The following is a 57671-nucleotide window of genomic DNA, read 5'->3' as shown; positions in this document are numbered from 1 at the left end:
TCATCCAAAAACGCTAATGTAGAATGTAAGCCTGAATCCAAATAATCGTAAGTGTGGTTATTACCTAAAGACACATAGTCAATACCAGCCCAAGTTAGCGCCGCGAGCGTTTCGGGTTGCGAGTAAAATGTAACTGATTTTGGTGCACGTTCGGCCGGTTTTTCTGCTGCTATTTGGGTCTCTAAGTTTACCGCTGCATAATCAGCTAAGCTCATATATGGCTTAATATGCTCAACTATGGCTTTACTGCCAGTTAGCTTATCTTCAGGTTCAATCAGTACCTCATCGCCAAAGTAAGGCTTGTAGTAACGACGTCCCATCATAACATCACCAGCAAACGCTAGCATGACTCGCTTTTCAGCTTTTTTAACCAGAGTTATATCTGCGATAGTTGCTGCATTTTGTGAAAGTTCATAATGACTAAAGGTTTGAATGCTAGGAAAGTAACCTTCTTTGTTGATCTTTAATTGATAGATATCTGCCGATGGCAATTCAATGCTGAATTGACCACTCTTATCTGTACTTTGAGTAACACCATTGATAACAACTTTAGTGTCCGTTAACGCCGCTGCTTGTTCGTCAATCACCTTGCCTTGCAGCGTATATTGCGCAAAGGCAAAAGCATGGTGACTAATAAAAACTAAAAAAGCACAAAAAATTGTCCGCAACATAAGGTATCCAAATCCAAAGTATTTGTTCCAGTATATCGCTTTCCTATAACTATTTTCATTCCTAAATAGATGGCAAGTATAACTTCAAGGCATGGCTTTAAATCACTTGATGGCAGGCAAAAAAAATGCCCCTCAATTGAGGAGCACATTATAAATATAAAACAAAACATAAAACTGTAAAAACAAAACCGAGGGGAGAATCTCTTATTAACTCAGAGCCTTGAATTTACGATAAGTTCAAATTAGTTGTGAAAAAAAACAAAAAAGATTTCGCCAGAAAATAGCCGCATTTTACTGGCAAAAAAAACGCCCCTCAATTGAGGAGCGTATAACATAAATAAAATGCAATTTAATAAAACAAAAACCGAGGGAGAATCTCTTGCTAAGTAAGACGATCTTCGTAGTTGTTAGTTCAATTTTATTTAAAATAATTTTTAAATAAAATTCAAAAAAGCTTCTAACACGCCAATTTTAAAGGCTTATAAGTAAATTAAAATCTGTTAAATTTCGTCAAAACCTTGCTGCTGAGCAATTAAATTTAATACTTTGGTCAGTTTTTTACCTAAATAGCCTGACAATAGTTTTGGTGTTTGCTGTAAAAGCGATAATTCCGACGCTGTTATTGCCACATAACAATCCAATAATTTATTTTCTGAAGATAGTATATAAACATCATCAGCTAACACGTCTTTTTTAATCGCATTTTCGACGCTCTCACTACTGCAATCAAATTCATCACTACAGGCAAGGTTAAAGTTGATCAGCAATATATTTTCTTCATCACCGTACCAGTTCGCGGTCATGGTATGAAAGTTTAACTGCGCTTCTAATTTATTGCTCACTGCCGCGATATTACCAATTTTCGCAACTAAGCTATCACTAACGTGAATAGAAATAGGTAATTGCTCGGTCATAATATCCATCGATGCTAAAGCCTTACGAGTAGTATTGATAGGTTAAATTTTCTTTCAAAGAAGAAAATGGTTTATACTGAACATGGTAAAGCCTTGTTAACCTTACTTCAATCTTGATTTCTGCAGGTAAAGCTTGCAATTTGGGGTTGAATCTTTAAGCTAACGAGCGTTAACGTTTAACTTAGTTCTACTGAATCGGAATTTTAAATTTATTGTGAAGTTATTTTTCAGCAAGCAGTTTATTCTAATTGTCATGGTAATGTTTAGCCTTATTGGCCAATCATCTGCCAGCATGATGATGTCTTGCGATATGATAAATATGTCTGATATGCCAATGTCACACAGTATGGATTCAGCAGAACACTCCATGGACATGTCAATGGATGCCAGTACTACAACCAGTATGACCGCTGATTGTTGCCAAGAAAATTGTGATTGCGCTACCGCAAGTTGTAATCCTAATTCTTATACTAATAGTTTAACTACACTTGCTATTACACCGCTATATTCCGACAGTAGCAACCAAGAAGTTGCCTTACCACAAACGCAATTTCTAAATTACTTATTCAAACCTCCCATTTCATAACACCCTAGGATCAGTGCGCCTAAATTTAGGCCAGCGTCCACAAAATATTTAACGTTTAATTTCAATTATCTGCCCTCTTTACTCATTTTAATGGCGATAAAAACGAAACTAAACACAGCTTTAAATAGAATTTTTTAAGTAGAACAACCATGCTAGCATTACCTATATTTTTACCGCTACGCCAATCATTTAGTCATAGTGCTAAATATAAATCATCCAAAGCGATAAAGACTTTTGCACTATTATTTTTGATGACAGTATCAATCATTTCTAGCCAAAGCCTTGCCGCCAATACGTCAGCCAATAACAACCTGAACACGCTAAGTTTGGCAAAAGCCATTAAGCAAGCACAAGCGAATGACCCTTGGCTTACCGGTAATCGTCATCAACAACTAGCCTTGGAATCATTGAGTATCGCCGCGAACACCATGGCCGATCCGAAAGTGTCTATCGGCATGGCAAACATAGCTGCCGATTCCTTGCACTTTAACCAAGAGCCAATGACTCAATTCAAACTCGGTGTCAGTCAAATGTTCCCACGTGGTGATACCTTAGCCCTGCGCAAAAAGCAGTTAAGCACCGAAAGTAAGCAATACCCTTACTTGCGCCAAGATAGAGAGTCAAAAGTCGCGGTAACCGTTGGTACACTCTGGCTTAACGCTTATAAAATGCAGCAAAGCATTGCCTTGATTAAAGAAAATAAAGGCTTATTTACCCAGTTAATTGATGTTGCAGAAGCGCGCTATTCTTCCACGATTGGTCAAGCACAGCAGCAAGATATTATTCGCGCAGAATTAGAGCTAAGTCGTATCGACGATAAACTAGTACAATTCGAGCAACAGAAAAATGCCTACATTGGCCAGTTAAACCAATGGTTGATGGCAACAGAGCAAAACGATAACGATCACTTCGCTAATAATTTTGCTGTCGAATTGACGAGCCCATTACCTCAAATCGACTTACAAAATAAAGCGTTAATTATGGCAAAGCGTCACTATTCCAATGCCGAACTCGTCAGCTATTTCAGCAACCACCCTGCGGTTGTCGCCATAGACAATAAAATAAAATCGGTTGCCTTAGGCAAAGCGCTAGCAAAACAAAAATATCAACCTGAATGGGGCATCAACGCCAGTTATGGCTATCGTGGTGACGACGCCACCAATAGTAGCCGCGCTGACTTATTTTCAATCGGTATCACCTTTGATGTGCCGCTATTTACCGAAAATAAACAAGACCAACAACACAAAGCGGCGGTATCAAAAACTGAAGCGGTTAAAACTGAAAAGCAATTATTGCTACGACAATTGCTCGGCGCTTTTTCTTCTGCAAAAGGTCGCTTATTACAACTTAATCAACGTCAGGCATTATTTGAGAAAAAACTCCTGCCGCAATTTCATCAACAGGCAGAAATTGCCTTAAACGCTTACACCAACGACAGTGGCGATTTTGGTGAAATTGTTCGCGCTCGCATTGACGAATTAGACGCCACCATTGATCACCTAAGCATTACCGTTGAACAGCAAAAATTACATTTAGAACTTAACTATGTTTTTAGCCAAGCTAATCAAATAGCAACCTTCACGCCCGCAACATTAGCCAAGCAATTACAGGAATAGCATAATGACAACAGATAAAAAAACACTTCTCAAAAGCATGGTTCGCGGAGCTATTATCGCCATTCCAAGCATTTTATTTGGTGGCTGGTTAAGTTTTAATTTTTTTGCCAATTACCCAGCAGAAACACACTCAACTGAAATGAACTCGACATCGAATGATGAAGCCAAGCCTATGTATTGGGTTGCACCGATGGACGCAAACTTTCGCCGTGATAAACCTGGCCTTTCTCCTATGGGTATGGAGCTAGTGCCCGTCTATAAAAATAATAACGCAAATGATGAAGTTGGCACAGTTACCATCAACCCAAGTATCGTCAATAACATTGGCGTTCGTACTGAAAAAGTCAAAAACTCAAGTTTACAAACGCAAATAAAAACTGTCGGTTACGTTAACTATAACCAAGACAAATTAGTACATATTCATCCACGCGTAAAAGGCTGGATAGAAACACTCAATGTTAACGCCGTTGGTGATACAGTTAAAAAAGGTCAGGCAATTTATTCGTTATATTCTCCTGAATTGGTCAATGCCCAAGAAGAGTTTGTACTGGCACTTTCACGTAAGAATACCCGCTTAATTAATGCCGCAAGAAACCGTTTATTAGCACTGAATATTCCTGATCGCGCAATTGCTGAACTACAACAAAGCCGTAAGGTACAACAGCAAGTGACTTTCTATGCACCGCAATCAGGCGTGGTCGAAAACTTATCGGTACGTGAAGGCTTTTATGTACAACCTGGCACTATGTTGTTTTCTATTGGCGACCTTACTGAAGTTTGGGTTGAAGCCGAAGTATTAGAGCGCCAAGCCGGTTTTGTGTTTGTTGATGACAATGTTGAAATGACACTAGACTTTCTGCCTGGTAAAACATGGCAAGGCAAAGTAGATTATATTTACCCAACATTAGACAGCCAAACCCGTACCATGAAAGTACGCTTACGATTTAATAATCACGATCTAGCGTTAAAACCAAACATGTTCGCACAGGTGATTATTGACGGAAAACCTAGCGCAGAAACCATAGTGATCCCGAAAGAAGCGTTAATTCGCACCGGCACGCAAGACCGTGTGGTATTAGCAATGGGAGAAGGTCAGTTTAAATCAATCGCCGTAGATGTTGGGCGCAGTGATGGCAAGCAAATAGAAATCCTTTCAGGCTTATCGGCAGACGATACTATCGTCACCTCTGCACAGTTTTTATTAGACTCAGAATCGAGTAAAACCTCCGACTTCAAGCGCATGTCAGCTATGGATATGGATATGGATATGGATATGGATATGGATATGGAAAATACTGCCCAGCCAGTTGCCCATGCACAAGTTGTTGGCACCATAAACAGTATTGATGTTGACGCCAGAATCGCCAACATCAGTCGAGGACCCATAGAAAAATGGCAACGCCCTGCTGCGACATTAGATTTTTACATCGCGAATAATATTGCCCTTACCGAGCTTAACCAAGGTATGGAAATTAACTTCACTTTTGCCGTAGAAAATGGCGAATTTACCGTTATTACCTTGCACGATACAGCTACCTCTAGTGCTGATAACGACCATAATCATTAAGCCCAGACCAAGGAAATTATTATGATAGAACGTATTATTCATTGGTCGGTGTTCAATCGATTTTTTGTCTTACTTGTCACCTTAATCATTGTTGGTGCAGGTATTTTTGCCTTTAAAAATACCCCGATTGACGCGATACCTGACTTGTCAGACGTGCAAGTGATCATCAAAACCAGTTACCCCGGGCAAGCACCACAAGTAGTGGAAGACCAAGTGACTTACCCATTAACCACGGCAATGTTATCGGTACCCGGCGCTCGCACTGTCCGTGGCTACTCTTTTTTCGGTGATTCTTATGTTTACGTAATATTTGATGACGACACCGATTTATATTGGGCACGTAGTCGAGTTTTAGAGTATTTATCACAAGTTGCCGCCAACTTACCTAGCAGTGCCAAACCACAGTTAGGGCCTGATGCAACGGGTGTCGGCTGGGTCTATCTTTATGCCTTGGTCGATAAAACCGGCCAACATGACATCAGCCAACTGCGCTCCATTCAAGACTGGTTTTTAAAGTATGAATTACAAACTGTTGCTGGTGTTTCTGAAGTCGCTGCCATTGGCGGTATGGTTAAGCAGTACCAAATATCGGTAAATCCAGATAAATTGCGCGCGTATGGCATTCCACTGAGCTTAATTCAAACCGCCATTAAACAAGGCAACCAAGAAGTAGGCGCCTCCGTAGTGGAAATGGCTGAAGCTGAATATATGGTTACCGCCTCAGGCTATATTGAAAATGTGGAAGACCTAGAAGCTATTCCACTTGGTATGAACGCCAAAGGCGTACCGCTGCAACTAAAAGACGTTGCTGATATTAATTTGGGCCCGCAAATGCGTCGTGGTATTGCCGAGCTTAATGGCGAAGGTGAAACCGTAGGCGGCGTAGTGGTGATGCGCTTTGGTGCCAATGCCCAACAAACCATTGCTGGCGTAAAAGAAAAGTTAAAAAGCTTACAACAAGGTTTACCAGACGGTGTAGAAGTGGTCACAGTTTATGATCGCTCAGGCCTTATTGAACGCGCTGTTGATAACTTATGGTCAAAGCTGATTGAAGAATTAGCGGTAGTGGCCATTGTTTGCGTAGTGTTCCTGTTTCATGTGCGTTCTTCGATAGTTGCGGTAATTAGCTTGCCATTGGGCATTCTGGTTTCTTTTATCATTATGTATTTTCAAGGCATTAACGCCAATATCATGTCGCTGGGTGGTATTGCTATTGCCATTGGTGCGATGACCGATGGTGCCATTGTGATGATAGAAAATATGCACAAGCATATGGAAAAAACACCACTAACTGAGCAGAACCGCTGGCAAATTGTCGCTAAATCGGCCTCTGAAGTTGGCCCGGCATTATTTTTTAGTTTGCTGATCATCACGGTAAGTTTTATGCCGGTGTTTATTTTAGAAGCACAAGAGGGCCGAATGTTCAGCCCACTTGCCTACACTAAAACTTATGCCATGGCAGCCTCAGCAGGTTTAGCCATTACCTTAGTGCCAGTATTAATGGGTTACTTTATTCGCGGCAAGGTTATTTCTGAGCGCAAAAATCCAGTCAACCGAGCGTTAATAGCCGCTTATATGCCGTTATTGAAAACCGTTTTACGCTTTCCTAAAAGTACCTTATTCGCAGCACTAATTGTGACCTTAATTGGTTTTTCACCACTCGATAAAATTGGCAGTGAATTTATTCCACCCCTTGATGAAGGCGACTTAATGTATATGCCAACCACTTACCCTGGCATTTCGATTGGTAAAGCGCGAGAAATTTTACAGCAAACCGATAAACTGATACGCACCATTCCAGAAGTAAAAACCGTGTTTGGTAAAGTGGGACGTGCTGAAACCGCAACCGACCCCGCACCGCTAACCATGATTGAAACCTTCATACAATTTAAACCGAAATCTCAATGGCGAGCAGGCACCACCACAGATACTATTCGCAAAGAATTGGATGCCATTGTTCGCTTTCCCGGTTTAACTAATGCTTGGGTCATGCCGATTAAAACCCGCATCGATATGCTAGCAACAGGTATTAAAACCCCTGTCGGCATAAAAATAGCGGGCAGCGATTTAAAAGTCATTCAAGGTATCGGACTAGATATTGAAAATATCCTTAAAGATCAACCGGGCACGGCATCGATTTATTCCGAACGTGTCGCTGGTGGTCGTTATATCAAAGTTGATATTAACCGTAATAAAGCTGCGCGTTACGGTTTAAATATTGCTGATGTTCAACAAGTGGTTGCTACCGCAATTGGTGGCATGAACGTCACCCAAACCGTTGAAGGTTTAGAACGTTATCCGGTTAATTTACGTTACCCGCAAGACTACCGTGACTCACCTGAGCAATTACAATTGCTGCCTATTGTTACGCCTGCAGGACAACGTATTTCACTCGCTGACGTTGCCGACGTTTATGTTGAAGATGGCCCGCCAAGTATTAAAAGTGAAAACGCCCGCATTAATGGCTGGAGTTTAATCGATATCGAAAATATTGATGTTGGTACGTATGTCGAACAAGCAAAAGCAAAACTCGCCGAAGAACTAGTACTACCTGCAGGTTATTCCATTTCATGGGCAGGTCAGTATGAATACATGGAGCGTGCCAAAGCTAAACTCAGCTACGTGCTGCCGTTAACGCTCGCCATTATCATTATTTTGTTGTACTTGAACTTTCGCAATTTTGTTGAAGTTGCCATTATTATTGCCACTTTGCCGTTAGCGATGATCGGCGGTATTTGGTTAATGTATCTCGAAGGCTTTAATTTTTCTGTCGCGGTTGGCGTTGGCTTTATCGCACTTGCGGGTGTTGCAGTGGAAATTGGCGTTATTATGTTGGTGTATTTAAACCAAGCCTTTAAGGAAAGTATTGAGCAACATCAAACGAACAAACGTCCTTTTACTATCAAGGAATTAACTCATGCTATTCTTCAAGGCGCAGGCATGCGTGTTCGGCCGGTTATGATGACGGTAGCCACTGTTATTATTGGATTGTTGCCGATACTATATGGCACAGGAACCGGCTCAGAAGTAATGAGTCGAATTGCTGCGCCTATGGTTGGCGGCATGGTTAGCGCAATTTTATTAACTTTGCTTGTGCTGCCTGCGGTATATTTTCTATGGAGAAAGTCACAATTAAAACTTTAAGAAAGCCACAAACACTTTTTAAAATCAGCCACAAATTACATAAGTGGCTGATGTTATTTATTGGTGTGCAATTCGTTATTTGGTCGGTTACTGGTGCTTATATGGTTTTTTTCGATATCGACTATATTCATGGTGACAGCCTGATCATTAATCATCAAACTAAAATAAAGCCAGAGAATTTAACCTACTCAACACAAAAACTTTTTCAGCAATATCCAAAAGCGGAAAACTTAAGTGTTGGCATGCTAGTTAATCGCGCGGTTTATCGTTTTAACATTGATAAACAGGCCTTTATGGTTGATGCCTCCGATGGGAAGTTATTGTCACCAATGGATGAACAGTCGGCTATTGTCGTGGCTGAGCACTTTTATGCTGATGATGGTGAAATCATTAACGCCGAGTTAATCACTGAAAATCCTCCTTTTGAATTAAGTTCACGGCACTTGCCAGCATGGCGAGTGAATTTCGATAACTTTGCTGCACCTGCGTTATACATATCAGCCAGCACCGGAAAAGTGGTCACTAAGCGCCATGAATTCTGGCGGCTGTTTGACTGGATGTTCCGCTTTCACGTGATGGATTATGACGACGGCGGCAATGTCAGTAATTGGTTTTTATTTATCATCGCATTATTAGCACAATTCGCGGCATTAAGTGGTTTGGTATTAACCTACTTTAAAGTGATAAAACCTGCATTTAACAATAATAAAAAGCGCAGTAGAAAAGCAACGTTAACTGCACAAGATAAGCCGTTAAACAGTGGTGGTGAATCATGATGTTCTGGACCAAGAAAATACATAAATGGGCATCTTTACTGATAGGTTTGCAGCTACTTATTTGGGTATTTAGTGGCTTAGTGTTCAATGTGATTGATCATAAAAAAGCCCGCGGCAATGCTTATCGTCAAGCACCCACCGCCTCTGAACATATAGTCGCTGAAAAAGATTTGCTGCCTGTTGAATCAATCTTAAAAGCCTATCCCGATACGGTAGAACTGACACAAACAAAACTGTTAGCAACACCGTATTACTTGCTGACACAAGAACAAGGTTTGTATCGTCACTTTGCTAATCGTTATTTGTTGGTCAATGCACTAACAGGTGCATTAACCCAAGTTGATGAGCAATTGGCAACACGTATAGCAAAAGCCAGTTACAACGGTCCCGGTGATTTAACCTCAGCGACCTTGTTAACATCTAATATTGCAGATTACCCAAAACAGAAAAACCCAACTTGGCAAATAAATTTCAATGATGATTTAGAAACCAGCGTTTATGTAGAGCAAGGCTCAGGGCGCATAGTTGGGCATAGTAATAGCGATAAACGCTTTGCTGATTTTTTCTTTATGCTGCATTTTATGGATTACGGCGATGAAGGCAGTTTTAACAACATTCAAATTATACTGTTTGCTTTTGTTACTTTGTGGCTTACGCTTTCAGGGTTTATTTGGACTGTGCATATGGTGCGAGGTGGTCGATACAAATTTACTAAATAATTTAATGCCCTGATAGATAGAGTTACTCAGCATAATTCGAGCTATCAGGGTATTTCATTAAAGGTCATTCGATAAAGTGTTGTGTAAACTGCGTATTCTCTAAAAGTGTTACTGTATGCCTTTGAGACTCTGGATTTGCAATAACAATACTATCGTACTCTTCAGGGTCGTCACCTATCGCACTACATGAAAAGGCAACAGTATATTCACCAGCCATTAAATGAGCAAAATTATAAAAATAACGATTTTGCTCACTATCAAAACTAACATTGGTTGATGCAATGGGTTTTACCGCATCAACAGGTAGCGTGTTTTTTGCAATATTAACATCATACTCATCGACCATGGTTTCATTATTAGCGAAGTTATGTTGATAAAGGTAAACCACTTTGCCGTGATCAGTATCAGCCTGAAAAACGCCTTCACAGCCCTCGCCTGCTGTTAGCAAGTTTACATCAATATTACCAAACAGCATGCTATCAGTCATCGCATCAATAATTCTAACGCCATGAGGTTTGAGATTGTATGACGCACCATTCGCGGTACTGACTAAAGAAGAGCGTAAGTTAAATTCTATGGTGTAGCTTTGTTCTGCAACATTAGTAACACTAAATTCACCTAATTTTAGCTTATTGCTAGGAGTTTTCAGTGGTTTTCTGCCATCTTGATCAATCACCCAACAAAACTCAGTGCTGCCATTCTGATTCTGCGGACAGCCAGAAGTATTCAAAATCAAGTTACTATAATCACCAATAGCTACGGTAGTGTTTTCAATAATTAGTTTCTCATCACCATGTTGATATTGCATTAAATCAATGGTCATAGTGCTAGCATTACCGTCGCTATCTGTAATGGGAATAATAACACCCGAATCATCATCTTGATCATCATTCGTCGACTTTAAGGTAATTGAAGCAAAAGTCACGTTGACAGAAGTTACAGTGTCAAGTGGTGCGTCAGCAACAGAAAATGATACTTTTGCCTCTGTTGGAGGCATTGGTGCTGGCGTCAGAACAGGTTCATCGGCATTATTACTAGAACTACCTCCGCATGCTGTTAATGCAGTTATAATAGATACGTTCATTACCATAGATAAAACTTTATTCATAAATAACACTCTTTAGTTAATGCTCTGTTCCTATTATAGCAATCGTTTTATATCTTCTTAGTGCAGCTCTTAATCTTCTAAATTAAACTCAAATTCAATTTCCAAGAATTTTTCACCACCTGCTGCTTCAGGGTAACGCCATTGGCTTAAGGCCTTTTTGGCTGAAAGTTCAAGTGCACGGTCGCTGTGTTTATTCAACCCACTTACATCAATCACCTTACCTGAATAGGAAATACGATATTGTAGTTTTACCTTGCCAGACTTACGTGAATAAAGAGCTGATTTTGGATATTCCGGCATCACTCGATGAATTGGTTCCATACTAGTTGTAGGTTGGTTAAATGCTGGCACGTTAACACCATCAGCCGTTGGCTTATTCAGCGCCAGTTCTGGTTTGGCAATGTCAGGCGTTGCGGTTGGTATGTCACTAGTTGATTTAGGTGCATTACTTATCGGTTTTGGCGGTAACGGCGGCGTAGCTGGTAGCGGTGGTAAAGTTATCTCTTCAGGTTTTACTTCAGTAATTTCAACCACACGCACTGAGTGTTGTTTGTATTGTTGCTTTGCACCATGCACAGCCGGTTCAGCAAAGTAGGTAATAATTGCCATAACGCCAAATGAAGCTACGCCCCCAGTTAGCAATAGCGCTAACATATGCCAAGGTGAACGGCTTGATTTTGTTGGCGTAACCGCCTTTTCTAAATCAACCACAGGTACTTCAATTTGCTGTTTGCGTTGTTGATAAAGCTTTGCGAGTTCTTTATCAAATTTATCTACGCTCATGATGGTGTTCCTAATAAATGGCTTAAGTTATTACGGGCGTAACGTAGTCGGCTTTTGACGGTTTCAAAACTGTCGTTAGTTAATTGCGCAATCTCATTTACTGAAAAGCCTTCCTGCTGAAAAATAAACGCTTCACGTTGTAAAAATGGTAGCTGAGCAAGTGCAGCATTAAACTGGCTTAGTCTATCAGCGGCTTGCAGAGATTTTTCTAAATTTACCGTTAGCATTTTATTTTCATCCAACAATTGCGTTTGCCATTTTTGTTGGCGTCTAAACTCATCAATTAAGGTATTGCGGGCAATGGTAAATAGCCAGCTTTTAACATTGGCTTGCTGCTGGCTAACACTATTGGTTTTCATAACTTTTAACCAAGTTGTTTGTACCACGTCTTCTGCCATCTCTTTATTCGATTGGCTCAATAAATAGTGATAAAGCGACAAACTAAATTGCTCAACCAGCAAAGACAAGTATTTGTTTTTGCCAGTTGATATATAGTTTGTCAGCAACTTTTCTGGGCTAGTTTTGGGGTTATACCAGCCTTTGATCATTGACGGTAACTGCAAATTTTCTTCCTAACTGCACTGACATTTAAATTATATTGAGTTTTGTTGATTCATGTTGAAATCAAGTTGTACGGTTAACCCTTGTTGTACCATGGCTTTACCATCTTCTGATTTCGCACGATACTTCCATTTTCTTAATGCTTGTCTCGCGGCTTTATTAAATACACGCTTGGGCTCTGCGTCAATCACTTCTATGTTAGTTACACCACCAATTTCATTGATATCAAAGCGAAGTTTTACCCAACCTTCAATACCATCACGCGCTGCCGCAGCAGGATACTTAGGGTTAATGCGCACAACAGGCCTAGCGTCACTATCTCGACTGCCACCACCCATAGTTAAGCTTGGCCCCGTACTAGCAACTTTTATTATTGGATTGCCATAATCAAAATCACCATCAACACTGGTTTCTGTCGAGGGCACAAGTGTTCTCGGCATGGGCTCTGGCGCTGGAGGCGGTGTTAGCTTAATAGGCGACTTTATTTCAGGCGGACGCTCTTCAGGAAGTTGAGCAACATCAACTATAACGTCAGGTAACACTTCTGCCGGAGCTACTTGATCGCTATTTACTAAAAATGCCATAAAAGCAAATAAGCCAAAGGTAGTTGCACCGGCAAGAGAGAATATCATTATTATCTTTTTCATCGTCGTTCCTCAATGTTCAATTGTTTTGATTTAAAGAGGTGTGATCACACGCTAAGTCAGTGGCCAATTCCTAACTTTCGATACCAATTCAATTAAGTTATTGCCCATTTGTGCAGGTTAAAACACACCAAAGCTTCGTTGCTCTCAATCCCAATAGCTTGCTATTGCTCAATCAAGCGCCTTGCCTTGAATTATTTTTCCTATGCACAACAAGTCCACAAACTTAATAGAACTGGTATTAGTAAAACGATGGGGAATTAAAAAAGGGGTTAAATTAATTTTATTTTTTTATATGAAATTCAAATATGTAGTGAAGACCTTTATTGCCAATGGCTTACTTACTTTTTATCACGAGAATTATCCTACTAAGTATGTCACCTAAAATAAAATATCCAAGGAATTGTCCAACGATAAAGATGACCATTTTCGGCCAGAATGCCGTTTCCTCACTAAAAAAACTTAAGGCAAAACGCGCTGGTGCAGTAACAATTTGATATCCGGGGAATGTGAAATCTATAAAGTTATAGTTAACAATAAATGCGATAAGGCCAATAACTACACCGATTATGGCGCTAAACATCGGCAGTTTGAGTATTGACATTACTCTATTCTCTACTTTGAAAATACATTAAAGGCTACTTTTAGAATATCTGTAAATAGTAGCCGTATTAATCATTTAACGATAAGTATTACTTGCTCAATAAGGCATTTATTTTTTCTTGATCTGTATACTTTGCATAGTTAGTTAATGCTTGCATTGTATCTTGGTTCGACATTAGCTCTTGCATAGCAACTCTACCAACAAGTTCAAAAGCTTTATTGATGGCTAAAGGATCACTTTTATTTGCTAACGTTAGTTCATTTGGACAATCAACCGTCAGCATACGTGTAATTAACTTTCCAACAAATTTATCACTGTCATCAATATTTTCAGCGGTCGCCTTAGAATAAATGTTAATTTCTGGGTGAGCCGAAATAGCTAAGAATATCCACTTGGCTAAGTTTTTTCTTTCTTTGCCATTTAAAGTATCAATCATACATGTGCCTAGTCTTTCACTCGGAGTGGCAGCCAACACTGATGTCGTAAATGTTAATACCAAAAAAACTACCATTATTTTCAAAAAATTATTCATTACTCTTCCATTTTATTGTTATGCGACCATTATTAGCCTTTGATTTCCTAACCCAATTTATATCGACATATAAGCTCCGAAATTACAACAACCCAGCCAATACACATAGCTAAAAACACGTTGAATTTTATTGACGCATCCCAATCTTCCCAATACTTGCCTTGTTTAGCAGAATTCCAGTCCCATTGAACAACATATTTAATAACCTGCCCAAGCTTTTCATACTGCTCACCAAAGAACACCTTGGCTAAATATTTGTATACTGGCCAACTCAATAAGGCGACAAAAAATACCGTTAATGGCTCATTCGGAAAAAGTAGCGAATCCATCAGATATATTCCACACTTTCACTTTGTTAATCAATTGTTATAAATATTACTAAAGTTCACTTAACAAGTTAACTTATTTCAAAGCGTGAAATAGCAATAATAAGCAGAGCGGTGTTTCATAAGGTTCAGCCCTACAACAAGACTTTACTTGAATTTAACACTTCAATCGTTACACTGGTTGCCCAACGTATTATCTAGAATGATGTAATGAAAAAATTAATTACCCTTTGCACAATCGCACTCGCTTTTTTAAGCACGACAACTTTTGCTAATACCTTAAAAGTAGCGTCTTGGAATATTGCCTGGCTTGGCTCACATGAATATAACCAGCGTAACGACGCTGACTATCAAGAACTGGCTCGCTACGCTAAGCAATTAGACGCGGATGTTATTGCATTGCAAGAAGTTGAAAGTGCTAAGTGGGCGAAAAAGGTTTTAGGCGACGACTATGAATTCTTTTTTACCACCAAAGATTGGGTACAACGCGTTGGCGTTGCGGTAAGAAAGAGCAGTGGTTATAAAGCCAAAGGAATAGAGTATCTTGAACTTGACCAAGGTCTCGCTCGCCGTGGTATGGATGTTACACTTACCAAAGGTGATAAATCGCTAAGATTACTGGCTGTGCATATGAAATCAGGTTGTTTCGATAAAGCCTTAGATCAAGCCAGCATTGCTAAAATGCCAAATACCAACGAAAAAGAAGAATACGCGAAAACGGCTTGTGCAGAATTAGCAAAACAAGCAATACCATTAGAAGCTTGGGTTGATGCCCGCGCTAAAGAAGGTGTCCCATTTATTTTACTAGGTGACTTTAACCGTCGTTTTGTGCGCGATATTTCGTTAAATCACAGTGAAATACAAGGTTTATGGCAAGCCATCGATGATGACGGTGCGGAATCTCTTTGGGCGCCTACTATTAACGCTGAATCAAAATGTTGGGGTGGCTACTATAAAGACTATATCGACCATATCGTTTTCGACCCAAAAGCAAAAGCTCGCTACGTCGAAAATTCGTTTGACCAAGTAGTATTTGAGCCAAAATATACTCGCGAGATAAGTCAAAAATTAAGTGATCACTGCCCTATTTCAGTAGAGCTAGCACTGTAGTTTTAACGTCATAATTTAAATAAAAAAAGCCATTATTAGGCACTAATAATGGCTTTTTGTTTTTTACAAACAGTAAATTTTAAACTAGTCCCGCCAATAGTTATTAGCGACTGACACGGTTGAAAAATTAGTTACGATAACTCAATGGCGAGTTCGTAGCCTTCTTGTGGTGTTTTCGTTATTAAACTTGTTAACCATTGTTCTGACATGATTCATTCCTCATTTTTATTAAATTACAGTCTAAAAACCTGTAAAGCAGCCACTTAGTACACATTCATTTAATATAAATAAGAAAGAATGAGTGCTAATTATTCACTGCTAGGGTTAACAAGCTGATGACAAATTTCAATCACAGTTTCGGCTTGCTCTTTTGATAGCTTACTCATACAAAAAGCCTGCTCAGTAATTTTTGCACTTTGCTTTGAAAGCTCTCTACCACTTGGTGTTAAGGCAATATTTTTTTGCCGTTCATTACCAACTAACATTTGCCTTTCAATAAGTGTTTTTTGCTCTAAACGTTTCAACAATGGTGTCATTGTTGCCTTACTTAATTTCGTTCTTTTCGCCAATTCACTTATCGAAATATTATCCTTTTCCCACAACGCCATCAGCACGATGAACTGTGTATACGTTAAGCCTAGTGGCTCTAATAACGGTCTATAAATACTGGTTAAATGATTCGACGCTGAATACAACGCAAAGCATAGTTGTTCATTTAATTTAGCAACAGACAAAAAACTCTCCTACTTCAAAATAGATAAATACCCAAACCGCTTGAAAATACAGGATTCAGCAAGCCGAAAAAGGGTTAGCACCAAGGCATTGATTGAAAGGAATGGTTGTTCCATTGTCGAAATCAATAACGCCGGAGATGACCCTTTATCGCCTTGCCCTATGGGAGCTAAGCTAGAAAACCAGTTCAGCGTTGCAGTACTTGGTAAGGGAGTAACCATTACCTGCGTGCTGCGCCTTGCTCTGATTTCCTAGCTTAACTCTGAAACTGCATTTTCAAGTGGCTTGGGTATAAATAAAAACACTGTCAATTTTGCCTGCATATAATTTAATTGACAACTATTTGTTGACTAACAGTTCGTGCACGTACAATAATGTAAAAACCACTATGACTCAAGAGTAACGAAAATGATGAATTCAAAAATGATCACCTTAGTTTTGTTATTGGCAACAGCACCGTCAGCATTTGCCAATAATACTGAAACCGCAACTGATGGCATTAACACCTTTGAAAAGCTTTTTGGCGTCACAGAAGGTAAGCGTCGAAACCATACTAAAGGCTTTTGTTTTTCTGCGACATTGAGTCCAAAAGACAAAAAAATTCAACAATATAGCAACAGTAGTTTATTTATTGAAAACTCTCAGGTCATTGGTAGGCTGTCTCATAAAGGTGGTAAGTATTTAGCGGCTGACAATAAGCCAGGGGAATATGGCATGGGCTTATCTATCACTACCGTCAGCAAAGAAAGCCACCTTATGTCGATGAACACTTTAGATTTTTTTCCTGTTGCGACACCTGAAGCATTCGCTGAATTAATGCTCGCAAAAGTTGCAGGCTCTGCTGCTGTAAAAGATTTTAAGAGTAAAAATAAAGATCTTCAGCGCTTTAAAGCACATCAAGCAACAAAACCCAAAACTCTTAAACCTTATGAAGCAAACACTTTTAACAGTGTTAACAGCTTTTATTTAGTTAATGATAAAGGTGTAAAAACTGCCGTTCGTTGGGCTTTTGTGCCACAACGTCAGCAAGAATTAGTTGTCGCGCCAGCGCAAGATTTTTTCTTTAATAATTTACAAAAAAATCTCACTAAAAATGCTGTGAGCTGGGATATGGTGATTACAATTGCTAATCCAGAAGATGATGTTGATAATGCCACTATCGCTTGGCAAGGTCAGCATCAACAAATTGTCGCAGCCGAGCTCACTATCGATGAAATTCAATCAGAGCAAGAAGGAACATGTGATTTAATAAACTTTGACCCTTTGGTTTTATCTACTGGTTTTGCGCCATCTGCTGACCCGCTTCTACAAGCAAGGCGACATGCCTACGCGGTTGCATTTAGCCGACGCATAGCTGAAAAATAATTAACCCACAGTGAATTATAAAACGCAGCAATAGCTTGAGAACTATCGCTGCTTTCATTTATAACAACTCGTTAGTTTCACCATTACCTTCCAAAACAACGGCCTTTGCCAATAAATCGTTTTCTTTTAAATACTTACCAATCGTTGTAAAAGTCGTAGTTTGTATTCTTCCACTATGGTCTTTAGTGGATACATCATCAACAAATAAGTTACCCAAGAGCAGTTTTACTGGGTTTATTTTTACCCGTTGCGCCTGAAAGTGCTGTGCTGTATTGCTCTTTAACTCAGCAATATCAGTGGTTTGATAAATACCTGCATTAATAATATTTAAAGTATGCTCTGTACAGTTTTGAAAAGTATTATTAAAGGGATTAGCAATTACCGAATAATTTTCATTGTGAATTTTCCGATCTTTACCGCTGGCAATAACCTCAATAATACGTTGCTGTACATTAGCCGTAGGAATAATAATACCGGCTCTAAGTGCATTCACTCCCCAAAAAAATTCAATTGGGTAATCAATCACCAATTCACTTTTATCAAGCTTATCTTCTTTTTGATAAAGGTTGTGTATGGCATATCCATTAACCTTTTCACCCGACTCTAAGCTGATTTGCGAGTAAACCGCTATCGCCGTATGAGTAAACTTAATGCCGTTAGGTAGTTCTTTTTCAGGCCGACCGACACGCGCAATAATAAATGCTCTCGCACCTTCTGCTGCGGCATATTTTTCAACATGCTTAGCAAATTTTTCCACCTGCTTAATAGGCAATGTTATGGCGTTGTCTTGTGCACTGCCAGCATGCGCAGTAGGCCAATGTAAAAGACTTAAATTGAATATAAAAATATAAAGAATACGCATCTTATAATTCCTCTTGTGTGGCAGCCATTATCTGCTTTGGCGACGGTGCCGCGGTAATTGTTTTCTCAGTAATTGTTAATGGCGTATCATTCACGGCTGCCTCCATTAACTTGCTGCCCGTATGCTGAGATACCTGACCAACAGAGCCAGCAACTATAAGCGGTACCGCAACCACAGCACTGCCAACTTTTGCACTAGCAACCACGCCATGTGAAGCAGCAAGTACCGAATGCTTACTCGCCGCACTTGCATTGTCCGACCCGCCATTGGCGAATGACTGCGTACTTGTAACCGCTAATATCATCATTAGAACTTTATTAAATGTTTTCATTTTTGCATCCTATCTATCAATTAAAAGTATCGGTTAAAAACAGTACTAATTATGACCACTGGATTGTATAAATAAACTAAGATGTGTAATGTATTAATTATCAATACCAAAGGTATAGGAATATAATACTTTGAGTCAGTTAGAAGATGTTTGTATTACGTTAAAGGTTTTACTGAAGCAGCAGCAAATTACCTATAAAGCCCTTGCTAAACAATTAGCAATGAGTGAAGCAAACGTAAAACGTATGTTCTCATTAAAACAGTTTACTTTGGCCCGGCTAGAGGAGATTTGTCAGGTATTGACTATCTCACTTTCAGATTTATTTGTTTTAGTTGAGCAACAGAAAAAAAAGCTCAGCCAATTAACCGTAGAACAAGAATTAGAATTAGTCAGTGATGTAAAATTAATACTTGTTGCCGCCTGCGTGCGCGATGGCTGGTCGTTTGATGACATAATAACCCATTACCAAATCGACCAATTTGAATGTATTCAACTTTTAGCTAAGCTAGACCGCTTGAAAATGATCCAACTATTACCGAACAACCAATATAAGGTACTCATAGCGCAAGACTTTCAATGGATCCCGCATGGCCCATTAGAACAATTTATGACTAAAGATGGAATCAGTACATTTCTCGCTACTCCATTTACCGAAGAAAACAGTTTTCGTTTTTATATTCGTGGGACGTATAGCCAAACATCAATCGATATTATCAAACGTAAGCTTAATCAACTTAAAAAAGAAGTTGCGTTACTAAATCAAGAAGATGCAGCATTATCATTAGAAAACCGTCAACATGTTGGGTTACTATTAGCGATGCGGCCTTGGGAATTGCCACATTTTCAAAAACTCAGAAGAGCTAACTAGAACACTGAAAAGTGTTGTGCATTAATAAGGAATTTACATTGTCATATTTAGTTAATACCACCCGTTGGCTTCGATATGCCACCAGCAAAGTGTTTGTTTGCTTAATGTTAAGTACAGTACTATTTTCCTGTAGTGCGCAAAACCACAGAATACCTGAGCCTGAGCACGATTATTGTGCAGCAATTCCTGAGCGAAACAATCAAACTCTGTCAGATTATTTAGCACCTGTGACAGATAAAATGTCTAGCACCACAGGCGTTTATGTATTAGAGCAAGGTATAGAAGCCATGCTTTCTCGCGCTTGGTTAGCTGAACATGCCGAGCATACCATTGATGTACAGTATTTTATTTTTTCAACCGATAACATCGGCTTAATCGCCACCGACTACTTAGTAAAAGCGGCTGAGCGCGGTGTTAAAGTTCGCGTATTAGTTGATGATATTATGGTTGATGCCAGTGGTGACGAATTACTGACTTTGGCAGCACATGAAAATATTGCCATAAAAATTTATAACCCAATGGCCAATATTGGTAAGAATATTTTCGACAAAGTAGTGAACTTAACCACTAATTTTCATCAATTAAATCAACGCATGCACAATAAAACCTTTACCGTTGACGGCAAGGTCTCAATCACTGGCGGTCGTAATGTAGCCGATGAATACTTTGGCTACGATCATCAATTTAATTTTCGCGACCGCGATGTGTTACTTATTGGCGGAATAACCCAACAAGTGCAATCGTCATTCGAGCAATTCTGGCAGAGTGATCTCAGTGTCGAGGTAGAAAAGCTAGTCAAAAATAGCAAGCCCGATAACTATCAACCTGACTTCACACCTTTACATCAATATGCATGTAATCCGGAAAATTTCGTCGCATCTGTTCGAGAAAAAATCAACAATATGCCTATCGCCATTGAAGAAATTCAACAACAGCAACAGCTGCAATGGTTACCAAATGTTGAATATATTTCTGATCAGCCAGGAAAAAACCAAGCAAATAAATTTCTTGCTGGTGGCGGGGTTTCAACCGATAAACTTATAAAGTTGATTAACAGTGCGGAAAAATCAGTGGTAATTCAAACCCCATATTTAATTACCACTAAAAGTACTCGTGAAATTCTGCGTAATTTAGTTGCTAACGGCGTCGATATTAAAATTTTAACTAATAGCCTTGCCTCGAATGATAATTTAGAAGCCTTTAGTGGTTATCAACGTGATCGGAACGCGCTATTAAAAACTGGCGTGAAAATTTTTGAATTTAAACCTAATGCAGAAATCAGACAAAAAATAATGTCAGAAGTTATGCATAAACAACTGGCTCAGCCGCCTATTTTTGGCTTGCACGCAAAATCTATCGTGATTGACGACCACACAGCCGTTATTGGTACTTATAATTTTGATCCACGCAGTGCCAATTTGAATACCGAAAATCTGGTGGTGATCCCATCAGAGAAAATTGCACAAGAAGTTAAGCAAGGAATGTTAGAAGAAATGCAACCGGAAAACGCTTGGGCAATATCGACTAAATGGAATCCCGATAGCGAAGAGCCATTAATGAAACGTTTAAAAGTAAAGTTGCGTCGAATTGTTCCGAAAAGCATTCTTTAACTCGGTAAAGTATAGGAAATTGTCATGAACAAGAGCACAATAGAAATAAATGAATATGTTATTTTATTGCATGGATTAGCTCGTTCAGCACACTCCATGGACAAAATGGCAGCTCGCCTAAAGGAACACGGTTACCAAGTTTTAAATATTGATTACCCTTCTCGGTCTTACCCGATAGAAGAACTTGCTGAGCAAACTATTTCTGATGCATTAAAACAATGCCAAGACTTGCCCGTTAACTTTGTTACCCATTCTATGGGCGGCATTTTAGTACGACAGTTTCTCAGTAAGCATAACATTAAAAACCTGAATAAAGTCGTGATGTTAGGGCCACCTAATCAAGGCACCGAAATTGTTGATAAGCTTAGTCATTTACCGGGTTTTAGTTTTGTAAATGGCGAAGCTGGCGCACAGTTAGGTACCGGAGCACTAAGCTTACCAAATCAACTTGGTAAGGCTAATTTTGATGTTGGAATTATCGCAGGCACGCAAAGTATTAATTTAATATTATCATCACTTATACCCAATACTGACGATGGCAAAGTATCAGTAGAGCGTACTAAAGTTGAAGGCATGAATGATCACATAGAAATGCCAACCACCCATGTTTTTATGATGCGAAATGACGCAGTGATCAAACAAGTTATTTGCTATTTACAACAAGGGAAATTTCAACATAACAACACTTAATCTGGATATTTCAAAACAGCTTAATAAGCTAATTCAAGACTAAAGTAGGATTGCCAAGCCCTACATAGCTGACTAACGTTGTGGTTCGACACGGATATTCGTTCTAACAAACAAGTGGTGTTAGCATATGTTAAATTCCAAGCAAAGGTTGCTGCTTTCTGTCTGCACTTTGGCGGCGTCAACCTCAATTGTATTAATCTTAGTTGAGTCTCTTACGACGAAATTGGTATGGCACGTGCTGGGCACATTTTTGAGTACCGGCTTATTATGTTTTCTTATTATTAAAAACATCATTACAAAAAGTGAACAGCAGCAACAAGCTCTAGTATCCAACTCACTACATTTCACCACAGCCGAGCCATTTGAAGTATCTTTACGCCAATACAGCCAACGTCAAGCAAACATTGGAAAAAGTATCGACAACAAAACCAGTGAACTTGCAATTAATGCCGCAGAAGTTAGCTTTTTTTTAGATAAGCTAAGTCATGCGATTGAGCTTTCAGGCAGCGACGTAGACAGATTAGCAAGCGCCGCCGAACAAATGTCGAGTAGTATCAAAGTTATGTCTGATAATGCTGAAATCGCCTCATTGCAATCAAACAGAGCGATGACGGCAACGGCTGACGGCTCACAGCATTTAACTAAAAATGTAACTGTGATTAATCAACTAAATAGCGATGTGGTAAGCGCCGCAGAAAAAATCACACGACTTTCTAAAAAAGCCGCTGAAATTCAAAATATCACCAATGTAATTGACGGCATATCAGGACAGACTAATTTACTGGCGCTCAATGCCGCTATTGAAGCCGCTCGCGCCGGCGAACAAGGCCGTGGTTTTGCGGTCGTTGCTGACGAAGTCAGAGCATTAGCCTCAAAAACAGCAGAAGCAACTGAGCAAATAGGCAAAATGCTTAATCAGATTAATGAAGAGTCGCAAGCAACCACCAATGTTATGGAGCATGTTGTTGAACAAAGCCGACGCATTGTTGAAAGTATGGGCATCTTATCTATATCATTAAGCGATATTAAACAACAAATGACCGACTCTGCAGATGCTAGTGGCCATATTAATAGCGCACTACAAGAACAAACCAGCACCAGTGCTGAAATATCTTCCGCAATTGCAAACTTGCATGAATTTTTAGTCGCCAAAAGCAAAGAAACACATTTAGTGTCAGAGAAAGCCACTGGACTTTGCCAAAACACAGAATCAATATTTATCGAGTTATCTGCTTTTAAAACCGGTTCATTAGTGGAGCGAATATCCTGCCTTGCCATTGATTCAGCCAATAAGGTTGCCGCACTATTTAGCGAAAAAATAGCCTCAAATGAGATTAGCCAACAAGCATTATTTGATATTCACTACACAAAAATCGCCGATACAAGTCCACAAAAATATCACTCAAAATTTGACGCATTTACCGACAAACACTTGCCTAGATTACAAGAGCCAGTGCTACAAAATAATAGCGAGGTTATTTACGCTGGTGCTGTTGATATTAACGGTTATTTTCCTACCCACAACTTATGTTTCTCAAAGCCTTTAACGGGCGATAAAGCAAAAGATGCTATTGATAACCGTACAAAGCGCATATTTAACGATGCAACCGGTATTCGCTATGGCCAACATACCAATAAATTTCTATTGCAAACCTATAAGCGTGATACGGGTGAAATCATGCATGATGTATCTGCACCTATTATTGTTAATGGCAAGCATTGGGGCGGTTTTAGAATTGGCTTTAATGCACAACAATCACCTTAAAGCTTTTATGAAGTTATTGTGATTTATTAAAATTAGCTATGCCAAATAGCAAAAAATTTAGTATGGTGTTATCGAGCTTAAGTCGTATTTAATGAATCTAGGTAGGGAATCGAGATGAAATTAATTAAACAGTTAACGCTAACCACTCTTGCTTTATCAAGCTTAGTATCAGGCTTTACAACGGCAAACGAAATGGAAATCACTGCCAACAATCAAAAAATAACGCAAAACAATAAATTTCATATTTACTCTGGCAATGTCAGAATCGCTTTTAATAATGCTAACCTCACCACCAAATCTAGTCATGCTACCTTTGAAAATGGTAAAACCGTGATGGAAGGTGATGTAGAAATTATTCTCGACAACGCCATTGCTAAAACGCAACGAGTAACTTTTACACCATCAGACCATGGCTTTGTTGCTGAAATGGACAAGGTGACTTTCACTTATAAATAAGTATTTATGATAAGTATTGGGTATCGATAATCAGCTATTACCTGATTATCGATACCTGAATTTAGTGCTTAACGATTTTCAAAAATGATGGTGACATGATAACCACTTTTACCTTGGCTAACGGTAAACGGCCAATTAAATTGCGTGGTGAGTTTTTCAACAAGCTGCATACCTAAACCAAACCCTAATTCATCTTCGCTCGCATCGAGTGCTGTCGAGTCATGCTCAACATTGTTAATGATCACCTCATTACCGCGTTGTAGAATATCAACATGGCCACTTTGCGTGTGCTGAAATGCATTTCTAACAAGGTTATTCAGCACTATTATGGTAGGTACTGTTGCAATAGCTACCTGACTTTGGTCAGTGCAAATATTCACTTCCACAGCCTTTCCTGCCAATAAATATCGCAACTCAGCTTGGCAATTTTGCATTAACTCTCCCAAACTCAGCGTCTCAATCGGCATATCAATATCACCGTCACGGCTCAGCCAAAGCAAGGTTTCTGTCATTGACTTCATGGTGAGGCTGGCACGCTGAATACGATCACGAATATCACGCTCTTTTGCGGCAGGGTTCGGGTTCACTTTTTCCAATAAGGCTGCATTACTTCTTAATACCGCAATTGGCGTTCTTAGCTCATGGCTGGCATAACTTAAAAACGCTTGCTCACGTTGAACCGACTCCGCCACAGACGCTAAATTACCGTGAATCAGGTTCGCTAATTCATTCAGCTCTTTAAATCTGAAGTCAGGTTTAGCTTTATCTAGATCCGTTAACGTTAGTTGCTTACTCCATGCTTGCAACGACTCCATCGGCACCGCTATTTTTTTAAAGACAAATAATAGCGCCAAAATAAATAAAACAATCCCTGCTAGCCCCATGAGTACCACAACCACCATAGGATCGACTAAAAAGTTAGGCGCATGCTTGTCGGTCGCTAATTCTTCCCTTATATGCTCGTTATATTTTGAAACGAATATTTGCTGATTATTGCGCTCTGTCACGAGTAAAGAATATGCTCGACCCGGTGGTGCAATATAAATCCAATCTTCAAAAATTGAATGATGAACATTGTGCTCACTAGGAATAACAGGAAAGCGATCTCTGACAGGCTTAGGTACTTTTTGCCAATTGGAGGTAACATGAAAGTCGAGTATGGTTTGCTCTTCAAGATCACCTTGCGGATAAACCTGTCCAATATCTCGCATAGCGGCGCCAATAGATAAATCAAAAGCACTAAGAAACAATCGACCACTTTGATAGGATAAAATGGCAGAAATCAGCAATACCAAGCTGGTTAATAATGTAAATATATAGGTTCGAATACTCATGTTATCGATTTAGTTCCTAAACTGCTTTTTCCCGTAAGACAAAACCAAAACCGGTTTCCGTTTCAATCGCCAATTTAGCCTCAACTTTCTCAAGTTGCTTTCTAAGGTGATGAATATGCACCTTTAAGCTGTTGCTATCAGGCTGTTCATCACCCCACACAGCTTGCATGAGTACCGCACGAGACACAGGTTTTCCCGCTTCACGCATCAGTTTTTCAAGTAACTTAAACGTGATCGGCGTTAGCTTAATGTTGTCCCCTGCATAAGTGGCGCTGCGTGCTTTTAACTCTAGTGTTAGCTCATCAACATTTAAGGTACTTGCTTGACCGCTGCGGCGTTTAGATAAGGCAATGACACGTATTAAAAGTTCCTCAATTTCAAAAGGTTTTACTAAGTAATCATCGGTACCCGCATCAAAACCCGCGACTTTATCACCGAGTGAGTCACGAGCAGTAAGCATTAAAATTGGCGTATCATCACTATTTTCTCGAACTTTTTGGCAAACCGATAAGCCATCAAGTTTTGGTAAATTCAAATCCAGTAAAATAACTTGATAATCATTGGCTTCGATTAGCGATAAACCTTGAATACCATTCGCTGCATGGTCGCAGCGAATACCTTCAATTTCTAAGTAATCAACAACCGTAGCCGCCAAATCGATATCATCTTCTACTAGTAAAACACTAATGCTCATGCACCAATTCCTCTCGACGTTTAGCAGTGAATTTCTGCTTTAAGCGGTCGATTAAGTTTATTGCATCTTGATGCATCATCAGTAATGACGGCACCAATAACAAAGTAATTAAAGTTGCAAATAAAATACCATAGCCTAATGACGCTGCTGCTGGAATAATAAACTGAGCCTGCGTTGATGTTTCACTTAATAACGGCATTAAACCCGCATATGTGGTGATTGAGGTTAGCAATACGGCGCGTAAACGTCCGGTACAAGCTTCAATAATAGCTTCTGACACTTTCGCTTTTTGCTGCTTCAACGCATTAAAGCGAGACACAAGTAGTAAGCTGTCGTTTACCACCACACCACTTAAGGCAACAATACCATTAAAAGATAAAACACTCAGTACCATATCATTTAACCAGTGACCTAAAATTGCCCCCACTAAGCCAAATGGGATTGCCATCATAATGATCACGGGTTGCACGTATGAACGCAATGGAATGGCTAATAAAATATAAATTGCTGCCATGGCCATAATGAATAAGCGTGTCATTGAATCTGTGGTTTCTGCTTGCTCTTCCGCTTCACCGGCAAAATGAATGGCCAAATCTGGGTACTTATTTTCTAAACGAGGAATAAGCTCTTTTTCTAGCTCAATCACTAATTCATTAGAAGAAATAACATCTTTATCAACTTGCGCACTAACATATACCGCCGGCAAGCCAGAAATACGGGTAATATCATTTTGTTGGTATTCAGAGGTTACCTTTGCGACTAAAGCCAATGGCACCACTTGGCCATCAGTTAATCTAACGTTGGCTTTCATGACATCATCAACGGTTTGACGTTGTTCTTCAGGGTAACGAATTCTGACCTTTACTTCGTCTTTACCACGTTGGTAACTTTGCACTATTTCACCACCAAATGCTTGTAGTACCTGACGAGATAAAGCTTGTGTGGTCAGCCCTAAAGCTAAGCCTTGCTCGTTTAATTCAAAACGTAATTGTGCTTGGCCTGAATCAAAATTATCATCAATACCACTAACACCCGCCACTTGCGATATCGCCGATTTTATTTCCTGCCCTGCAACGCGGATGGTCTCGGTATTCCACGCTTTCAGTTCAACTTTAAAGTTATCACCACCACCAAAGCCTGAGCGAATATCTAACTTTCTCACCCCTTCTGGCATTTTTACCTGCGCTTTCCAAATACGCGCAAATTCATTTAAGCCATAAGGAGCGCCCTCATCAAGCTCAACAACAATTGAGCCCGCTAAATCACTTTCACCAATCACTTCAATGGTATCAATGCCTGTACCTTGCTGGTTATATTTCGCCATCAACTTTTGGTCAGTGCTTTGCGCAGCAAGCTCAAGTGTATTCAGGTTTTTATTAGTTTGACCAAAACTTGCATCATTTTGCATCGATATACTGGCTTCAATAACACTACCAGGAATATCTGGGAAGAATGCCACCCGCACACCACCGTTAGTTGGCATACCTATCACTAAAATGAAAATAGCAATAAAACCACATAGCACGCCATAACGATAATTCACCGCCCATTTAATTGCTGGTTGGTAAACTTTATCGCTAAACCACTGTAAACCATTGTCAGCAGCATCTTGAATACGTGGCCAAATACTTTTCCAACCCGCTGTGCCTGTTTTCCTATGAGTATCTAAATGTGCCAAATGTGACGGTAGAATTAACTTTGATTCCACCACTGAAAGTAATAAACAAATAGTCACAATAACGGCGAATTGTGAGTAAACTTGCCCCATACCGCCTTCAACATTGGCCAAAGCAATAAAGGTCGCCACAGTAGTTAACACACCAAATATGGTAGGTACGGCAACTTTTTGAGCACCAACAACGGTACTTTTAATCGAGTCGCCCTGCGCTTTTCGCGTTGCGTAAATACTTTCGCCGACCACCACGGCATCATCAACGACAATACCGAGCGCGAGAATAAAACCAAACGTGGTCATTTCATTAATGGTCATACCGGTAAAGCTGTCGGTCATAAAGAATAGCGTACCGCAGAAAATAAAAGGTAAGCCTGCCGTTACCCAAAACGCGACACGTAAGTTTAGAAATATGGCTAAAACGATAAAAACCAGCGCGATGCCCGACAAAGCATTTTTAACTAATAGCGCTAAACGATCGCGAATTAAAGTGCCGCCATCATTCCATGTTTCCATGACAACATTTTGTGGTAACAAAGCGCTTTCTTGCCATTTGCTGACAATATTATTAGCCTGCTCAACAATCTTTAATACATCACCGTTGTCATCAACATTAATTTCCACGCCAATGCCGGGCTGTCCGTTATAACGACCAATAACAAAAACATCATCAGCAAAATCATCGTTAATTTTCGCGACATCACCTAGGCGTATTTGGCTACCATCAGCTAAAGTAACTAACGGAATATTGGCGAATTCTTTTTGTTGATAAGCTTGTTCAGCCACCTTTAAACGCACAACTTTGTCGGCATTACGTAAACTGGTGGAAATAGCCGTAGCTGACTCACTATTAACCACATCAGCAACATCTGAAAATGATAAGTTGTAAGCCTGTAGCTTTTGTTCATCCAGCTCTATCGACATCATCGGCTCAGCTTTGCCTTTTATCGACACATTTGAGATTGATGATAGCGCGAGTAAATCAACTTTTAAGCGCTCAGCAATGGCTTGCAATGCCGTGCGATCACTATCGCCAAAAATTTTAATTGAATAAGCATGATTCAATTGCGTCATTTTCTCAATGCTTGGCTTTTCCGCCGCGGCAGGGAAATTATAAATAGCATCTACTTTTGCTTTCACATCACGCAATAAAATATCAAGATCATAGCTAGAAGTTGCTTCAACCGTAACATTACTGCCATTGGCATTTGAGGTTGAAGTAACCCGTTTAATGCCTTGTACTGTTGCCAGTGCTTCCTCGATTTTTATCGCAATGCCTTCCTCAGAAAGCTTGGCATCGCCGCTATCATAAGTCATCGAAATGCGAATAGAGTCAGTCGCCCACGGCGGAAATGCCTCTTTGCGCAATTGATTAAACGACATTAAACCCAGAAAAATAATTGATAGCATCAGCAAGTTTGCGGCAACTGAATTGCCAGCAAACCAAGCGATAATACCGCGTTGGTGGTGTGCAGGTGTCATTACAGTAACTCCTCTACTTTCACTTCAACTTTCATATTTTTTAAGTAGCTAGCGAGCGGGCGATTAACAATATTGACAGTTTTACCTGTAACATTTTTATCAATTGGCTGAACATAAACGGCGTTGTTTTGTGAGAACATCACATTTATCGATAAATAGTCGAGTAAACCGTCATCTTTTACTTGCCACACTTTATTGCTATCAACGAGTGCCGATGCCGGTAATTGCCACAACTGCTCAATTTGGTCACCATGAATATTGGCTTTAACAAATGAGCCTGGAAATAACGGCTGTGCTAAAGCAATTGGTTGTTTAACAACGGCAACCAATGAACGTTGACGACTTTGCGAATCAATATGCTGTTCAACTCGGTCCACTACTGCTGGCCATTGCTGCTGCGTTGACTCATCCGTTAGTTGAACTTCTATACCGGCAAATTGTTGCGAGTCATTTATCGTCTTCGGCAATAATTGCCATTGTTGTGCAGATAACGGTAAAGCCACTTCAAATAATGAAATGTCATATAAATCAGCTAAAGTAGTGCCCGTTTGCACATTACTGCCCGCTTGTACTTGTTTTGAAACCACTAAGGCATCAAATGGTGCACGCAATTTGGTTTGTGCTAAATCATATTGCGCTTTTTCTACTTCTTTTAGCGACACTGCGTATTTTGCCTTTGCTGCCGCTAATTGTGGTTTACGCAACACTAAATCTGAGGCTTGTTCGCCTGCTAAACCTGATTGTTGCCATTCTTCTTCCGCTTGGCGACTATTAAGTTGTTCTTGTGCTAAGGCTAGTTCGGCATCCGCTAAGTTCGCTTGCGCGTTCGCCAATGCTTGTTGATAAACTATCGGTTCAATTTCCGCCAACAATTCACCTTTTTTAAAGGTGTTACCCGTTAGAAATTTATCTGACAAATAGGTAATTTGGCCGCTAACTTGTGATGTTAGTGCGAGTTGATTTCGCGATTTAACTTCACCATAGGCGGTCACTTCAGCACGTTGACTAATAGCAGCAACTGCCGTTACCGACACCACTGGATATTGTGGTGCTACTTTTGGCGGCGGTGTTTTTTGCTGATTGGCAGACAAGGCACCATTGATAGTAATGGCAAGAAAAATACTGCTTAATCCTGCCACAGTAGCGATTGTTTTCTTATTGATAATTGGCATACCTATACTCCTAAGCCTAACGCAAGCCCTAAGGTAATGCGGTTGTTTAATAACTCGTAAGTTAATTGCGTAACTTGTGCTTGTAATGAAAATGTTTGTTGTTGAATTTGTAGCAGGTCGATTAACGACACTGTGCCTTGGCGATAGCGTGAGGTATACGTTTGCTCGCTACGCTTAGCGCTCGCTAGCGCTGATTCAGTCAGCACTAAGCGTTGGCTAATAGCTTGTTCTTGAGCAACGGCGTTATCGACTTCATTAACGGCTGAGAGTAACTTTTCTTGGAAATTCCAATAGCTTTTTTCAGCGGAAAACTTGGCGATTTCTACTTCACTGGTCAACTTGCCAGCATTAAAAATTGGCGCTGATAATTGCCCGAGCAATTGCCAAGCATGACTGCCAAAAAGTGCGTCATGTAAGTTAGCGTCACTATTAGTAATAGAAGCTGTTAACGACAAACTCGGTAGTAAGGCTTTGTACGCCACTTTATGTTGATACTGGCTGGCTATTATATTTTGATATGCCTGTTGTAAATCAGGACGTCGGCCTAAGTTTTGCTCTGCAACCTTATCAAGTGGCATCATCACTTCAGGATAAACTTTACGATAACTGAGTGAATTTTCAGTCACGCCGGTTAATAGCACGATATTTCTTAACGCTTGTTGATATTGCGCCTGATAATCAACCAGTGTTGCTTGGCTACTTTGTGTTGACGATTTAGCGGTATCGAGCTCGTTTAACTCAATTAATCCTTTACGATAGCGCTCAATGACCACTTGTTCATTGGTTTGATAAGCCTTAACACGCGCCGACTCGATGGCGATTAACTGGCTAGTTTGCACTAAGCCTAAATAGGCTTGCATAACATTAGCGGCTAATAAGTCTTTCGCGCCTTGATAGGCATAAGCACTGGCAGCAACGTTTGCTTGCTCAGCACTGCTAGCGTTGGCAAGTTGCTGCCAAATATCAAGGGTCCAAGCAACGTCAACACTGGCGCTGTAGTTTGTCGTACTCGCCTCCGTTTTATTGGTATTTAAACCTGCTGAAATATTTGGCCATTGCGACGACGAAGTAACCGTTAATTGCTGCTCTGCTGTTTTTAAGGTCAGCAAGGTTTGCTGTAAGCTCGGGTTATTTGCCATGGCACTAGCAATTAAGGCATTCGCTTCATCAATAGCAAGTAACTCAGATAAGGCAATAGCTTGTGGCTCGTTGCTAACGTCAATACTGGTTTGCGCTAAATCTCTTAGTTGATTGCTTGCTTGTTGATCAAAAGTTACATCTTCAAATGTTGAACATGCACTAATAAAACAAAAGCTTAGCGAGATAATAAATACTGGTGAAAACTTCACAATTCGCCCCATAATTAAAAATATGACAAAAGTGTAGCGAGTGAGGCGTTAAAACGAGGTTAAAAAGAGGGGTAAGAACAGAGTTAAAATTTATATTGTTGTCAACTTATTGATTAGCAAGGTTTTGCATTAAACCTCGCTAATCAGCCATAGCTATACCTAAGTTACTTCTTAGCTACTTCTTAGCTACTTCTTAGGTAGGGCTTTGTCGTGTTGATCAATAATCATAGTAACCGACTGATGTGGCCCGCTTTCGAAATTAACCGGCATTGAATAACCTATAATATCGTCTGGGCTTTTTTGATGGGGATTTTTACTTTTAGTCGCTTTTGCAACAATCACCACATTTTCCGCTTGTTGTAAGGTTAAATGCGGTAATAAATACATACTTTGATGCAATTCAATCTTGCTGGGTAACTGTGATAACTTACCTTTGAAATTCGCTAGCGGTAAACGTGCGCCCAGTTTAGAAGCATAAACATACAGCACCCAATCGTCAGCATCATTTGGCATTAATTCAGGGGAAATATTAACCTGTACGGTAATTTTTCTATCGGGTCTATCAGAGGTTTGCTCCTGTGCATTAGCCATATTTGACCAGCCAATTATTGACCACAGCAGTAAACAAAAACTCAAATATTTTTTCATCACCATTACCTTAAATAATCGCTAACATTACCACCAAGCAAATTTATTACTTAACAGCACATTGTAATTTTCTCTTAGCTAATTCTTAACCGCTTAATCAATAAGCGCAAGGAAATACCATGTAATAAAGTACATTTCTGCAGAAAATGTGACTTACCTCAAACTTGCCAATTTTCAACGAAGTAACTAATGCTAGAAAATAGCTTAAATCTCGCATACGCTAACGCTTCATATTTTCAATGGATGAGTTAATGAATAAAGTTGTATTAGTGACAGGCGCTGGGCGAGGTATAGGTGCTGCCACGGCAAAATTACTCGCAATGCAAGGTTACAAAGTTTGCGTTAATTACCGCACTAAAGCCGAGAGCGCACAACAAGTGGTTGCGGATATTAAACGCCAAGGAGGAAGTGCGTTCGCTTTTGCTGCTGATGTATCACAAGAAAACGAGGTGATTAAACTCTTTCAAGCAATCAATGATCAATACGGCGCTGTAACACATTTAGTCAATAATGCCGGCATTTTATTTACCCAATCAACTTTAGCTGATTTATCTGTAGAACGTTTTAACAAAGTATTAATCACCAATGTCACTAGCTGTTTTCTTTGTTGTCGAGAAGCGATAAAACAAATGCCAAATGGCGGCGCCATTGTTAATGTTTCTTCCGCAGCCTCAAGAATAGGCGCACCGAACGAGTATATAGATTATGCCGCTTCTAAAGGTGCGATGGACTCGCTTACCAAGGGTTTATCGTTAGAGTTAGCAGAGCGTAATATTCGCGTAAATGCTGTGCGCCCAGGTTTTATTGATACCGATATGCATGCCGACGGCGGAGAACCAAACCGAGTACAACGCTTAAGCCCACAAATCCCGTTAAGACGTGGTGGCACTGCAGAAGAAGTCGCCAATAGTATTGCTTGGCTTTTATCTGCTGAGGCCTCGTATGTTACCGGCACATTTATCGATATTGCCGGTGGCAAGTAGCTCATTTAAAAATAATTCCATTGCAGTGTATCTATTTTCTATAGTTGTAGCCCGCCATTTATTGCCTTTTTTACAATCTTATTTTGCCGGTGCCATTTGTCTATTAGACATGAAGCCAATTTACGCTCGCGAGTTAAAAAAAATTGAACAGATCATTGCAGATATGGAGGCATTGCAAGACTAAAATGTTAAAGAATCGGCTGTAGTAACAGAATGTCATATTTTAGCTACCTTGCGACTGCAGCCATTCAGTTAGAAACTAGATATTAAACATCTTTTATAACAACTACCTATCCTACGCTTAACAAATATTCCCAATCACCTTTTTAGTTACACCTGTAACATAGATGTTGCAAAAACAACACAATTGTACAATAAACATCCGAACAAACGTTAGTCACTGGATCACCACTTTAGCAAATGCTATAAGGTCGTGTTCGTTAAGTAAAAAAGCCCCCACAGAACAACCAAACTCACTTTTTTACCTATCAGAAGGATGTCCATATGCGTATTAGGACTGAAAAAAAACTAAGCCGTTTATTAATTACTGCGGCAATACTTGCACCATTAGCTTTACCTGTTCAAGCAGAATTTATTGAACGGAAAATAGCAGCACCAAACCTTACTCCAACCACATTATTAGCAACGCCATTTAGTCTTATCGCTGAAGAAGCGATTCTTGCTGATTTGCGTGGCCCATCTAATGTTAAAGACATTACCCTAGCGGTAAATAACAATGGTGAACTGGTAATTCACAATAACACGGTACGTTTGTTTAGCGACTTGAACGCTATTATTGACGGTACAGGTGTCACGATAAAGCAAGTGATTCAACCACGTACAACGGTAACCGTTTCATTAACCGACATTTCATTATCAGCAGAAACCACACTAACCCGTTTAGAGCCCTATGGCGTTTTTTCACCGAATGCCAATGGCTTTAATGAAAGTGTTGAAAAAGACATTTGGGTTGACGTTTACGCTGATATTCAACGTAATATGATGAAGTTTTATGCCCGTGCTGAAACTTATGACTATTACCAAAATTATTTTTGGTCTGAACGAGACGAGTCAAAAAGCTCAACGTTATCAAAGTGGCATAAAACAGCCACCTATGATATTCCAAAAAATTACCGTAAAGCCCATAAAGCCGCAGGCTTGGCCAGTAGCAGTTGGTTAGCACTAGCAGCCTATACTTTGGATCGCTCATTTACCGTTACCGATTATATTTATACTTCACATTACGGCACATTTAGCCACGAGTATGGCCACACCATGGGCTTCAATCATGATTCAGGTATGGCATACGGCTGGGATAATCCGGTACGTGCAGAAATGCAAAAGCTTATTGCAAACGGCACAGTCAACCGTGTTGCATCAGGCGATGAACCGACTAGCCACGATATGGATTTCTTTTTGCATTTTGATGAAGCCGAAGGCTTAACATTGTATCAGCAAGCCGATGCAGAATTTACTGGTATCGACTGGATAAATGTTGTTTACGATGATGCTAAAATTGCCCTCAGTGAAACTCGTATTGAAGATAACAAAGTCAAGTTTGACATAGCTAAAACCAGTCACGATAAAATTTTGTTTAATGCCCGTTTAACTGATCAAGAGTTTATGGCGAATTTAAGCTATCAAACACAAGACACCGAAGTGATAGAACTAGGTACATCAACATTTTTCATTCCAGACATGAGCGAGGATATTAGTTCAGGCATTATAGTTGATGCTGCGACTGACGTTGTTGGGCCAACAGCGCCAGTACTAAATGTTGGCAGTAAAACCCGCTTTAGTTTTCCGGTAACAGCAGAAAATGGTGAAACTCTGATCGTGCAAGCATGGGGAGACAAACACTACCCGGGCTGTGAATGGAAACCAATGGAAGATGCTGCCGGTTGTTCAACAAGGCATCAGCAATCGTTTGACGCCAATTTACGCATTAGTGTCACTCTAGAAGATAACCCACAATTAACCGTAGGAACCTATACCGGTTCACTGCCATTAACTCAAATTGATTATTTTGATCAAACCAGCACTAAGCCACTAGTATTACCAATTAACATTTCTGTATTTTCTGATCCAACACCGGCTAAATTTGCCGCAGAGCAAGTACAGCATGAACAAGCACGAGCAGCGTTAGTTGACGCACTACCTCTGTTTGATGGTGCCATCACAGGCAATATCCATAGTAGTGACGCGTTTAGTGTCGACATTAATGGTGATGCAAAAACCTTATGTTATTTTCATGCAGTGAAAAAAGATTTATCAACAACATCGTTACTTGGTTTTGTTGAAAACAACAGCTGTACTATTGGTGAACTAAACAGTTATAACGGTATAGCAGGCTTTAGCTCTGAGAGTTTCCTCACCTTTAACCGCAATACCATTAGCCAAGTTGAAGATAAAGTAATGATCACTTTGCCTGAAACTGATGAGCATCTTCAAATTTGTTATCGCAATGACGATCCTTGGACAGGTGTTGGTTTTATTAGAGGCGGCAAGTGTGTTTCTAATATGACGGCTAGCAATGGCAAAGGTTGGGGGTTTTCAAGCGGCAATCAATATCTAACACAATCACGTGACACCTTAGATCAATTACCAGAAAACGAAGGCTGGGTATTGCCATCAACAAACATTACACCTTTAACGGTTAATTTTGACCATGGTGAAAGTGCTATTTGTCGTATGAGCATTTTAGGCACACAACTTTTAGGTTATGTTGATAATGGCAAGTGTAGTATCGGTGCCAATAATGTTTGGCAAGATACACAAGGTTTTGGCTCATCTCAATACCAAGTAGTTGATGCAAATGCTAAACACAAAATTGCAGCCGTTAAAATTACCGTTGAGCAAAGTAGCTGGTTTGATCAGCCATTAGCGCTTGAAGTATGTTATCGCACAGAAGCCAATGTTGCTGGTGTAGGTTTTAGTACTTACGCGGGTCAATGTATGCAACACGACCGTGGCGTAATGAAAGCTAACGGGAAAAATTGGTATTTCGGCTACAACAGTAATAGCCCGAAAGTCATGTGGGAATATAGCTTAAGAACCGACGACATTTGGGTTACACCTTCATCAGCACAATTAACGTTTAAGTTACCCACCAGTACTGGTGAAAAAACCGTTTGTCGCTTTGAAGCAAACGATAAAGCGCACTACGGTTTAATCAACGAGCTTAATCAATGTGAAGTTGGTGCTAATAATCGTTTAAATGGCCAGTACAACTTTCATAGCGATGAATATCAAGTTATCCGCGCTGACGCAGGTATGCCGGGCGAAAATATTAACTTCTTTCACGATAACGATGAAGTAGTACAGCTGTGTTCACATAATGACACAGTAGGTTACAGCTTCGACGGCCAACGCTGTGAGCAAGCAGAAATACTTGGTGACAATGGTAACCGCTGGTTGCACAACAGTGATAACGCTATGCAGCAGTATATTTATCAATTTCCTAAAGATAACGCTTGGGTGTTTCCTACAGCAGCGTTAACACCTTATGTAGCAACAACTCAGCAGGGTGAATTAACGGTTTGTAGAACACACTTTAACAACCGCACCGTAATGGGTTTTGTGGTTGATAACCAATGTCAAATCAATAGTGATTTGAGTATTGAAGATAACTTTGGTTTCAGCAATGCACGTTATCAAGTTATTGACACTAGCCTAGGAAATTCAGGCGATGCTGTTACGGTGACTTGGGAAGATGGCATAAGCCGCGAAATTTGTTACCGCCCAACATCAAAATGGATGGGTGTTGGCTATAGAGGCAACCGTGGCAATCGCTACGTTAATCGCTGTCAAAGCAATTTAGGTGCAGACAACGGTGGTGGCTTTTTCTTTTCTAAAGGCAATACCCTGATCACCTTTCCATAGTATTTAATGATTTAAATACACAAAAGGACGCTGATATTAGCGTCCTTTTTATTATTTACCTGCATAATTCTGCTTATATTAACTCACTTTATCGTGGTATTTTTCAGCCAACTTTTCAACGGTTCAACCCATTGTGGAATAGGCTGATAAAATGCACCATGTTCAAGGCCAGTAGAAATTGCTAGTTCTGAAAAATGTTGCACATTGGGGCTTCTATCGATAACAAATTGACACGAACCGACACCATCTGAGGTTTCATAAATAGAATAAACATTGCCATAAAGTTTGATGCTAGTATCCGCTTTTAGCAGACCAGCACAGGCAGCTAGAATAATAGTATTCATGTCATTCGACGCGACAATGTTCGATGTCAGCGCCGTTATCTCACCGCCACGTGAAAAGCCTAATACGGTTATATTTTTATAAGGCACACCTTGTTTAACTAACTTATCAATATCAGCCGCTAACCTAATGGCAAATTCTCTTGGCTTTGTAGCTTTTGCTCGGTGGTAAGCAATAAGGTTATACGCATCATCTTGCAAGGCCTGTTTAACCGCAGGAAAGTCATATTTTCCCCAGCGACCGTGTACAGGTGTTGGATTATCCCCTTCAACAATTAAACCATGAGAGTAAAATACGTAATGGTCATTGGCATCAATTTGTTCAGGGAACTCGCTGTATAGGTTACCTGCCCACCCGTTTAACGATAAATAAATACCCGTTAGTAATATCGCTAATTTTAGTTTCATCATATTGTCTACTTCACTTTAATTTTCAATACTTATCTTGGTCAGTAATCACTAAGCAGAGAGGTTTTAGTCGTCTATATAAGCTAATGCCCAACTAATGCATTTTTCCGCAGCGTCTAAATCTTGGCTAATATAAGCCGATGTAATCGCCCCTTCTTTCAACATACAAATCAATTCAAATAATGATTGCTCAAAAATCGGCATTTGCGTTTTAAGCATCATTCGTACATTTTCTTTATGTTGTTGACAAAAACAGAAAATATTTTCATTTTGCCAAGTAAATTCTACTGCAGTATTAATAAAATAACAGCCTCTAAAGTCAATCAATGCTGGTACTTGATTATAAAACCACTGCGTTAAAGCGCTAAATAGTTTTTTTATGAACTCTTTATTATCAACTGAATTTTCTACCGATGATTCTAGCCAAGTAATAAAAATAGTATGTCTCTGCTCAAGCGTCGCAATGATCAACGCGTCTTTACTGTCAAAATAACGATAAAGTGTTTTCTTAGCGACACCTGAAACTTTCAATACTTCATTTATTCCAACCGAGTTGATGCCATTCTTATAAAATAAATCTAAGGCAGTGTTTATTAATAATTGTTGCTTATCACTCATGCTTTTCCTCACTAAATGCATCGATACCTTGACACATGTAGAACACTCTGTCTACCATAGATAAGTAGACAACTCGTTCTACTTATAAAATGATGAGGTGAAAGTTAACTATGAACAATATATTTACTGCGCTATACGCGGGTGTTGGCAGTGCATTGGCTATCGTTATTCTTGCACTTTTAGATAATGCCCAGCTTCAGCACATTTGGATCATGGCACCATTTGGTGCAAGTGCTGTACTGGTTTTTGGTGTGCCAGATAGCCCATTGGCGCAGCCTAAAAATGTAATATTAGGGCATTTATTAACTGCCTTTATCGGATTAATTTTTCTAACATATTTTAGTGTAACCCCAATAACATTAGCGTTAGCGACAGGGCTTGGCGTCAGTGCCATGCTATTGAGCAAAACAACTCACCCACCAGCAGGGGCGAATCCACTACTCATTATGCTCACAGGGCAAAGCTGGAGTTTTTTGCTCACACCGGTGCTTTTAGGTGCAATTGTTATTGTGCTATGTGGAATGTTAATGACAAAACTTAGAGGTAAATTTCTATCCCAAACTCAGTAACAACTTTATGCTGTTACTTAATTTAAATGTTGCATTAAAAATGCCGTTAAATTCTCAAATAATAAATATAAGGGTGTTATAGCAACTAACTTGGTTACTTCACTGAATTATTTTTTACTTGCAATAAGAATAAAGACCTAAAACAATTACATTTAAAATCATGTATTTAAGATTTATTAAGAAGTTTTAAGTTAGTTTTTTTGGCAATCGAGTGTAAAAACAGAACACTTTTAATCATTCTGGATTTTGAACATTATGTCATTGCAACACACAGCAAAAGTCTTGGCCTCATTATCAGTTTTAGCTCTTTTTCTAAGCAGTTTTTCGGTCGGTGCACAAACAAAAACCGCGCTATTTTGGCAAAATGCCACTGTCTATTTCATGTTAACTGACCGTTTTAACAACGCTGACCCAAGCAACGATCAAGCCTACAATCGTACAAAAGAAACCGCAAAATTACGGGGCTTCGAAGGTGGCGATATTAAAGGTATCACAGAGAAAATTGAGCAAGGTTACTTCAACCGCTTAGGGGTTGACGCCATTTGGATGACCCCTTTGATTGAACAAGTTCATGGTTATGACGACTCCGATGGGCTGACCTATTCATATCATGGTTATTGGCCAAAAGACTGGACTGCCGTTGATGCAAATTTTGGTGATGAAAACGACTTAAAACAAATGATTGCCAGTGCTCATCAACAAGGTATTAAAGTATTGCTTGATGTCATCATTAATCATACCGGTCCAAAAACGCAAGCAGACTGGGCTTGGCCAGACAGTTGGATCAGAACCAAACCTATTTGCCAATGGCACAATTATCAAGAAAACACCCAATGTGCGTTAGCAACTTCACTGACTGACATTAAAACAGAATCAGAAGCTGAGGTTGAATTACCCCCACAACTAATCAGAAAATGGCAAACAGAAGGCCGCCTGAAACAAGAACTCGCTGAATTGAATAGTTTTTTTGAGCGCACAAAATACCCACGAGCACCAAAATATTACATAGTAAAATGGCTAACCGATTGGGTACGCGACTACGGCGTTGATGGCTTTCGAGTGGACACTGCAAAACATGTTGAAGCTGAAATTTGGGCTGCACTGAAAAAAGAAAGTGAATTTGCCTTAAAAACCTGGAAACAAAACAACCCACAACAAGTGCAAGATGACTTGCCATTTTATATGGTGGGTGAAGTATATCACTGGGGACTAAATGGTTATGGAAATACCGCTAAAGACGGCTTATCGTACGACTATGGCGATAAACAAGTAAACTTTTTTGAGCATGGCTTTGACGCTTTAATCAATATGGGTTTTGTTGCCGATGCAGGAAAGCCTATTGAACAAACATTCTCAAGCTACTCAAAAGCGTTGAATAATGAACTTAGCGGCAAAGGTGTTCTTAGTTACATCGGCTCTCATGATGATCAAAATTCATACGACCGCGAACGTAGCCAACCTTTTGAAACGGCCTTTAAATTAATGCTTGCCCCTGGTGGCGTGCAAATTTATTACGGTGATGAACTCGCTCGACCTATGTATGCAGAAAATGCCTATGGTGATGCCAATATGCGTACTCCGATGAATTGGCAAGATATTAAAACACCTAAAACACAAACAATATTGGCACATTGGCAAAAGCTTGGCAGTTTTCGACAACACTTTGATGCAGTCGGCTCAGGTACTCATAAACAATTAAACCAAACACCTTATATTTTCAAACGTGAACTTAGCGGTAGCCCGTCAGTACTGGTGGCAAAAGATTTACCTATTGGTGCTAAAACAATTTCAGTATACGAGCTATACGCAGACGGTGAGCAAGTATTTGATCACTACTCTAATACAGCACTGACCGTGCGCAACGGTAGCGTAAAACTTAATAATGAATTTACCTACGCACTTATTGGTAAAGCTAAGGTGAAGATGTAGCACAGGCTTAATAAAAGTGGCAGTTATCAATCAGCAGTATTTGATGCTGCCCATTAGCTAAACAAGAAAATTGCGCTATTAATTCATAATGATTGTCCGCATAATATTGAATTAATAACTGAAAATTCACCTTATGCTGTCGAATGCTTTATCAAATTAATCATTATGTTTTAAATTTACAAACCCGTACATTGTCAGATGCTGATGTCAGCCATCATATTCGCCCTAAAACGTTGGCAGTATTAATGTATTTAGCACAGAGAAGCGGACAAATTATTTCTAAAAATGAACTGCTCGAGGTAATTTGGGACGATGTTAATGTTGATGAGGGAGTTATATTTCAATCAATACGAGAAATTCGCCAGCTATTTTCTGATACTAACATTATTCAAAACCACCCACGCAAAGGCTACGCTTTTACCGCAACACTAAACGCTATAGCAGCAGAACCACCTCTGCAGGAACACCTTAGCGAGCAAAATATTCAACCCAACATCTTAGCGTTGCTCAGGCAACACTGGCGTATATATGCCATCATATTCACTGCGATACTAATGACCTTTTTAATACACTTGTTGACTCTTAGCAATGACAACCCAAGTACCGAAGAGTCGCAATTAAACACCTTAGCTGCTTTCGAGCAAAACATCATTGTCTTACCGATAAAAGACAAAATTGCCTACGGCGAACATGATTGGGTTTACCTTGGCGGCATGGAACAACTTATCGCTAAACTAAAAGCGCTGCCGAGTACTATTTATATTCATGACGGTATCCGCATTCCGCAACTTATGCGAACAGCAGGGTTGAGCAGAAATTTTACCTCTGCAGAAACCACCAAGCTATTTACAACCACAGGGGCCACGCTGATTATTGAAAGTGAGTTCCACGGCAATATTTCTGACTACAAATTAGTCTATAAATTTCATGTTAAAAACGATGTAAAACAAGGGATAATTTTAAATACCGACATTAAATCCGCGCTGGCAGAACTCGCACAAAAGGTTGCCGAATTTACCCAACACCCACTGCAACGCAATGCTGACGAACCAGCAAAAGAATTCAGTGATGCATTATTTGCGCAAGCCATGATAAATTACGAAAAAGATTGGCAATCTTCCATCAGCTTTTTTGAAAGCTACTTGGCCTTAAACCCAAACTCAGTCATTGCCAGCATCTACCTCAGCAAATTGTACCTGTGGAATAAACAATACCCACAAGCACAAACACTGATTAAACAGACGGAAAAAATTGACAACATTAGCCAGAAAAATAAAGCGGAGCTCTATTTAATTAAAGGCCGCATTGCCTCGCAACAAAAATCATGGCAACAAGCTGAACAGTATTTTGAACATGCATCAAAAGCTATCGGAACAGCGCCAGAATGGTATATAAAAGCCAGTATTGCTGAGGCTAAAGGCTTGCATTATTTAGCCAAAAACTCACTCACTGAATCAGCACAAGCTTTTCAAAATGCCATTAAGCTAAATCAAATAACACAAAGCCCTATTGGCACCAACTCAAATACATTACATCTTTCATATGTGCTTTATCAGCAAGGAGAGCATCAAGCGGCTAAACAGTTGTTTCAGCAAGCAAAGAAAAATATCAAAACCACTAAGCTAGAATTTCTGTATTCGATGCTAGAAGATTACAGCAGCAAGCTTCAAATTACAGATTTAGGGGTTGCATTAAAATGACGTTTGAACTCTCGGCTAAACTGTGACGGACTCGTATAACCAACAAGCAAAGCTGCTTCTGTTGCTTGTTTTCCATCGGAAATAATTAAGTCTTTGGCCTTGTTTAAACGAATTTTCTTTAAGTATTGCAATGGCGTTTCTTTGGTTACTTGTCGAAACGCTTTATGAAAACCTGAAACACTCATATGGGCAAGATCTGCCAAGAATTCTACCGATATTGTTTCCGCGTATCGCTTATGTATAGTATCTAACACTCGGGCAATACGTGCGTAATGACCATCGTGATGGGCAAGATCAAAAAGAATATGACCATTTTTGCCAATTAACGCCCGGTAAACAATTTCCTCCACAATGGCTGGCCCAAGTATTTTCGCTTCAACATCATTTTGTAAAACCGTTAATAAACGCAATATTGTCTCACTCAATTGTTCACCCAAGGTATTGGATTTAACACCAAAATCCAGCTGATTTTTTTCTTTAGGCGTACCTTGTTCACCTGTCATTGCTAACTTATTATTTTGCTCATTTATTTGCGCAACCAGTTTATGCAAAGTGTGTGAATTTACATCTATAGCTAGACCTAACAAAGGTAGGCCTTGCTCAGTAAAGGCTTCACACTCTAATGGCATAGGTACACCTAGCACTAAATAATCGCCTGCACCATATCGCACACAGTTTTCACCAATATAAATGTTCTTATGGCCCTGCCCTAAAACAATGATGCCCGATTGATATAACAAAGGCTGTCGAGAGCTACCTTGGTCAGCACGATAAAATTTAACGCCATCAATGACAGTTCGATGTGAACCTGACAAGTTATTTAATGACTTCAAATCAACATAACGCTGCATTGCATTTGCAAGTTGCTGCACAAATTCACCTTCCTATATTTGTTTACAAATATTCATACGCAGCACTTTACACGAATAGGCAATAAATATCGACTAATTCACTATTTAACGAAGCATAACGAGAGTATTATGCAAAACATAATGTAATTAGTTAAAAACAAAACAATCACAAAACGAGGTATTTCATGGACTTTTCATACGTTAACCCAACACAAATTCACTTCGGTCAAGGCAAAATAGCCAGTATTAGCGATGCCATTCCAGCAAATAGCAAAGTTTTAGTTATTTACGGTGGCGGTTCTATCAAGAAAAACGGCGTTTACCAACAAGTTGAAAGTGCATTAGCAAACCATGCTTGGTCAGAGTTTTCTGGTGTAGAGCCAAACCCAACCATGGAAACATTAGATAAAGCCGTTGCCAAAGTAAAAGCTGAAAATATTGATTTTATCTTGGCTGTTGGTGGTGGCTCAGTCATCGATGGGGCAAAGTATGTTGCCGCAGCGGCATGCTATGATGGCGCCGGTTGGGACATATTATTAGGCAAGCATACCGTAACAGAAGCAGTAGCCATTGGCGCTGTGCTTACCCTACCAGCAACAGGCTCCGAATCGAATGCCGCATCAGTCATTACCCGCGCCGAAACGCAAGACAAACTGCCATTCTTTTCACCTGCGGTACAACCAAAGTTTGCGGTATTAGATGCTGATGCCATGAAAACACTACCAGAACGTCAATTAGTTAATGGCCTAGTAGACGCTTGGGTACATATTTGTGAGCAGTATCTAACACTACCTACTGGCGCTATGGTTCAAGACGGTTATGCCGAAGCGTTATTGAAGAATTTAATAGTATTGGCTGAGCAATATGATCAGCGTGAAACACTGCAATGGCGTGAAAACTTAATGTGGACAGCAAACCAAGCGCTAAATGGTCTAATTGGCGCTGGCGTCCCACATGACTGGGCAACCCATATGATCGGCCATGAGTTAACCGCTTTATATGGTGTTGATCACGCCCGTTCATTAGCGATAGTTCAACCTTCACTTTTACGCAATCAATTGGCAGTGAAAAAAGACAAGCTAGAACAGCTTGGGAAAAATGTTTTTGCTTTAGCTGCTGGCGACGACATGGCTGAGCGCACTATTGTTGCTATTGAGCAGTTTTACCACAGCCTCAACGTTACTACACAGCTTACAGAACATGGCGAAGATAAGGCAAAAGCAATCAACGACGTACTTGCTCAACTAGAATCACATAACATGGTTAAGCTTGGCGAGCATCAAGCGATCACCTTAACGCAAAGTCGTGAAATATTAGAACTTGCGATTAGCGAATAAAGCTCAACAATGTTGGTCAGCCAAGTGAGTATAGCTACCCATACTCACTTGGCTTTTTCATAACACTACTTTCTTCAACATTCATCATTAACAAGTGTGTTCAGAAAAACTAAAACACTAGCTATTTCATTTACAAAGTATTCAATAAAGCATCACTAAGTATACATTCAAGAGGATTCTTTGATTTACTGTAAAACTATTATAAAAATCAAAATATTGAATGTTCAGTTTACTTAAAGCAAACTGACAGGCATTTAGGTAATTTAATATTAGGGATAATAATGAAACCACTTGTAAAGCTCAGCTTGCTATTACTGTATATATTTAGCTCAATTACAACTGCCGCAAGTACACTTGAAGTCATAGAAATAACACACCCAGAATTCTCACAACCTTTAAAGTTTAATGTAACTCTGCCTGCAGGCTATGCGAAAAACCTAGATAAATCTTATCCCATAATGTTTGATTTTCATCCTAACGCGATCTCCTATTTAGATGGCATGCACCAATGGATGAGCCACAATGGTGAATGGCCATGGCTACAAACCATTATTGTTACACCAACCCCAGGCAACCGTGTTGGCATATTATTCGATGAAACAGGTAAAACTACACCGCTATTGGATTTTTTTGACCAACAACTATTTACCACCATTGATAAGAAATACCGTACTAACGGATATAGGATTATGAGTGGCTTTAGAACAAATGCAACCATAGTATTGTCTGGCTTACTCAACAAACCTCATATGGCGAACGCTTATATTGCCACCAGCCCTGAAATCAAAGATGACTATGCTGCGATTCTTTCAACCGCTAACAAGAAATTGAGCAACCTAAATGATAAACCGCGTTTTTTGCTATTTAGTCACGGAACAAATATTAAAGAAGAGCACCAAGTTGCCGCTTACCGAAACTTAAGAAAAATCATTCAAAGCTCGGCTCCTTCGCTATTAGAGTGGCACTATAAACATTTTACTGACCACTATTTTATGTCACTTCCCCCTCTTGCAACTATTTTCGCCATTGAAAAAATATTTGACGATATTCATCAAGGGCTTGCACCAACATCAGCAATATCTCAGCAAGGTGTATCGGCAATTATTGCGCATTTTGATTATCTTTCTAAGCAAAAATACGGCTTTAAGGTTTCTCCAAAAAACTCTATTGATAATTTAGGGTTTTATTTGCTCAACTATCAGCAAGAAAAAGGCATAGCCGTTTTTCAAAAACGTATAGAAATGTATGCCGACGATGCATATAGCCATCATAATTTAGCAAAAGCATATGCTCAGCTTGGTAATTACTCGTTGGCAGTAAAGTATCAAAATGAGGCGGTGGTAATTGCTGACAATATGTCGACTTGGCACAAAAAGCGTCATCGAAAATTTCTTAAACAATACCAAGCAAAATTAAAGAATTCAGCACTATAAGTTTTCTAACTACAAACAGCCAATTTAACTTTTTATGGATAAATTGGCTGTTTATCTATTTATGGCTATGCGTGAGCTTTATTAACGCGTAACCAATAAGTTAAGTACATAAGCCCTGCTCCTACTGCGATTGCCACTACACTTACCTTCGACATCAACACTTTAATCGGCATTAAATGCATAGCGTTTTCATGAGTAAAATTACTACGTAATGTGTCATCATTAATACCGAAGTAATCTAACAGTAATGAAGCAAACATTTGAGATTCCAAATTAAAATAATGAACAACAAAAGCTTCAACGAGCACGACGATAACTATCGGCAATAACGCCCATAAAAATGGCGCTTTATTGGCGAACATAGAAGCTAACATTAACCAAGCAAAGAGTGGAAATAGCCACAGTACAAATGGAATCAAGCTAAGCCATGTTAGTGCTAAATTACTGAAAAAATTAAAACTTCCCCATATATGCCACAGTGAAATATCGAAACCTACAGCAAGCACAACACAGACGATAAACGCGAAGACTACCGCAATCAATAAGGTAACGGTTGCCGCCAGCATAAACACCGCAGGGATAACAAAAGTACCCGTAAAGAGCTTGTAAGCGATTGTTGATAGATCGGATACTGGCATTGAACGCCAAAAGTAAATTGATAAATCTCTTCTTTCGTCAAATAAACAGACCAGAAAATAATAGAGTTGTACCAGCAGCGCCACCATCATAAAAGGTACAAATAACCCAGACATTGCCGCAAAGCTAAAACGGGAGAACTCTTCATCCAACGTATGATGTTGTAATTGCGCTAAACCATTAAAAATGGCATTCATTTGATAGTCTTCGATAATCAATAACTGTAAAAGCGGTGCCGCAACCATCATAGAAATAATAATAACAGGTACCCAAAAAAGCAGCTTATTAAACTCCCAAAGCTCTTTTTTAATGCTCATAGTAAATGTCGCGATATTCATTACACAGCCTCCTTAGTCATCACTCCAACAAAAATGTCAGCTAAACTTGGTGCGCTAATATTTCCCAGCATTTGCAATTCATCACCACTTGAACGGTCAAACAACATGGTTGTTAAGCCCATTAAACTATTCGTATGTATTGGCTTAAGTTCTTTTGCCTCAGCCAACTTGTCATTTGTAACCGCCACTAACTTAAAGCGCTCTCGCATGGCGTCAACACTTTCATTCAGCACTATCTGGCCGTCTTGAATAAAGGCAACGTCCGTTAGAATGTGTTCGATTTCTTCAATTTGGTGAGTAGTAACAAGAATGCACTTGTCTTCAGAGTAAAAATCTTCCAGCAAATGATTATAAAACTGATGTCTTGTCAAAATATCTAAACCTAGCGTAGGTTCATCTAGCACTAACACTTTCGCATCAATAGCTAAAATAAGCGCTAAGTGTAATTGCGTTACCATGCCTTTAGACAAAGCTTTAACTTTTGCACTTTGATCAATATTGGTTTTTGCTAGAAACCCTTCTGCTTTTTCGCGGTCAAAGTTTTTATGAACATCCGACATATAATCAAGTGCTTGCGACACTTTTAACCATCGAGGCAGTACTGCCACATCAGAAATATAGGCAACTTCATTAAGCATATCGGCCCGTTGTTTTCGAGGATCATAGCCCAATATATCTATGCTACCTTCAAAGTCAGACAAACCTAGCATAGATTGTAGGCAGGTGGTTTTACCGGCACCATTTGGCCCTACTAAGCCCAATATTTGCCCTGCATTAACGGTTAAATTAACGTCTTTGACGACCTTTTTCTTGCCATAGCTTTTATTTAAGCCATTAATAGAGATTAATGCTGTCATTATTTAGTCTCCGTTATCGGTTGTAACAAGTCCTCAGTCGACAGTTTTAAGCGATTAATTTGCTCAACTATTTTTGGCCATTGTGATGTTAAAAATGTTTCTCGTTCTCTGTTCAAAATAATGTCTTGCACGCCTTGGTTTACGAACAAACCTTTACCACGCTGTTTTTCAACTATATTTTCGTCCTGTAGCATTTGATACGCCTTAGAAATAGTAATTGGATTCAATTGATATTCTGCTGCAACCCTTCTAACGGAAGGCAACGCCTCTCCTTCGACAATATAGCCATCGAGTATTCTTGAGAGTACTTGTTGATACAGCTGAATGTAGATGGGTGTATCTGGATCCCACTGTGTTGGCATTGTTATTTTCCTTGGTTATTTATCACTCACCTTAGTGTTATACATCACCAACACACTATGCGCAAATAATTGATTTCTAATAAATGTAAATAGACATTTCAAGATTTATGACAACGGCTATTTTTAAAGGGCGGGAGCTTTTTTTCTGTTTAAAAATAAAATGCCGCATTAAAAACACGGCATTAGTTTTAATAAAAAACTGGCTTACTGTTTAACTGCAATTTCCGGCGTTTCAGCTAAGTCATGATAAAAATTCATTATTTGTTGGCCTTGAGCATTTTTATCAATAGTGAAGTAACTCAAACTACCATCATAATAAAAACCATTGTCCGACATTGGGAAAACTTGCCACTTGTGTCCTTCGCCTCGCACAGAATACACTTTGTCACCTTCCATAAAGATCTTTCGAATACCTCCTGAAGCAAGTTTATAGCTTCCCATCATAGGCGTTAATTGCTCTTTACTCAGCGCAACTTTCTCAAATTTTGGCACTGGCATATTAAGCGCAACAGCTGCTAACATTCGGGCAATTTCACCGGGGTTACCGGCATCATAATTATTTAACACCGCCACATAAAGGTCTTCACTAGGAATATAAAAAGCGTTTGTCACAAAGCCATGAATACCACCACCGTGGCCTATAGCGTCATACTTATTAAACTTAAACATCCCTAAACCAAAGCCGTAATTTGACATACTGCCATCATTTAGCTGCATAGGTGATGTCATCAACTTGTAATTCTCAGCCGATATTAACTCGCCATTTCGTAATGCTTTAAACCAAATATTTAAATCATAAACGGTTGATAATAGCGATCCCGCTGCATGCGGCCACATCATATTTACAAAGCCAGCATTTACGTAACCGGTTTCACTCGCAGAGTAGCCATTTGCGCGGTTAGGAATAATCTGCAAACCACCATACTGGCTATTTTTCATGCCTAGTTTGGCAAATATTTCTTGTTCAATAAAGTCAGCGTAAGATTTACCACTTGCGACTTCAATAATTTTACCTAATAAAACATAACCAGTATTTGAATAGCGATTTGCCTCACCAACTTTTAGTGCCATCGGATGTTTAGCAAAACGAACTATCATGTCATCAAGTGTTGTTGGTGTTTGTAGCTCTTGACGCCAAATATGCTTATCTTCCGTATAGTTGGCAATACCTGAGGTGTGCGTTAGTAAGTGCTTGATCGTAACCTTGTTACCCTCAGTTGGAAAATCAGGTACATATTTATGCAAATCATCTGATAGTGATAATTTACCTTGTTCAGCCAGCATCATAATTGCCGCACCAGTAAATTGTTTAGTAATAGATCCTAAACGAAAAACGCTGTTGGTTTTTAACGGGACTTGCAATTCAATATTTGCTAAGCCACGGGCGTTCTTATAAAGTATTTTATTATTTTTGCTAACTATGACCGCAACACCTGGGCCTGTTTTTTCAACATACCGAGCTAACACCTCATCGTAATCCTTTTCATTAGCAGCCTGTGCTTGCAGCAATGGTATGGTGATTAATAACACTGACAACGCTATTTTTTTTATTATATTGATTTTCATAACTATCCTTATTTTAGAGCTTTTCCTATCTTAACCTAATTAGCTTTGGTTGCTAATTGTTGTTCTTTGTGAAATGTAACCAGTCTTTTTGATATATTGAGATAACAAAAAAGCCTCGAAATGAGGCTTTAAGTTGTTCAAGTTTCACAAGCAATTAACTAAGTTAATGTCTATTAAAGCGAAATCTTGAGTTTTTGCTTCGGCTGTAAATAGGCATTACGCGGCAATTTATTCCAGCGTACTAAGTCTTGCACTTTCACTTTATATTTACGGCTTATATCCCATAGATTATCGCCGCTTTTCACCACATGATAGCGTCTTTTAGTGCCAAATCGATTAAAATCATTAAGATTAACAATATTATCCGTTAACGGTAACACTAACTTTTGACCAACTCGAATAGTATTCGAAGCCAACTGATTTAACTGTTTAATTTTTGCAACTTGCACGCTATGTTTTGCCGATATTTCACTTAAAGTATCGCCAGCTTTAACACTATAGTGCTGCCAGCGTAACCAATCTTTCGGTTTAGTAGTCGCTAACTTATCTTGTAATAGTGCAGCACTGGCAATAGGTACTAATAACTGATGCTTGCTGTTTGGTGGCGTAACACCACGATTTAGCCCTGGATTTAATTTCAGTAGTGCCTGTGGCTCGGTATTCATCCACTTAGCCGCTAAAACAATGTCTAACGGTTTTTCAAGTGTAAGCGCCGTAATAACTGGGGAATTTTTAATTGGCGTGAAAACATAATTAAGTTCATCTGCCCTTTGTAATATATCGATAATAGCCAATAGCTTAGGTACGTATGCCGTAGTTTCTCGTGGCAGATCTAACGACCAAAAGTCATACGCTTTATTGGCGCGTTTATTTTTGGCAATCGCTCGCCCTACTCGACCTTCTCCTGAGTTAAAAGCCGCAACAGCATTTAACCAGTCTTGACCAAGTGTGCGATGAAAAAACTGAAAATAATCTAAGGCAGCATGAGTTGAAGTTACTACGTCGCGACGTCCGTCATACCACCAATTACGAGTTAAATTGAACCGCTTCGCGGCAACAGGCATAAATTGCCACAAGCCAGCGGCACTTTTATGAGAAACGCCATAAGGTAAATAAGCGCTTTCAACTATGGGTAACAAAGCCAGCTCAATTGGCATGTTGCGGCGCTCTATTTCTTCCACAATATAATATAGAAACGGCTCTGCACGCTCGGCAATAGTCACCATAAAATTAGGGTGACGTAAATAATAATCTCGCCACTTCGCTACCTCTTTATTGTCGGGAACAGTAAAGGTGAGTTGATCACGAATTCTTAGCCAAACATCATCATAAACCACAGTGCTTACTGGCGGCTCTGATTGCAAAGCGTCAACTTGATGGCTTTGCTGCCTTGGTTTATCGATAGCGCTCGTTGTCATATCTTGGCTTTTAGGCGATTGCTCTGGCGTTAGCTGACAGCCCGTAAACAATAAAGCCCAGGATAATGGCAAAATAAGTTTTACTAAATTGAGTTTCATAAAGCTGGCTAGATCACAAGTTGGAACATTAATGAAGAACACTATGCGACATAAGAATTATTCATCATCATTTTGCTGTTTAATGGTACGCAAACGTTCACGATACTTGTCACGTGCCAGTGCCTGCATATCAGTAACAATGTCACTTTCATCAACAATTTCACGACCAAGCAAAGTTTCTACAGCATCTTCTAACGTAACAACACCAGCAGTTTGACCAAACTCATCTTCCACTAAATACATGTGCATATGGTTTTTAATAAACATGTCGAGCAGTTGCTGAACGGGCAGTTTTTCTGAAACTCGGGTTAGCGGGATCATAAAATTGCCAATAGTTTCATCACCACGACCATTTCTTTCCGCTTCATAAAGGTCACCTTTAATAACCTTACCTTTAATATCATCAACGGTTTTATCGTATACAGGAATACGAGTAAATTGACTGGTTTGCTCATGATTAAGTGCTTCGGTAACCGTTGTTCCTTGATGCAACATATGAACAACAGTACGTGGTGTATGCACTTGTGCGGTACGTAATTCACGTAGTTTCAGCATATTTGACAAGTATTCATTTTCTTGTGAAAACAAACTGCCATCCTTATGGCTTAATGACGCTAACGCAATAATTTCTTCGCGAGTGACTTCGTTTTCTTTGCCTTTTTTAAACATGCGAGTTAAGCGAGTAGAAACCCAAACTAGCGGATAAACAATTCTTACTAGCCAAGTAATAATATGCGCGGAAGGAACCGCTAAACCACGCCAAAAAGTAGCACCTAAAGTTTTAGGAATAATTTCTGAAAAATATAGAATCGCTAGGGTAAGTAATACCGCAACTAAAGTTTCCCATTGTGCGCCAAATACTTGAATAGCTTGCGAACCAACCCCAGCTGCTCCCATGGTATGAGCAAAAGTATTCAAAATTAAAATACTCGACAACGACTCATCTAAGCGAGTTTTAACATTAGCGATAGCTAAACCTGCTTTTGGTCTTTTTGATTGAATTTGCTCAACAAAACTAGGGGTTATTGATAATAAAACAGCTTCTAACACTGAACATAAAAACGATACGCCAATGGCAATAGCGAGATAAATAAAAAGTAGGGTCACGTAAAATTTCCAAACAAACCAATAGATATTCTGTTAAGTAGCTTACAGCATATCACATTGCTGTAAATAACTGACCCTTTCATTATTTTTTAAAACAACAAATAAATAACCTTGTTATCGTTAAATACATTACTTTAAAAACATAATAACAACCTAGTTATTTAACTTGCGTCATTTCATTAATGGTAAATTCCGCCACCGCTCCTTCCGTGGCTTTAACATAATCAGCTAAATGTTGGTTATTCATATGAGCTTGCCATAACTCACGCGATTGCCAATTTTCATAAAACATAAAATGCGCTGGGTTGTCATTGTCTTGATGTAAGTCGTAGTTAATGCAACCGGTTTCAGCACGGGTAACTGAGATCAGTTTTTCTAACTCAGCTTTAACTAATTCGACGTGGTCAGTCTTGGCTTTAATATTGGCAACTATGGTTAATGTGGTCATGGTCATATCTCACTTATTTGGTTGTTTGCTTGGTTAAAAATAGGTTTACAACAATACATCTGGGCAATTAAAAGCCTTGTAAAACAAGTTTGCCTATCGCAGTACCAGACTCTAGTTCTTGATGGGCAATCCGCAGGTTTTCAGCATTTATCACCCCTAAATTTTTCCCTACCGTAGTTTTTACATAATCACTATCAATCAGCTCCGCAACTTGATTAAGTAAATGACCTTGCTGTTGCATATCGGCGGCATTAAACATAGAACGAGCAAACATAAACTCAATATGAAATGACAAACTTTTTGGCTTTAACTTCATAATATCAAGTGGTGTTTCTGGGTCATCTATCATGGCAATTTTGCCAAATGGCGCGAGTAACTCGATATAGCTGTCAAAGTAAGATTCAGTACCGTTTAAACTTGCCACATGGGTAACTTGTTCAATAGCTCCACCTTCGACTAAATCAGCAATTTGGGATGCTAGTGGCTGACTATGATTAACAACAAAGTCAGCACCTAACTCCTTAACCCAAGCTTTTGAGCTATCACGTGATGCAGTTGCAATTATGGTAGCACCGGTTATAGCTTTAGCCAGTTGTACAAGAATAGAGCCGACACCACCGGCGGCACCAACCACTAAAATAACCTCTTTTGATTTATGCTGACTTGTTGCTGGCTGCTGCTTAATGGCCAAATGCTCAAATAACATTTCCCAAGCGGTAATTGCCGTAAGTGGTAAAGCTGCCGCTTCTGCATCAGACAAGCTAATTGGTTTTTTACCAACAATACGTTCATCCACTAGTTGACATTCCGCATTACTACCTTGGCGGGTAATATCACCAGCATAAAAGACCTTATCGCCAGCGCTATAATCACTAACCAAGTCACCTACCGCGACAACTTCGCCAACAGCATCCCAACCGAGCACTTTATATTCACCTGCATTAGGTGCGGCATTTAGTCGTACTTTATAGTCAACAGGGTTTACTGCTATGGCTTTTACCTTCACCAGCAAATCATGCCCTGTAGCAATAGGTTGTGGTAGTTCAATATCTACTAATGCTGCTGAATTAGTAATTGGCAAAGGTTGGTTATATCCGATCGCTTTCATTGCATTCTCTCTTCAATTTCTTAACTGTTTAACTTAAGAGCTATGGTATCGCTTGATTTGCCACCAATAAACAGCATAATAATTGATACATTATCAAAATATTTTTGACAATATGCAGATTGAAGATCTAAAAGTAGTGTTAAAAGTAGCCGAACAAAGAAGCATCACATCAGCTGCAACTAGCCTAGATATGCAAACAGCAACTGCGAGTGCGGCAATTAAGCGCGTAGAGCGAACACTAGGTGTTGAGTTGTTTACCCGTACAACGCGTAGTTTGAAAATAAGTCATGCTGGTGAACGATACTTGCCTCAGTGTCAGCAAGCTATTGATATGTTAGAGCAAGCACAACGTAATGTGAAAGATGACTTAGGGGTTGTTGATGGTGAATTACGTATCGGCATTTCGTCAGATTTAGGGCGTAATGTTATAACTCCTTGGCTAGATGAATTTATGCAAGCGCATTCTGCCATCACCTTGAAAGTTAACCTAACCGATAGCAATATTGACTTTTACCGTGACTCTATCGACATTTGTTTGCGGTACGGTTCACCGACTGACGCGAATATGTATGGCTTTAAAATTTGTAATGTGCCGAGACTATTATGTGCAAGCCCAGATTATATTAAACAACACGGCGCACCTCTTCATCCTAACGACTTAGCCTCACATAATGGCCTTTTCTATCAACTTGGCGACATAATTCACGACGTTTGGCATTTTTCTTCCAAAGAGCAAAAATTCAAAATTAAAATTAGCGGCAATAGAGCAGGTAATGATGGTGACTTAGTAAGACGTTGGTGCGTTGCCGGCCACGGTATTGCCACTAAGTCAGCATTAGATGTCGCCAACGACTTGCTCGAAGAGCGTTTGGTAAACTTACTACCTAACTATAAACCGGCAGACACTGAGCTTTGGCTTATTTGTCCCAGCCGACAATCTATTACGCCAGCTGTAAGGTTGCTTCGAGATAATTTTACTATCCGCTGCCACACGCTATTGCAAAAATTAGTGGATAAACAGATTTTAAAAGCTAGCGATATTACCCTTTAACATTTTTTGCAACGGCTCTCCTTTTCAGTAAACTCAATCACATTACCCTGCTTATCCAAAGATAAGTGGCAACAATTGCTATATAACTCAAATAGCATTTGACGGCTTTTTTGTACCCGAGATTTTAGCGTTGAATACTTAATACCATGTTGGCTAGCGTATTCCTTTTGCGATACACCGTTAATTTCAATGGCTGTTAATAATTCAGCTTCTGGCTTAGGTAATGCGTTGATAAAGGGAACAACACACAAAGAAAGTTGCTGTAAAATGCTTTTATCATGTGCAAAATACCATAACTCTTGTTGGTCAAGTTGGTTGTTTCTAGCGCGTTTACGGTAAAAATCAATAATGGTGTTATTGGCAATTTGAAACAACCAAGACTTAACTTTTTTAACATCATGTACTCGGTGTAAGTTTTGAAAACTCTTTAATAAGATATCTTGCAGCAAGTCTTCAACGTCGTCAGGGTTTGAAACATTTTTATGTAAAAAGCCCGTTAAACTGGCCTGATATTGCTGCCAAATAGCTTCCACACTTATCATATAAGTCTCCTTGACTAGTAATAACCTAGTGAGCCATTACTAGCCGATAAAGAAAATGCCATGAACTTATTGCAAGTTATTAACCACAACAATTTGTTGTTCCACATTGTTCATTTGCTTGAGCACTTTTTCCTGCACCTAAAAAGGTATTGTTGAGATAAAAATCAGTAAAAAGTTCTTCAAAATCATCTGAAGTAGTATTCTCTGCAACCCCAGATTCAAGCAAAGCGTTTTGCCAAGCTTGCATTTTCGGTAAACCACATAAGAAGTCAAAACCTGTGTGTTTTTTAACTATATCAGCACGATGCAACAAAGGTAGCCAGGCAATATCAACATTACTTAAGTTATTTGATTTAAAGAACTTGTTTTCATTTGATAGTTGTTGCTCAACCTTTGAGAAAACCGAAATAAACTTTGCTGACTTTTGTTTAAAGGTTTCTTCATCTTTGCTACTCATGGTGCCACACTGTGCTAAATAGTGCTTGGTACCCAAATAGCTCCATGCGCGGTCGATAGCACGTTGCTCATTGCTGACATAGCCTTCAATACCGCCAAATTCATCTTCAATATATTCAATGATGGCATCCGACTCAAATAAAGCCGTACCTGACTCGGTAATCAACACGGGTACTTGGCCATTGGGCGAAATATCTAAAAACCATTGCGGCTTATCTTTTAAGTTAATATATTCAATTTCATAAGGTACATTTTTCGCCTTAAGCGCTGCGGTAACACGTTGCACAAACGGGCAAATTTTAAAACTAATAATTTTAAGCATGTTAATTCTCACTTCTATGTTAAATAATTTATACCCTTAAGACGAAGTGCACTTAGAAAAGACGAAGTAATTATTAATTTATTTTATGAATATGCGATAAAACATAACAAGGCCACCAATACAGTGACCACCTTCATCGTCTATTTTCTTAAATAGCTTCTGCAATACTCGTTGCGATAGGTGTCGTTGGCCTTGCAATAAGTTGGCTTAACGAGCCACCATTTTCGGCCAACCAGCCATTAGCTGCATGCACTTCTGCATCGGCAAGTACATCAGCAAGCCCCTGTGGTAAACCAATATTCACTAACAGATGCTTATAATCGTCACCCGTCATTGTTTGATAGCTTATTTGTTGTTGGCTCTGTTTTGAAATTTCATTGGCATAATCAGCTAACGTGAAGCCATTATCGCCGGCAAGCTCGTAAACCTTACCAATATGATTAGCATGTGAAGTTAACACAACCGCAGCTGCTTCTGCGTAATCTTTCCTTGCTGCGGTATGTAGAACGCCGTTTTCAGCGGCACCAATCACGGCACCATTACTCAATACTCCGGCAATTCCTTGGGTATAGTTTTCACTGTACCAACCATTACGTAAAATAACGGCCGGCAGTTTAGC

At 39.5% G+C, this 57671-nt stretch carries 54 protein-coding genes (2 of these 54 running past the window's edge); 21 read left to right on the top strand and 33 right to left on the bottom strand.

What is annotated here, in order from left to right; genetic code table 11:
* Together AC27HL_RS16210 and AC27HL_RS16205 are read right to left on the bottom strand one after the other, a co-directional pair.
* A protein-coding gene (locus AC27HL_RS16210; protein ID WP_487082091.1) for a CapA family protein crosses the window boundary here: on the bottom strand, window positions 1–671 show its beginning. The gene continues 1387 nt to the left of window position 1, outside the view; only the first 671 of its 2058 coding nucleotides appear in the window; its start codon is at window positions 669–671; its stop codon lies off the left edge, out of view.
* 500 nt (window positions 672–1171) lie between these two features.
* Window positions 1172–1594, bottom strand: coding sequence for a hypothetical protein (locus AC27HL_RS16205; protein WP_487082090.1), 423 nt, complete (start codon window positions 1592–1594; stop codon window positions 1172–1174).
* Between the two features lie 205 nt (window positions 1595–1799).
* On the opposite strand from AC27HL_RS16205, the gene AC27HL_RS16200 reads away from it, so the two are divergent.
* From AC27HL_RS16200 to AC27HL_RS16175, 6 genes are all read left to right on the top strand, one after another.
* The gene (locus AC27HL_RS16200) at window positions 1800–2171 is read left to right on the top strand and encodes a hypothetical protein (protein WP_487082089.1); all 372 of its coding nucleotides are present in this window, start codon (window positions 1800–1802) and stop codon (window positions 2169–2171) included.
* Between the two features lie 149 nt (window positions 2172–2320).
* Window positions 2321–3787: a TolC family protein gene (locus AC27HL_RS16195; RefSeq protein ID WP_487082088.1), complete on the top strand. Its 1467-nt coding sequence runs from the start codon at window positions 2321–2323 to the stop codon at window positions 3785–3787.
* Window positions 3788–3791: 4 nt separating this feature from the next.
* Entirely contained in the window at window positions 3792–5354 is a 1563-nt protein-coding gene (locus AC27HL_RS16190) for an efflux RND transporter periplasmic adaptor subunit (RefSeq protein ID WP_487082087.1), read from the top strand.
* Between the two features lie 21 nt (window positions 5355–5375).
* Complete coding sequence (locus AC27HL_RS16185; RefSeq protein ID WP_487082086.1) at window positions 5376–8498, top strand: efflux RND transporter permease subunit; 3123 nt, start codon at window positions 5376–5378, stop codon at window positions 8496–8498.
* On the top strand, window positions 8471–9274 hold the full coding sequence (locus tag AC27HL_RS16180; protein WP_487082085.1) for a PepSY domain-containing protein: 804 nt from the start codon (window positions 8471–8473) through the stop codon (window positions 9272–9274). Before AC27HL_RS16185 ends, AC27HL_RS16180 begins: the two co-directional genes overlap by 28 nt.
* The gene (locus AC27HL_RS16175) at window positions 9271–9993 is read left to right on the top strand and encodes a hypothetical protein (protein ID WP_487082084.1); all 723 of its coding nucleotides are present in this window, start codon (window positions 9271–9273) and stop codon (window positions 9991–9993) included. Before AC27HL_RS16180 ends, AC27HL_RS16175 begins: the two co-directional genes overlap by 4 nt.
* 64 nt (window positions 9994–10057) lie before the next feature.
* On the opposite strand, the gene AC27HL_RS16170 is transcribed toward AC27HL_RS16175, so the two are convergent.
* The 7 genes from AC27HL_RS16170 to AC27HL_RS16140 all read right to left on the bottom strand — a co-directional run bounded on the left by AC27HL_RS16170 (window position 10058) and on the right by AC27HL_RS16140 (window position 14554).
* Window positions 10058–11101 (bottom strand): DUF4382 domain-containing protein, encoded by a 1044-nt coding sequence (locus tag AC27HL_RS16170; protein ID WP_487082083.1) that lies wholly within the window; start codon window positions 11099–11101, stop codon window positions 10058–10060.
* Between the two features lie 69 nt (window positions 11102–11170).
* Window positions 11171–11884 (bottom strand): TonB family protein, encoded by a 714-nt coding sequence (locus AC27HL_RS16165; RefSeq protein ID WP_487082082.1) that lies wholly within the window; start codon window positions 11882–11884, stop codon window positions 11171–11173.
* Complete coding sequence (locus tag AC27HL_RS16160; protein WP_487082081.1) at window positions 11881–12447, bottom strand: sigma-70 family RNA polymerase sigma factor; 567 nt, start codon at window positions 12445–12447, stop codon at window positions 11881–11883. The genes AC27HL_RS16165 and AC27HL_RS16160 overlap by 4 nt, the downstream gene beginning before the upstream one ends.
* A gap of 30 nt (window positions 12448–12477) precedes the next feature.
* Window positions 12478–13092, bottom strand: coding sequence for a TonB family protein (locus AC27HL_RS16155; RefSeq protein WP_487082080.1), 615 nt, complete (start codon window positions 13090–13092; stop codon window positions 12478–12480).
* 334 nt (window positions 13093–13426) lie between these two features.
* The gene (locus AC27HL_RS16150; protein WP_487082079.1) at window positions 13427–13693 is read right to left on the bottom strand and encodes a hypothetical protein; all 267 of its coding nucleotides are present in this window, start codon (window positions 13691–13693) and stop codon (window positions 13427–13429) included.
* A gap of 88 nt (window positions 13694–13781) precedes the next feature.
* On the bottom strand, window positions 13782–14225 hold the full coding sequence (locus AC27HL_RS16145; RefSeq protein ID WP_487082078.1) for a hypothetical protein: 444 nt from the start codon (window positions 14223–14225) through the stop codon (window positions 13782–13784).
* Between the two features lie 47 nt (window positions 14226–14272).
* Window positions 14273–14554: a hypothetical protein gene (locus AC27HL_RS16140; protein WP_487082077.1), complete on the bottom strand. Its 282-nt coding sequence runs from the start codon at window positions 14552–14554 to the stop codon at window positions 14273–14275.
* A 207-nt stretch (window positions 14555–14761) separates the two neighbouring features.
* Here AC27HL_RS16140 and AC27HL_RS16135 point away from each other — a divergent pair, with 207 nt between their 5' ends.
* Window positions 14762–15661 carry an endonuclease/exonuclease/phosphatase family protein gene (locus tag AC27HL_RS16135; RefSeq protein WP_487082076.1) on the top strand — a complete coding sequence of 300 codons (900 nt, stop codon included), beginning with the start codon at window positions 14762–14764 and terminating at the stop codon, window positions 15659–15661.
* Window positions 15662–15792: 131 nt separating this feature from the next.
* On the opposite strand, the gene AC27HL_RS16130 is transcribed toward AC27HL_RS16135, so the two are convergent.
* Both AC27HL_RS16130 and AC27HL_RS16125 read right to left on the bottom strand, forming a co-directional pair.
* On the bottom strand, window positions 15793–15870 hold the full coding sequence (locus AC27HL_RS16130) for a hexameric tyrosine-coordinated heme protein (RefSeq protein WP_487082115.1): 78 nt from the start codon (window positions 15868–15870) through the stop codon (window positions 15793–15795).
* A 99-nt stretch (window positions 15871–15969) separates the two neighbouring features.
* A complete protein-coding gene (locus tag AC27HL_RS16125) occupies window positions 15970–16395 on the bottom strand; it encodes a MarR family winged helix-turn-helix transcriptional regulator (protein WP_487082075.1) in 426 nt (141 codons plus the stop codon).
* A 406-nt stretch (window positions 16396–16801) separates the two neighbouring features.
* On the opposite strand from AC27HL_RS16125, the gene AC27HL_RS16120 reads away from it, so the two are divergent.
* Window positions 16802–17758, top strand: coding sequence for a catalase (locus tag AC27HL_RS16120; protein WP_487082074.1), 957 nt, complete (start codon window positions 16802–16804; stop codon window positions 17756–17758).
* A 58-nt stretch (window positions 17759–17816) separates the two neighbouring features.
* Here AC27HL_RS16120 and AC27HL_RS16115 read toward each other — a convergent pair whose 3' ends face one another.
* Window positions 17817–18620 carry a DUF2145 domain-containing protein gene (locus AC27HL_RS16115; protein ID WP_487082073.1) on the bottom strand — a complete coding sequence of 268 codons (804 nt, stop codon included), beginning with the start codon at window positions 18618–18620 and terminating at the stop codon, window positions 17817–17819.
* A 1-nt stretch (window position 18621) separates the two neighbouring features.
* Window positions 18622–18951 (bottom strand): hypothetical protein, encoded by a 330-nt coding sequence (locus tag AC27HL_RS16110; protein ID WP_487082072.1) that lies wholly within the window; start codon window positions 18949–18951, stop codon window positions 18622–18624.
* A 130-nt stretch (window positions 18952–19081) separates the two neighbouring features.
* On the opposite strand from AC27HL_RS16110, the gene AC27HL_RS16105 reads away from it, so the two are divergent.
* The 5 genes from AC27HL_RS16105 (at window position 19082) to AC27HL_RS16085 (ending at window position 24340) form a co-directional block, all read left to right on the top strand.
* Window positions 19082–19819, top strand: a complete 738-nt coding sequence (locus AC27HL_RS16105; protein WP_487082071.1) for a helix-turn-helix domain-containing protein — start codon at window positions 19082–19084, stop codon at window positions 19817–19819.
* A gap of 38 nt (window positions 19820–19857) precedes the next feature.
* Entirely contained in the window at window positions 19858–21429 is a 1572-nt protein-coding gene (locus AC27HL_RS16100) for a phospholipase D-like domain-containing protein (protein WP_487082070.1), read from the top strand.
* A gap of 24 nt (window positions 21430–21453) precedes the next feature.
* On the top strand, window positions 21454–22119 hold the full coding sequence (locus AC27HL_RS16095) for an esterase/lipase family protein (RefSeq protein ID WP_487082069.1): 666 nt from the start codon (window positions 21454–21456) through the stop codon (window positions 22117–22119).
* A gap of 127 nt (window positions 22120–22246) precedes the next feature.
* The gene (locus AC27HL_RS16090) at window positions 22247–23884 is read left to right on the top strand and encodes a methyl-accepting chemotaxis protein (protein ID WP_487082068.1); all 1638 of its coding nucleotides are present in this window, start codon (window positions 22247–22249) and stop codon (window positions 23882–23884) included.
* Window positions 23885–23998: 114 nt separating this feature from the next.
* Entirely contained in the window at window positions 23999–24340 is a 342-nt protein-coding gene (locus AC27HL_RS16085) for a hypothetical protein (protein ID WP_487082067.1), read from the top strand.
* A gap of 68 nt (window positions 24341–24408) precedes the next feature.
* Here AC27HL_RS16085 and AC27HL_RS16080 read toward each other — a convergent pair whose 3' ends face one another.
* The 6 genes from AC27HL_RS16080 to AC27HL_RS16055 all read right to left on the bottom strand — a co-directional run bounded on the left by AC27HL_RS16080 (window position 24409) and on the right by AC27HL_RS16055 (window position 32691).
* Window positions 24409–25674: a sensor histidine kinase gene (locus AC27HL_RS16080; RefSeq protein WP_487082066.1), complete on the bottom strand. Its 1266-nt coding sequence runs from the start codon at window positions 25672–25674 to the stop codon at window positions 24409–24411.
* Window positions 25675–25690: 16 nt separating this feature from the next.
* On the bottom strand, window positions 25691–26368 hold the full coding sequence (locus AC27HL_RS16075) for a response regulator transcription factor (protein ID WP_487082065.1): 678 nt from the start codon (window positions 26366–26368) through the stop codon (window positions 25691–25693).
* Entirely contained in the window at window positions 26358–29522 is a 3165-nt protein-coding gene (locus AC27HL_RS16070) for an efflux RND transporter permease subunit (RefSeq protein ID WP_487082064.1), read from the bottom strand. Before AC27HL_RS16070 ends, AC27HL_RS16075 begins: the two co-directional genes overlap by 11 nt.
* Window positions 29522–30694: an efflux RND transporter periplasmic adaptor subunit gene (locus AC27HL_RS16065; protein ID WP_487082063.1), complete on the bottom strand. Its 1173-nt coding sequence runs from the start codon at window positions 30692–30694 to the stop codon at window positions 29522–29524. The genes AC27HL_RS16070 and AC27HL_RS16065 overlap by 1 nt, the downstream gene beginning before the upstream one ends.
* A gap of 2 nt (window positions 30695–30696) precedes the next feature.
* Window positions 30697–32043 (bottom strand): TolC family protein, encoded by a 1347-nt coding sequence (locus AC27HL_RS16060; RefSeq protein WP_487082062.1) that lies wholly within the window; start codon window positions 32041–32043, stop codon window positions 30697–30699.
* Window positions 32044–32229: 186 nt separating this feature from the next.
* Complete coding sequence (locus AC27HL_RS16055; protein WP_487082061.1) at window positions 32230–32691, bottom strand: c-type cytochrome biogenesis protein CcmI/CycH; 462 nt, start codon at window positions 32689–32691, stop codon at window positions 32230–32232.
* 251 nt (window positions 32692–32942) lie between these two features.
* Between AC27HL_RS16055 and AC27HL_RS16050 the strand changes: the two genes are divergently transcribed.
* Both AC27HL_RS16050 and AC27HL_RS16045 read left to right on the top strand, forming a co-directional pair.
* Window positions 32943–33674, top strand: coding sequence for a glucose 1-dehydrogenase (locus tag AC27HL_RS16050; protein WP_487082060.1), 732 nt, complete (start codon window positions 32943–32945; stop codon window positions 33672–33674).
* Between the two features lie 504 nt (window positions 33675–34178).
* Window positions 34179–37556: a hypothetical protein gene (locus AC27HL_RS16045; protein ID WP_487082059.1), complete on the top strand. Its 3378-nt coding sequence runs from the start codon at window positions 34179–34181 to the stop codon at window positions 37554–37556.
* Between the two features lie 83 nt (window positions 37557–37639).
* Here AC27HL_RS16045 and AC27HL_RS16040 read toward each other — a convergent pair whose 3' ends face one another.
* On the bottom strand, window positions 37640–38308 hold the full coding sequence (locus AC27HL_RS16040; protein WP_487082058.1) for an alpha/beta hydrolase: 669 nt from the start codon (window positions 38306–38308) through the stop codon (window positions 37640–37642).
* A gap of 63 nt (window positions 38309–38371) precedes the next feature.
* Window positions 38372–38923, bottom strand: coding sequence for a TetR/AcrR family transcriptional regulator (locus tag AC27HL_RS16035; protein WP_487082057.1), 552 nt, complete (start codon window positions 38921–38923; stop codon window positions 38372–38374).
* A gap of 110 nt (window positions 38924–39033) precedes the next feature.
* Between AC27HL_RS16035 and AC27HL_RS16030 the strand changes: the two genes are divergently transcribed.
* The 3 genes from AC27HL_RS16030 (at window position 39034) to AC27HL_RS16020 (ending at window position 43121) form a co-directional block, all read left to right on the top strand.
* Window positions 39034–39492, top strand: a complete 459-nt coding sequence (locus AC27HL_RS16030; RefSeq protein WP_487082056.1) for an HPP family protein — start codon at window positions 39034–39036, stop codon at window positions 39490–39492.
* 255 nt (window positions 39493–39747) lie between these two features.
* Window positions 39748–41421, top strand: a complete 1674-nt coding sequence (locus tag AC27HL_RS16025) for an alpha-amylase family glycosyl hydrolase (RefSeq protein ID WP_487082055.1) — start codon at window positions 39748–39750, stop codon at window positions 41419–41421.
* A 143-nt stretch (window positions 41422–41564) separates the two neighbouring features.
* Complete coding sequence (locus AC27HL_RS16020; protein ID WP_487082054.1) at window positions 41565–43121, top strand: winged helix-turn-helix domain-containing protein; 1557 nt, start codon at window positions 41565–41567, stop codon at window positions 43119–43121.
* Here AC27HL_RS16020 and AC27HL_RS16015 read toward each other — a convergent pair.
* A complete protein-coding gene (locus tag AC27HL_RS16015; protein ID WP_487082053.1) occupies window positions 43088–43993 on the bottom strand; it encodes an AraC family transcriptional regulator in 906 nt (301 codons plus the stop codon). The two genes, AC27HL_RS16020 and AC27HL_RS16015, sit on opposite strands and share 34 nt — an antisense overlap.
* Window positions 43994–44157: 164 nt before the next feature.
* Here AC27HL_RS16015 and AC27HL_RS16010 point away from each other — a divergent pair, with 164 nt between their 5' ends.
* Complete coding sequence (locus tag AC27HL_RS16010) at window positions 44158–45309, top strand: iron-containing alcohol dehydrogenase (RefSeq protein ID WP_487082052.1); 1152 nt, start codon at window positions 44158–44160, stop codon at window positions 45307–45309.
* A 281-nt stretch (window positions 45310–45590) separates the two neighbouring features.
* On the top strand, window positions 45591–46742 hold the full coding sequence (locus AC27HL_RS16005) for an alpha/beta hydrolase-fold protein (protein ID WP_487082051.1): 1152 nt from the start codon (window positions 45591–45593) through the stop codon (window positions 46740–46742).
* Window positions 46743–46807: 65 nt separating this feature from the next.
* Here AC27HL_RS16005 and AC27HL_RS16000 read toward each other — a convergent pair whose 3' ends face one another.
* The 8 genes from AC27HL_RS16000 to AC27HL_RS15965 all read right to left on the bottom strand — a co-directional run bounded on the left by AC27HL_RS16000 (window position 46808) and on the right by AC27HL_RS15965 (window position 54681).
* A complete protein-coding gene (locus AC27HL_RS16000; protein ID WP_487082050.1) occupies window positions 46808–47716 on the bottom strand; it encodes a hypothetical protein in 909 nt (302 codons plus the stop codon).
* The gene (locus AC27HL_RS15995; RefSeq protein WP_487082049.1) at window positions 47716–48573 is read right to left on the bottom strand and encodes an ABC transporter ATP-binding protein; all 858 of its coding nucleotides are present in this window, start codon (window positions 48571–48573) and stop codon (window positions 47716–47718) included. Before AC27HL_RS15995 ends, AC27HL_RS16000 begins: the two co-directional genes overlap by 1 nt.
* The gene (locus AC27HL_RS15990; protein WP_487082048.1) at window positions 48573–48935 is read right to left on the bottom strand and encodes a GntR family transcriptional regulator; all 363 of its coding nucleotides are present in this window, start codon (window positions 48933–48935) and stop codon (window positions 48573–48575) included. The genes AC27HL_RS15995 and AC27HL_RS15990 overlap by 1 nt, the downstream gene beginning before the upstream one ends.
* A gap of 204 nt (window positions 48936–49139) precedes the next feature.
* Window positions 49140–50501, bottom strand: a complete 1362-nt coding sequence (locus tag AC27HL_RS15985) for a serine hydrolase domain-containing protein (RefSeq protein WP_487082047.1) — start codon at window positions 50499–50501, stop codon at window positions 49140–49142.
* Window positions 50502–50674: 173 nt separating this feature from the next.
* Entirely contained in the window at window positions 50675–52018 is a 1344-nt protein-coding gene (locus AC27HL_RS15980) for a LysM peptidoglycan-binding domain-containing protein (RefSeq protein WP_487082046.1), read from the bottom strand.
* 57 nt (window positions 52019–52075) lie between these two features.
* Window positions 52076–53125 carry a CNNM domain-containing protein gene (locus AC27HL_RS15975; protein ID WP_487082045.1) on the bottom strand — a complete coding sequence of 350 codons (1050 nt, stop codon included), beginning with the start codon at window positions 53123–53125 and terminating at the stop codon, window positions 52076–52078.
* Between the two features lie 157 nt (window positions 53126–53282).
* Window positions 53283–53573 (bottom strand): putative quinol monooxygenase, encoded by a 291-nt coding sequence (locus AC27HL_RS15970; protein ID WP_487082044.1) that lies wholly within the window; start codon window positions 53571–53573, stop codon window positions 53283–53285.
* A gap of 67 nt (window positions 53574–53640) precedes the next feature.
* The gene (locus AC27HL_RS15965) at window positions 53641–54681 is read right to left on the bottom strand and encodes a zinc-binding alcohol dehydrogenase family protein (protein WP_487082043.1); all 1041 of its coding nucleotides are present in this window, start codon (window positions 54679–54681) and stop codon (window positions 53641–53643) included.
* 112 nt (window positions 54682–54793) lie between these two features.
* On the opposite strand from AC27HL_RS15965, the gene AC27HL_RS15960 reads away from it, so the two are divergent.
* Entirely contained in the window at window positions 54794–55732 is a 939-nt protein-coding gene (locus AC27HL_RS15960) for a LysR family transcriptional regulator (RefSeq protein ID WP_487082114.1), read from the top strand.
* Here AC27HL_RS15960 and sigZ read toward each other — a convergent pair.
* From sigZ to AC27HL_RS15945, 3 genes are all read right to left on the bottom strand, one after another.
* Window positions 55729–56274 (bottom strand): RNA polymerase sigma factor SigZ, encoded by a 546-nt coding sequence (gene sigZ / locus AC27HL_RS15955; protein WP_487082042.1) that lies wholly within the window; start codon window positions 56272–56274, stop codon window positions 55729–55731. The genes AC27HL_RS15960 and sigZ overlap by 4 nt on opposite strands.
* Window positions 56275–56353: 79 nt before the next feature.
* A complete protein-coding gene (locus AC27HL_RS15950) occupies window positions 56354–57052 on the bottom strand; it encodes a glutathione S-transferase family protein (protein WP_487082041.1) in 699 nt (232 codons plus the stop codon).
* A gap of 148 nt (window positions 57053–57200) precedes the next feature.
* Window positions 57201–57671, bottom strand: the 3' portion of a protein-coding gene (locus AC27HL_RS15945) for an SDR family oxidoreductase (protein ID WP_487082040.1). It continues 381 nt past the right edge of the window; 471 of the gene's 852 nt are visible here — the last part of the coding sequence; the start codon falls outside the window, past its right edge; its stop codon occupies window positions 57201–57203.

This window comes from Colwellia aquaemaris, from assembly GCF_057548755.1.
This window is presented reverse-complemented; position numbering and strand designations above follow the sequence as displayed.

What these genes read in the sequence shown, in the direction of transcription:
- AC27HL_RS16205 (WP_487082090.1), bottom strand. Translation starts at nt 1,594, where the DNA reads ATGGATATTATGACCGAGCAATTACCTATTTCTATTCACGTTAGTGAT.
- AC27HL_RS16195 (WP_487082088.1), top strand. Translation starts at nt 2,321, where the DNA reads ATGCTAGCATTACCTATATTTTTACCGCTACGCCAATCATTTAGTCAT.
- AC27HL_RS16190 (WP_487082087.1), top strand. Translation starts at nt 3,792, where the DNA reads ATGACAACAGATAAAAAAACACTTCTCAAAAGCATGGTTCGCGGAGCT.
- AC27HL_RS16185 (WP_487082086.1), top strand. Translation starts at nt 5,376, where the DNA reads ATGATAGAACGTATTATTCATTGGTCGGTGTTCAATCGATTTTTTGTC.
- AC27HL_RS16180 (WP_487082085.1), top strand. Translation starts at nt 8,471, where the DNA reads ATGGAGAAAGTCACAATTAAAACTTTAAGAAAGCCACAAACACTTTTT.
- AC27HL_RS16175 (WP_487082084.1), top strand. Translation starts at nt 9,271, where the DNA reads ATGATGTTCTGGACCAAGAAAATACATAAATGGGCATCTTTACTGATA.
- AC27HL_RS16170 (WP_487082083.1), bottom strand. Translation starts at nt 11,101, where the DNA reads ATGAATAAAGTTTTATCTATGGTAATGAACGTATCTATTATAACTGCA.
- AC27HL_RS16165 (WP_487082082.1), bottom strand. Translation starts at nt 11,884, where the DNA reads ATGAGCGTAGATAAATTTGATAAAGAACTCGCAAAGCTTTATCAACAA.
- AC27HL_RS16155 (WP_487082080.1), bottom strand. Translation starts at nt 13,092, where the DNA reads ATGAAAAAGATAATAATGATATTCTCTCTTGCCGGTGCAACTACCTTT.
- AC27HL_RS16150 (WP_487082079.1), bottom strand. Translation starts at nt 13,693, where the DNA reads ATGTCAATACTCAAACTGCCGATGTTTAGCGCCATAATCGGTGTAGTT.
- AC27HL_RS16145 (WP_487082078.1), bottom strand. Translation starts at nt 14,225, where the DNA reads ATGAATAATTTTTTGAAAATAATGGTAGTTTTTTTGGTATTAACATTT.
- AC27HL_RS16140 (WP_487082077.1), bottom strand. Translation starts at nt 14,554, where the DNA reads ATGGATTCGCTACTTTTTCCGAATGAGCCATTAACGGTATTTTTTGTC.
- AC27HL_RS16135 (WP_487082076.1), top strand. Translation starts at nt 14,762, where the DNA reads ATGAAAAAATTAATTACCCTTTGCACAATCGCACTCGCTTTTTTAAGC.
- AC27HL_RS16130 (WP_487082115.1), bottom strand. Translation starts at nt 15,870, where the DNA reads ATGTCAGAACAATGGTTAACAAGTTTAATAACGAAAACACCACAAGAA.
- AC27HL_RS16120 (WP_487082074.1), top strand. Translation starts at nt 16,802, where the DNA reads ATGATGAATTCAAAAATGATCACCTTAGTTTTGTTATTGGCAACAGCA.
- AC27HL_RS16115 (WP_487082073.1), bottom strand. Translation starts at nt 18,620, where the DNA reads ATGCGTATTCTTTATATTTTTATATTCAATTTAAGTCTTTTACATTGG.
- AC27HL_RS16110 (WP_487082072.1), bottom strand. Translation starts at nt 18,951, where the DNA reads ATGAAAACATTTAATAAAGTTCTAATGATGATATTAGCGGTTACAAGT.
- AC27HL_RS16095 (WP_487082069.1), top strand. Translation starts at nt 21,454, where the DNA reads ATGAACAAGAGCACAATAGAAATAAATGAATATGTTATTTTATTGCAT.
- AC27HL_RS16090 (WP_487082068.1), top strand. Translation starts at nt 22,247, where the DNA reads ATGTTAAATTCCAAGCAAAGGTTGCTGCTTTCTGTCTGCACTTTGGCG.
- AC27HL_RS16085 (WP_487082067.1), top strand. Translation starts at nt 23,999, where the DNA reads ATGAAATTAATTAAACAGTTAACGCTAACCACTCTTGCTTTATCAAGC.
- AC27HL_RS16080 (WP_487082066.1), bottom strand. Translation starts at nt 25,674, where the DNA reads ATGAGTATTCGAACCTATATATTTACATTATTAACCAGCTTGGTATTG.
- AC27HL_RS16075 (WP_487082065.1), bottom strand. Translation starts at nt 26,368, where the DNA reads ATGAGCATTAGTGTTTTACTAGTAGAAGATGATATCGATTTGGCGGCT.
- AC27HL_RS16070 (WP_487082064.1), bottom strand. Translation starts at nt 29,522, where the DNA reads ATGACACCTGCACACCACCAACGCGGTATTATCGCTTGGTTTGCTGGC.
- AC27HL_RS16065 (WP_487082063.1), bottom strand. Translation starts at nt 30,694, where the DNA reads ATGCCAATTATCAATAAGAAAACAATCGCTACTGTGGCAGGATTAAGC.
- AC27HL_RS16055 (WP_487082061.1), bottom strand. Translation starts at nt 32,691, where the DNA reads ATGAAAAAATATTTGAGTTTTTGTTTACTGCTGTGGTCAATAATTGGC.
- AC27HL_RS16050 (WP_487082060.1), top strand. Translation starts at nt 32,943, where the DNA reads ATGAATAAAGTTGTATTAGTGACAGGCGCTGGGCGAGGTATAGGTGCT.
- AC27HL_RS16045 (WP_487082059.1), top strand. Translation starts at nt 34,179, where the DNA reads ATGCGTATTAGGACTGAAAAAAAACTAAGCCGTTTATTAATTACTGCG.
- AC27HL_RS16040 (WP_487082058.1), bottom strand. Translation starts at nt 38,308, where the DNA reads ATGATGAAACTAAAATTAGCGATATTACTAACGGGTATTTATTTATCG.
- AC27HL_RS16035 (WP_487082057.1), bottom strand. Translation starts at nt 38,923, where the DNA reads ATGAGTGATAAGCAACAATTATTAATAAACACTGCCTTAGATTTATTT.
- AC27HL_RS16030 (WP_487082056.1), top strand. Translation starts at nt 39,034, where the DNA reads ATGAACAATATATTTACTGCGCTATACGCGGGTGTTGGCAGTGCATTG.
- AC27HL_RS16025 (WP_487082055.1), top strand. Translation starts at nt 39,748, where the DNA reads ATGTCATTGCAACACACAGCAAAAGTCTTGGCCTCATTATCAGTTTTA.
- AC27HL_RS16020 (WP_487082054.1), top strand. Translation starts at nt 41,565, where the DNA reads ATGCTTTATCAAATTAATCATTATGTTTTAAATTTACAAACCCGTACA.
- AC27HL_RS16010 (WP_487082052.1), top strand. Translation starts at nt 44,158, where the DNA reads ATGGACTTTTCATACGTTAACCCAACACAAATTCACTTCGGTCAAGGC.
- AC27HL_RS16005 (WP_487082051.1), top strand. Translation starts at nt 45,591, where the DNA reads ATGAAACCACTTGTAAAGCTCAGCTTGCTATTACTGTATATATTTAGC.
- AC27HL_RS16000 (WP_487082050.1), bottom strand. Translation starts at nt 47,716, where the DNA reads ATGAATATCGCGACATTTACTATGAGCATTAAAAAAGAGCTTTGGGAG.
- AC27HL_RS15995 (WP_487082049.1), bottom strand. Translation starts at nt 48,573, where the DNA reads ATGACAGCATTAATCTCTATTAATGGCTTAAATAAAAGCTATGGCAAG.
- AC27HL_RS15990 (WP_487082048.1), bottom strand. Translation starts at nt 48,935, where the DNA reads ATGCCAACACAGTGGGATCCAGATACACCCATCTACATTCAGCTGTAT.
- AC27HL_RS15985 (WP_487082047.1), bottom strand. Translation starts at nt 50,501, where the DNA reads ATGAAAATCAATATAATAAAAAAAATAGCGTTGTCAGTGTTATTAATC.
- AC27HL_RS15980 (WP_487082046.1), bottom strand. Translation starts at nt 52,018, where the DNA reads ATGAAACTCAATTTAGTAAAACTTATTTTGCCATTATCCTGGGCTTTA.
- AC27HL_RS15970 (WP_487082044.1), bottom strand. Translation starts at nt 53,573, where the DNA reads ATGACCACATTAACCATAGTTGCCAATATTAAAGCCAAGACTGACCAC.
- AC27HL_RS15965 (WP_487082043.1), bottom strand. Translation starts at nt 54,681, where the DNA reads ATGAAAGCGATCGGATATAACCAACCTTTGCCAATTACTAATTCAGCA.
- AC27HL_RS15960 (WP_487082114.1), top strand. Translation starts at nt 54,794, where the DNA reads ATGCAGATTGAAGATCTAAAAGTAGTGTTAAAAGTAGCCGAACAAAGA.
- sigZ (WP_487082042.1), bottom strand. Translation starts at nt 56,274, where the DNA reads ATGATAAGTGTGGAAGCTATTTGGCAGCAATATCAGGCCAGTTTAACG.
- AC27HL_RS15950 (WP_487082041.1), bottom strand. Translation starts at nt 57,052, where the DNA reads ATGCTTAAAATTATTAGTTTTAAAATTTGCCCGTTTGTGCAACGTGTT.